At 66.6% G+C, this 57,671-nt stretch carries 33 protein-coding genes (1 of these 33 running past the window's edge); 17 read left to right on the forward strand and 16 right to left on the reverse strand.

Annotated features, from left to right (window positions below):
• Positions 1-391: SDR family NAD(P)-dependent oxidoreductase (locus QZ847_RS12090; RefSeq protein WP_294356794.1), on the reverse strand; the 391-nt coding region annotated here is incomplete at its 3' end.
• A gap of 81 nt (positions 392-472) precedes the next feature.
• Here QZ847_RS12090 and QZ847_RS12095 point away from each other — a divergent pair.
• From QZ847_RS12095 to QZ847_RS12130, 8 genes are all read left to right on the forward strand, one after another.
• The gene (locus tag QZ847_RS12095) at positions 473-850 is read left to right on the forward strand and encodes a helix-turn-helix domain-containing protein (protein WP_294356796.1); all 378 of its coding nucleotides are present in this window, start codon (positions 473-475) and stop codon (positions 848-850) included.
• A gap of 469 nt (positions 851-1,319) precedes the next feature.
• Positions 1,320-1,784 carry a CsbD family protein gene (locus QZ847_RS12100; RefSeq protein ID WP_294356798.1) on the forward strand — a complete coding sequence of 155 codons (465 nt, stop codon included), beginning with the start codon at positions 1,320-1,322 and terminating at the stop codon, positions 1,782-1,784.
• Positions 1,785-1,788: 4 nt separating this feature from the next.
• A complete protein-coding gene (locus QZ847_RS12105) occupies positions 1,789-3,291 on the forward strand; it encodes a PAS domain S-box protein (protein WP_294356800.1) in 1,503 nt (500 codons plus the stop codon).
• Entirely contained in the window at positions 3,288-3,506 is a 219-nt protein-coding gene (locus tag QZ847_RS12110) for a hypothetical protein (protein ID WP_294356802.1), read from the forward strand. Before QZ847_RS12105 ends, QZ847_RS12110 begins: the two co-directional genes overlap by 4 nt.
• Positions 3,507-3,508: 2 nt before the next feature.
• Positions 3,509-4,405, forward strand: coding sequence for a hypothetical protein (locus QZ847_RS12115; protein ID WP_294356804.1), 897 nt, complete (start codon positions 3,509-3,511; stop codon positions 4,403-4,405).
• A gap of 102 nt (positions 4,406-4,507) precedes the next feature.
• Positions 4,508-4,645, forward strand: coding sequence for an entericidin A/B family lipoprotein (locus QZ847_RS12120; protein WP_093008036.1), 138 nt, complete (start codon positions 4,508-4,510; stop codon positions 4,643-4,645).
• Positions 4,646-4,936: 291 nt separating this feature from the next.
• On the forward strand, positions 4,937-5,506 hold the full coding sequence (locus QZ847_RS12125) for a type 1 glutamine amidotransferase domain-containing protein (protein ID WP_294356806.1): 570 nt from the start codon (positions 4,937-4,939) through the stop codon (positions 5,504-5,506).
• Positions 5,507-6,268: an SDR family oxidoreductase gene (locus tag QZ847_RS12130; RefSeq protein ID WP_294356808.1), complete on the forward strand. Its 762-nt coding sequence runs from the start codon at positions 5,507-5,509 to the stop codon at positions 6,266-6,268.
• A 68-nt stretch (positions 6,269-6,336) separates the two neighbouring features.
• On the opposite strand, the gene QZ847_RS12135 is transcribed toward QZ847_RS12130, so the two are convergent.
• Positions 6,337-9,486, reverse strand: a complete 3,150-nt coding sequence (locus QZ847_RS12135; RefSeq protein ID WP_294356810.1) for a TonB-dependent receptor — start codon at positions 9,484-9,486, stop codon at positions 6,337-6,339.
• A 235-nt stretch (positions 9,487-9,721) separates the two neighbouring features.
• On the opposite strand from QZ847_RS12135, the gene QZ847_RS12140 reads away from it, so the two are divergent.
• Together QZ847_RS12140 and QZ847_RS12145 are read left to right on the forward strand one after the other, a co-directional pair.
• Positions 9,722-10,228 (forward strand): hypothetical protein, encoded by a 507-nt coding sequence (locus QZ847_RS12140; RefSeq protein WP_294356812.1) that lies wholly within the window; start codon positions 9,722-9,724, stop codon positions 10,226-10,228.
• Positions 10,229-10,550: 322 nt separating this feature from the next.
• Positions 10,551-13,484 carry a TonB-dependent receptor gene (locus QZ847_RS12145; RefSeq protein ID WP_294356813.1) on the forward strand — a complete coding sequence of 978 codons (2,934 nt, stop codon included), beginning with the start codon at positions 10,551-10,553 and terminating at the stop codon, positions 13,482-13,484.
• A gap of 131 nt (positions 13,485-13,615) precedes the next feature.
• Here QZ847_RS12145 and QZ847_RS12150 read toward each other — a convergent pair whose 3' ends face one another.
• A complete protein-coding gene (locus QZ847_RS12150; protein ID WP_294356815.1) occupies positions 13,616-15,736 on the reverse strand; it encodes a TonB-dependent siderophore receptor in 2,121 nt (706 codons plus the stop codon).
• A 230-nt stretch (positions 15,737-15,966) separates the two neighbouring features.
• Here QZ847_RS12150 and QZ847_RS12155 point away from each other — a divergent pair, with 230 nt between their 5' ends.
• The gene (locus QZ847_RS12155; protein ID WP_294356861.1) at positions 15,967-17,151 is read left to right on the forward strand and encodes a heparan-alpha-glucosaminide N-acetyltransferase domain-containing protein; all 1,185 of its coding nucleotides are present in this window, start codon (positions 15,967-15,969) and stop codon (positions 17,149-17,151) included.
• A 10-nt stretch (positions 17,152-17,161) separates the two neighbouring features.
• Here QZ847_RS12155 and QZ847_RS12160 read toward each other — a convergent pair whose 3' ends face one another.
• The 8 genes from QZ847_RS12160 to QZ847_RS12195 all read right to left on the reverse strand — a co-directional run bounded on the left by QZ847_RS12160 (position 17,162) and on the right by QZ847_RS12195 (position 42,147).
• Entirely contained in the window at positions 17,162-18,295 is a 1,134-nt protein-coding gene (locus QZ847_RS12160) for a DUF2252 family protein (RefSeq protein ID WP_366930196.1), read from the reverse strand.
• A 197-nt stretch (positions 18,296-18,492) separates the two neighbouring features.
• Positions 18,493-25,668 carry a Calx-beta domain-containing protein gene (locus QZ847_RS12165; protein WP_294356818.1) on the reverse strand — a complete coding sequence of 2,392 codons (7,176 nt, stop codon included), beginning with the start codon at positions 25,666-25,668 and terminating at the stop codon, positions 18,493-18,495.
• Between the two features lie 130 nt (positions 25,669-25,798).
• Positions 25,799-27,100 carry an HlyD family type I secretion periplasmic adaptor subunit gene (locus QZ847_RS12170; RefSeq protein WP_294356820.1) on the reverse strand — a complete coding sequence of 434 codons (1,302 nt, stop codon included), beginning with the start codon at positions 27,098-27,100 and terminating at the stop codon, positions 25,799-25,801.
• A gap of 10 nt (positions 27,101-27,110) precedes the next feature.
• Positions 27,111-28,859, reverse strand: a complete 1,749-nt coding sequence (locus tag QZ847_RS12175; protein WP_294356822.1) for an ATP-binding cassette domain-containing protein — start codon at positions 28,857-28,859, stop codon at positions 27,111-27,113.
• Positions 28,856-30,535 (reverse strand): TolC family protein, encoded by a 1,680-nt coding sequence (locus QZ847_RS12180; protein WP_294356824.1) that lies wholly within the window; start codon positions 30,533-30,535, stop codon positions 28,856-28,858. The genes QZ847_RS12175 and QZ847_RS12180 overlap by 4 nt, the downstream gene beginning before the upstream one ends.
• Positions 30,536-30,678: 143 nt before the next feature.
• The gene (locus QZ847_RS12185; protein ID WP_294356826.1) at positions 30,679-30,807 is read right to left on the reverse strand and encodes a hypothetical protein; all 129 of its coding nucleotides are present in this window, start codon (positions 30,805-30,807) and stop codon (positions 30,679-30,681) included.
• Positions 30,808-30,833: 26 nt separating this feature from the next.
• Positions 30,834-41,093 (reverse strand): VCBS domain-containing protein, encoded by a 10,260-nt coding sequence (locus QZ847_RS12190; RefSeq protein ID WP_294356828.1) that lies wholly within the window; start codon positions 41,091-41,093, stop codon positions 30,834-30,836.
• 130 nt (positions 41,094-41,223) lie between these two features.
• Entirely contained in the window at positions 41,224-42,147 is a 924-nt protein-coding gene (locus QZ847_RS12195) for a helix-turn-helix domain-containing protein (protein WP_294356829.1), read from the reverse strand.
• Between the two features lie 355 nt (positions 42,148-42,502).
• Here QZ847_RS12195 and QZ847_RS12200 point away from each other — a divergent pair, with 355 nt between their 5' ends.
• The 3 genes from QZ847_RS12200 to QZ847_RS12210 are packed head-to-tail and all read left to right on the forward strand — an operon-like array spanning position 42,503 to position 45,864.
• Complete coding sequence (locus QZ847_RS12200; RefSeq protein ID WP_294356831.1) at positions 42,503-43,699, forward strand: MFS transporter; 1,197 nt, start codon at positions 42,503-42,505, stop codon at positions 43,697-43,699.
• Positions 43,696-44,670, forward strand: coding sequence for a helix-turn-helix domain-containing protein (locus tag QZ847_RS12205; RefSeq protein ID WP_294356832.1), 975 nt, complete (start codon positions 43,696-43,698; stop codon positions 44,668-44,670). Before QZ847_RS12200 ends, QZ847_RS12205 begins: the two co-directional genes overlap by 4 nt.
• Before the next feature lie 12 nt (positions 44,671-44,682).
• On the forward strand, positions 44,683-45,864 hold the full coding sequence (locus QZ847_RS12210) for a nucleotidyltransferase family protein (RefSeq protein WP_294356834.1): 1,182 nt from the start codon (positions 44,683-44,685) through the stop codon (positions 45,862-45,864).
• 73 nt (positions 45,865-45,937) lie between these two features.
• Here the strand turns inward: QZ847_RS12210 and QZ847_RS12215 are convergent, their stop codons facing one another.
• Together QZ847_RS12215 and QZ847_RS12220 are read right to left on the reverse strand one after the other, a co-directional pair.
• The gene (locus QZ847_RS12215) at positions 45,938-46,063 is read right to left on the reverse strand and encodes a hypothetical protein (RefSeq protein ID WP_294356836.1); all 126 of its coding nucleotides are present in this window, start codon (positions 46,061-46,063) and stop codon (positions 45,938-45,940) included.
• A gap of 27 nt (positions 46,064-46,090) precedes the next feature.
• Positions 46,091-53,377 carry a M10 family metallopeptidase C-terminal domain-containing protein gene (locus QZ847_RS12220; RefSeq protein WP_294356838.1) on the reverse strand — a complete coding sequence of 2,429 codons (7,287 nt, stop codon included), beginning with the start codon at positions 53,375-53,377 and terminating at the stop codon, positions 46,091-46,093.
• Between the two features lie 359 nt (positions 53,378-53,736).
• On the opposite strand from QZ847_RS12220, the gene QZ847_RS12225 reads away from it, so the two are divergent.
• Positions 53,737-54,030, forward strand: a complete 294-nt coding sequence (locus QZ847_RS12225; protein WP_294356840.1) for a hypothetical protein — start codon at positions 53,737-53,739, stop codon at positions 54,028-54,030.
• Positions 54,031-54,037: 7 nt separating this feature from the next.
• Here QZ847_RS12225 and QZ847_RS12230 read toward each other — a convergent pair whose 3' ends face one another.
• From QZ847_RS12230 to QZ847_RS12240, 3 genes are read right to left on the reverse strand one after another with little or no spacing between them, the layout of a single operon-like run.
• On the reverse strand, positions 54,038-54,454 hold the full coding sequence (locus QZ847_RS12230; RefSeq protein ID WP_294356842.1) for a lasso peptide biosynthesis B2 protein: 417 nt from the start codon (positions 54,452-54,454) through the stop codon (positions 54,038-54,040).
• Complete coding sequence (locus QZ847_RS12235) at positions 54,451-56,382, reverse strand: asparagine synthase-related protein (protein ID WP_294356844.1); 1,932 nt, start codon at positions 56,380-56,382, stop codon at positions 54,451-54,453. The genes QZ847_RS12230 and QZ847_RS12235 overlap by 4 nt, the downstream gene beginning before the upstream one ends.
• Positions 56,379-56,645, reverse strand: a complete 267-nt coding sequence (locus QZ847_RS12240) for a PqqD family protein (RefSeq protein WP_294356846.1) — start codon at positions 56,643-56,645, stop codon at positions 56,379-56,381. Before QZ847_RS12240 ends, QZ847_RS12235 begins: the two co-directional genes overlap by 4 nt.
• Before the next feature lie 62 nt (positions 56,646-56,707).
• Here QZ847_RS12240 and QZ847_RS12245 point away from each other — a divergent pair, with 62 nt between their 5' ends.
• Positions 56,708-57,625, forward strand: a complete 918-nt coding sequence (locus tag QZ847_RS12245; protein ID WP_294356849.1) for a hypothetical protein — start codon at positions 56,708-56,710, stop codon at positions 57,623-57,625.
• A gap of 12 nt (positions 57,626-57,637) precedes the next feature.
• A protein-coding gene (locus tag QZ847_RS12250) for an ABC transporter ATP-binding protein (protein ID WP_294356851.1) crosses the window boundary here: on the forward strand, positions 57,638-57,671 show its 5' end (the start). Its footprint extends 1,688 nt past the window's final position; only the first 34 of its 1,722 coding nucleotides appear in the window; it begins with the start codon at positions 57,638-57,640; its stop codon lies off the right edge, out of view.

Genomic DNA, 57,671 nt, shown 5'->3' on the forward strand with positions numbered 1-57,671 from the left:
ACGCGCCGTCGTTCATCACCGGCACCGCTGCCTGAACCGCGAACAGCGCGCCGCGCACGTTGACGTCGAAGTGGCGGTCGAAATGCTCCGCCGTTTCCTCCGCGATCGTCGCCGGCTCGGACAGTCCAGCGTTGAGGACCAGCAGGTCGATACGGTCGTGCAGACGCCTGACCTCCGCCACGACGCGCGCCAGATCAGCCGGGGATGCCGCATCCGCCTCGATACCCTGCGCCAACGGTCCGATCTGCTGTGCCGCTGCGGCGACTTCACCCGCGCGGCGCCCGGTCAGCAACACCGTCGCGCCTTCCTGCGACAAGCGGTCAACGATCGCGAGACCGATCCCCTTCGCGCCGCCCACTACCAATGCGACCTTGCCCGTCATTTTTGCCATCGTTCGTCCTTTCACTGGCGACGGCGAACCAGATATACAAAGCATATCTGCTAACAAGAACGCACCTGGACTAGCCTAGATATGGCCGACGATACCGACCTCCACGCACTGTCCTGTCAGGCGATGATGGACGTGCCCCGCATCCGGCCGGTGCTCGACAAGATCGCGGACAAGTGGACGATCATGATCTTGACGGTGCTCTGCCCGCAGCCCGCGCGCTTCAACGAGATCAAGCGCCGGCTGGACGGGATCACCCACAAGTCCCTCGCCGACGCGTTGAAGCGACTGGAACGGCACGGATTGGTCACGCGCACGGTGATCCCGACCATTCCGATCGGCGTTCGCTACACGATCACGCCGCTCGGCCATTCACTGCGCGAGCCGTTCGAGGCGCTTTGCTCCTGGGCGCTGAAACATGAAGCGGCGTTCGCACCCGACCACGATAGCGATCCCGCGTGACGCAGCGATCCATTATGCCAAAATGCCATTTTACATAAGATTTATTATCGATTTTAATGATGATGTTTGCGCGAGTCCTGCCGCGCTAAGCCGATATGGCACATCCAGGCGATGCAGCTGCGGCTGAATTAGCTCGGCTCAAGCATGGTGTCATAGCGACCAATCTACTGGTCGCCGCTGGTCTCACCGGTACGTCGCTCCTAGTATGTTGACGCTTTGAGACAGCAATTTGGCGCATCGCACGCTGCTCTCCGCTGCGACCCCATAGTAGAACAACACCAATCCTACCGTAGCAAATTACCAGCAACCAATATCGATAACATAGGTTGATGCGTCCGAACCGGCTGTGTTGCGCAGCCGTAACGGAGTTGATGGTGATGCACCTCCCTACCCCTGCCCGCTCGCCGCGACGTGGCTCGTGTCCGCGGGCGGGAGGTGGCGCGTGTGCTCGCTTGGTGGAGGAACAGGCATGAACAAGAACGAACTGCACGGCGGTGCGCGCTATCTGGGCGGCAAGGTCGAGAAGGCGGTCGGCGACGCGGTCGACAGTCGTGAGTGGCAGGTCGACGGCGTCGTCGATCAGGTCGCGGGCGGTGCGGAAAACCTCTACGGCCGCGCGCGCTCGGTCGCCGAGGACGCGATCGACGCCGCACCCGGCTTCGTCGACGAGGCGAAGGAGCGGTTCGACAAGGCACGCGAGCGGCTGGGCGACGCGGCGGACGATGCCGGCGACCGCGCCCGTGACGTTGCCGATCGCGCAACTGACCGAGCCCGCGACCTAGCCGATCGTGCCGGCGACGCAGCCGCACGCGGCACCCGCCGAGCGAACGCCGCGGTGTCGGACAATCCCGCATCCTGGGCGGTGCTGGCCGCACTCGGCGCCGGCATCGGTGGCTACCTGCTCGGCTGGCTGATCCGCGGCGATCGCGCCTGAGCGCATGGCCGCGTCACTGACTTCGCTGCGCGAGACCGCCGATCTGCGCCACCTGCGCCAGATCATCGCGGGGCTCGACGAGGGCGTGATTCTGATCGATCCCGACCAGACGTTGCTGTGGGCGAACGATGCGGCGCTCAAGATGCACGGCGTGTCCGCGCTCGAGGAGCTGGGCCACGACGTCGACGATTATCGCCGGCGTTTCCAGCTGCGCTACCGCAATAACCGCCGTGTCGCGGCCGACGATTACCCGATCGAGCGTGTGGTAGCGGGCGACAGCTTCTCCGAAGTGGTGGTCGAGGTCACGGTCGCTTGCGAGGAAGATCCGCGCTGGGTCCACCAGGTGCGCAGCCTGGTGCTCAACGACCGCGACGAGGACGCGCCGACCTGCGTCGTGCTCGTCATCCAGGACGTGACCGCGCAGTACGAGGCGGAGGACCGGTTCGAGCAGTCGTTCAATGCCAATCCCGCGCCCGCGGTGATCTGCCGCCTGTCCGACCTGCGGTTCGTCAAGGTGAACCAGGGCTTCCTCGAGATGACCGGCTTCGCGCGCGACCATGTGCTCAGCCGTACCGTCTACGACATCGACGTGCTGCGTGACGCCGACCGCCGCGACCTCGCCAAGGAACGATTGGCCGACGGCGCGACGATTCCGCAGATGGAGGCACGGCTGGAGCTGGCGGAGGGCGGCACCAAGCTGGTGATCGTCGCCGGGCAGCCGATCGACCTGTGCGACCAGCCGTGCATGCTGTTCACCTTCGCCGACCTCGAGCCCAGGCGACAGGCGGAGGAAGCGCTGCGCCACAGCGAGGAGCGCTTCACCCGCACCTTCCAGATGGCGCCCGTCGCGATGGCGATCGGTGCGCGCGACGGTCACTTGTTGTGCGAGATCAACGCCAGCTTCACCCAGCTGACCGGCTATGCCGCCTCCGCGATCATCGGCCGCTCGCTGAGCGAGGTCGGACTATGGGCAGGCAAGGACACCGGCCGCGAGATCGAGCGCGCGATCGAGGAAGGCAATGGCCTTCGCGGTCACGAGGCGGGGATCGCGACGCGCGAGGGCGGGCATATCGACTGCCTCGTCTCGACCGAGGCATTCACCCTGAACGGCGACGAATGCCTGCTCTGGGCATTCCAGGACATCACCCAGCGCAAGGCGACCGAGCTCGAACTGGTCGAGGCGATCGAGGCGGTGATGAAGGACACCAGCTGGTTCAGCCGCTCGATCATGGACAAGCTCGCGCGGTTGCGCGCGCCGATGCCCGATGAGCGCGGCGCCTCGCTCGACGATCTCACCCCGCGCGAGCGCGAGGTGCTGGCGCTGATCTGCCGCGGGCTCGACGACAAGAGCATCGCGCGTGCGCTCGGCGTGTCGGGCAACACCGTGCGCAACCATGTCGCGCGCATCTACGCCAAGATCGGCGTCAACCGCCGCACCGCCGCGGCCGCCTGGGCACGCGCGCGCGGGTTCGACGGCGAACGGCTGTTAGCGGAGGCGAACGCGTGACCGACGAGAAATCCGACAAGCGCGAGAAATCCGCGCCGGTGCGTGAGGCCAAGGGCGCCGCACAGGAAGCGATCGGCAAGCTGCTCGGCGACGACCAGGCAGTGCGCGACGGACGCGAGCGTCAGCGTGACGCCGCGAAGCAGCAGGACGCCGAGGCGCCGAAGACCGGCGCACGCAACACCGACACCAACAATCCAAAACAAGAACAGGAGTGAATATGGCGACCAATGTAACGGGGGTTCGGGACGATTACGTCGCGACCGACACCGCGCTCACCGCGCGTTTCGCGCGCGTGTCCTGGGGGGCGATCTTCGCCGGCGTCGTGATCGCGATTGCGGTGCAGGTGGTGCTCGGCATCCTCGGCACCGGCATCGGCCTCTCGATGGTCGATCCGACCGAGGGCACGACGCCGGGCGCGGCAGGCTTCGGCATCGGTGCGGGCATCTATTGGCTGATTACCACCGTGATCGCTTTGGGTGCAGGCGGCTATACCGCCGCGCGCGTGTCGGGCGTGACCGACCGCTTCGACGCGCTGGTCCACGGTCTGGTCGTCTGGGGCGTGACGCTGATCCTGACGATCTACCTGCTGACTTCTGCGGTCGGCGGGATCATCGGTGGCGCGTTCCGCACAGTCGGCAGCGTGGCGAGCGCGGCTGGATCGACCGTCGGCGCCGCAGCGCGCGTCGCGCCGCAGGCCGCCTCGGTCGCAGGGATCGACCAGAACGACGTCCGCCAGGAAGCGTCCGACTACCTCTCCGATGCGCCCAGTGATCCGGCGCAGATGACGCCCGAGCAGGCGCAGAAGGAAGTCGCGAAGGAACTGCCCGCGCTCGCCCGTGGCGGGGCCGACGGCCAGCGTGCCGAGAACCGCATCGTCGACATCGTTGCCGCACAGCGCAAGATCAGCCGCCCGGAGGCGCAGGCGCAGGTGACCCAGGCCAAGCAGCGCTTCGTCCAGACCAAGAACGAAGCGATCCAGACCGCCAAGAAGGCCACCGACGCAGCCGCGGGTGCGGCGTCGAAGACCTCGTTCATCCTCGTACTCGCGCTGCTGGTCGGCGCTGGTGCGGCCGCCTTTGGCGCCACGACGGCGACGCGTCGCCGCCTGCGCTGAGTGCCCGCGACGGGGCGGCGTACCGGCCCCGTCGCACCTTTGTTAAAGGCGTTGGCGGGGCGGCGTACCGGCCCCGTCGCACCTTATCCAAGGAGATTTCCCATGAAGAAGATCATCCTAGCGACCGGCCTGACCGCGATGCTGGCGCTCGCCGCGTGCAACACCGTCAACGGCGCGGGCCGCGACCTGAAATCGGCCGGCGACGCCGTCTCGGGTGCCTCGGGCAAGGACGGCAAGTAACACCATTCCACCGCGCGGGAGGTGCAAGCACCCCCGTTCTCCCCCTCTAGCGGGTCCCCGCCTGCGCGGTGGGATCGCGCCCGGATGCCGGTTCACCTGCTCGAACCCGCGTCCGGGCGCGTTTTCAGGGCATAATTAGTCACAGCTAACATGTCTACCTGTCCACAAGTCGAAATCGTCACTGTGAAGCTTGGTTCTGACTATTGCATTTATCGGAACCACTTAACCACTCGTTCGATGATCCCCAGCGCCTTTACGCGGCGCCCCCTCCCCCAGATCGGACGAACCAGCATGAAGCTCGAAGGCAAGAAGATCGCGATCCTGATCGCGCCGCGCGGTACCGAGGAACCGGAATTCGCCAAGCCCAAGGCCGCGGTCGAAGAAGCCGGCGGTCAGGTCACCGTCATCAGCCTGGAGACGGGTGAGGCAGAGACGTTCAACAACGACCTCGACCCCGGCGCCAAGTTCACCGTCGACAAGGCCATCGGCGACGTGTCGGCAGACCAGTTCGACGGGCTGGTTATCCCGGGTGGCTGCGTCGGCGCCGACAAATTGCGCGGGTCGGACAAGGTCGTCGCCTTCGTCCGCGACTTTTTCGCCGCGAAGAAGCCCGTCGCCGCGATCTGCCACGCACCTTGGACGCTGATCGAGGCCGATCAGGTCCGCGGCCGCACGCTCACCTCGTTTCCGACGCTCCAGACCGACATCGAGAATGCGGGCGGCAGCTGGGTCGACCAAGAGGTCGTCGTCGACCAAGGCCTCGTCACCAGCCGCAACCCCGACGACCTGCCTGCCTTCTGCGCCAAGTTGGTCGAGGAGTTCTGCGAGGGCAAGCACGCGGCACAGGCGGAGAACGCGTAAATGGCGCGCTTCTCCGACAAGGTCGTCGTCATCACCGGTGCTGCCTCGGGCATCGGCGAGGGCGCCGCGCGCCGCTTCGCGGAGGAAGGCGCGACATTGGTGCTCGGCGACATCGACAAGGCCGCGCTCGACAGCCTCGCGGGCGAACTGAGCGGCACGGTCGAGACGCGCGAGACCGACGTTTCCGAGCGAGCAGCGTGCGAGGCATTGGTAAAGGCCGCGGTCGACCGCTTCGGGCGGATCGACGTGCTGGTCAACGACGCCGGTGTCGATCACCTGGGCAAAGTTGACGAAGGCGACTTCGCCGAGTTCACCAAGGTGATCGAGACTGACCTCTACGGCGTCGTCCACATGAGCCGCGCGGCGATCGCGCATCTGCGGCAATCGAAGGGCTGCATCGTCAACATTTCGTCGGTGTCGGGACTTGGCGGCGACTGGAACCACAGCTTCTACTGCGCGGCCAAGGGTGCGGTAACCAACTTCACCCGTGCGCTGGCGATGGACGAGGCGAAACACGGCGTCCGCGTCAACGCGGTCAACCCGTCGCTCACCTACACCGCGCTGACCGCCGGCATGAAGGAGCAACCCGAGCTGATCGCCAAGTTCGAGGAGCGCATTCCGATGGGCCGCGGTGCCGAGCCCGCCGACATCTCGGGCGCAATCGCGTTTCTCGCCAGCGAGGACGCGCATTTCATTACCGGTGTAAACCTGCCGGTCGACGGCGGGCTGACCGCCTCAAACGGCCAGCCGCCGCTGTCGTGAGATGAAGATGTCGTGAAACGAAAAAGGGCGGCCGCAACGGGCCGCCCTTTCCGCAATGTACTATCCGATCAGAAGCGGAAGCGCACACCGGCATAGTAACGCCGGCCAAAAACGTCATAGACGCCTGCTGCCGTGTCGGTGCCCGTGGTGTTGCCCGGTGCCAGCGACAGGATGTTCGGAGCCTTGGTGTTGAGCAGGTTATCCGCGCCGAAGTACAACTCGTACTGGTCGGCTGCCTTGAACGAGATCTGGCTGTCGAGGTAGAACTTAGCAGGTACCTTGATCGCGCCCGGCTCAAGACCGCGGCCCGCTAGCGTCTGGTCGTCTAGCGCTGAGCGACCGAAGTAGGTGCCGGTGAAGTTCACGTTCAGACGCTCGTTGGTATAACCCAGGTTCGCGGTGAAGCGATCCTTGGCGGCACCGACCTCGCCCGCGAAGTTGTCGCGAGCCGAGCCCGGCAGCGGAATGACATAGCCGGTGAACGTATGCGTATAGGCGACGCGAGCATTGATCGCGCCGTCCATACCAAGGCCGTCCAGCGGCACGCGCTGCGTCAGCGTGACGTCCAAGCCCTCGGTCGCCAGACGTCCGGCATTGACCGAGCCCGCGTTGACGAACTCCAGCGTACCCGCGCTGTTTACCGCCGAAGCGGTCGCCCGGCGCTGGATGAATGCGCAATAGGTCGGGTTACCCTGACGGTAGCACTGGTCGAGGATGAACTGCCGCGGGGGCGCGCTGACCGCGTCCTTGATGCGGATGTTGAAGTAATCGACCCGCAGCACGGTGTTGCGCAGGAAGTCGATCGAGCGCGGGTTGATCGTGACGCTGCCGGTATATGAGTCCGACTGCTCTTCGTTCAGGTTCGGGTTACCGCTGTTGAAGCCGCTGACACCCTGACGATCGGCCAGCGTCACCGCGAACGCACCGTTGTTGGCGGCGATGTTGGCGAGCACGCCGGCTGCGGCGCGGCACTGCGTGCCGAGCGTACCGGCTGTGGTCGCGGTGACGCCCACGCACGGGTCCGTGACCGAGGGGAAGGTCTGCGACGGGCCGGTGAACAGCTCACCAACGTTCGGCGCACGCACCGCGCGTGCGTAGGTGCCGGCGAAGCGGATGTCCTCAATCGGCGACCATTCAACACCGCCGCTGTAGCTGTAGACCGTTCCGACCGTCGAATAGTCGGAAATACGGCCTGATCCGCGCAGGCTCAGGTTCTGGAAGAACGGCGTGTCAGCCAAGAGTGGCACGTTCACCTCGCCGTACACTTCCTTCACGTCGAAGCTACCGGCCGTGTCGGGTAGCGCATTGCCGCCGTTCAGTCCGGCGTTAGTCAACGCGTCGTTGTTGGCCGAGCTGCGCTCGCGGCGATATTCGCCGCCGACCGCAATGCCGAGCGGACCGGCCGGCAGGTCGAACAGCGAGCCCGAGAGGTTCGCCTGCACGACCTGCTGCGACACGCTGGTCTGGAACGTCTGCTCCGCGTTCAGATATGCCAGCGCCTGCTGCGAAATCGTGTTCTGGCCGAAGATATTTACCGGAACGCAGCCCTGTGCGCGTGCTTGGGCGCTGAAGCAGACCGGCGTGGTGCCGCCCGCCAGGCCGAGGCTCTGAGCGGTGACGACCTGGAATGCATTGCGGAAGTTGACCGTGTTGATTTGGCCGTTGCCCTGCTGGTTCTCGGTCGTGCGGCCGTAGTTATAGGTGAAGTCCCAGTGGAACTTGTCGCTGAACAGGTCACCCTCGAGACCGGTCACGAAGCGGTAGAAATCACGCGAGGTCGTGCTGCGGCGATTACCGAATTCGAGCAGGCGGCGCGAGAAGCCGATGTCCTTCAGGCCGTCACCATCGGTGTCGGTTGCGGCATTGTAGATCGCATCGGGCACCAGCGGGTTGCGCACCACGGTGGTGACGCCGGGCGCCGCGCCGATTGCCTGCACACGCGTCTCGATCGGCGCCGAACCGCCGCTCGGATACGCACCGGTCGATCCGGCCGAGGAGAAGCCGAAGGGCTCGATGTTCCGGCTGGCGGTGGTCTTCGCGTACGTGCCCTCCGCGATGAAGCGGATGTTGTCGGTCACGTCATAATGCGTCCGCATCGCGAACAGGTAACGCTCGACTGGCACTGCGATGGTACGGAAGTTCTGACGGTTGAAGCCGCGCGCGGGGAGCGCGGTGCCAGCGGGAACGCCGCAGGCGCGTGCCTGTGCCGCGCTGATCGTGCCGCCATTGGCGCTGAACCCACGCTCCAGCGCGTTGGTGTTCGGGTTGAACGTGAACTGGCAACCACCGGCCGTGAACGTGCCCTGCGGCGCGATCGCGGAATAGGTCGGCGCAATCGAGGTGCCGAAATCTGCCGGATTGGTACTGAACCCGCCAAAGAACGCGTCCGAATCGTCGATCTGCGTGTTGCTGCGCTCACGCGACAGCAGCTGGCCCTGGTTCGTATAGCCCAGGTGCATCATGATGTTGCCGCGGTTCTCGGCGAAATTGCCGCCCACGGTCACGTTCGCCTGGTAATCGCGCGTGTCGCCTTTCTGCGTCAGGCCATATTGCGCGTTGGCCTCGAGACCCTCGAAATTGTCCTTGTAGACGAAGTTCACGACGCCAGCGACGGCGTCTGAGCCGTACAGCGACGATGCACCGCCCGTCAGAACGTCGATGCGCTGAACGAATTGTGCAGGGATGACGTTCAGGTCGACCGTCGCCGAACCCGGGATGCCGGCGACAACGCGGCGGCCGTTGATCAACACCAGCGTGCGATCGGTACCGAGATTGCGCAGATCAACCGTTGCAGCGCCGGTGCCTGAGGTCAGGAAGGCGGTATTGGTGCGCGCATAGGCTGGCGAACCGAACACTGGGTTCTCAAGCAACAGATCCTGGATGTTTGCGACACCCGCCTGCTTGATCTGCACGTCGCTGATGACCTGCACCGGCGAGACCGAGGTGATGGTCGGCGACGCGATGCGCGAACCGGTGACGACGATGTCGCTGCCCGATTCAGTGCCGGTCGCACGGCCGGCTGCGGCGCGCGTTTCCGCGGTTTGCCCTTCTGCGTTGCGCGTCTGGCTCGACTGCGCGCCGAGGACGTCTTCCGTGCCCTGCGTCGGCGTCGCGCCCTGTGGCGGTGTCTGCGCGAAGGCAGGCGCGGACAGCATCGCTGCTGCCAGAACAATCGGCGCCGCGCCCGAGCGCAGGCGACCCAGCTTGCTCAACATCATGAATTACTTCTCCCGAACCATCTTGTTGCCGGGCCCCCATTTTGACCCCTGCTCGTCCCCGTGCTTTGAAGGCCGGTGATACGATTGATGAGGAATGCCAAAGTGAAGCAGGAATGTAATGTCAGGAAGACTGCCCTGTTGTTAAAAGACATTAGACGTGCTTATTTGGCAACACTCTAACAAGTTGACCAGTTTGATGAAAAAGATTTGGCGATTTAGGTCTGCAATGCTGTCCATGGAAGCATTGCTGATGCTTTTGACGCTGTCTCCACTAGCGTCCGCACAAGCGAATGATCTCGCCAAGACAGACCTTCTCGAACCCCTGTTCGCCTGCTTGCAGCAGACCGAAGCACAGCCGCGCTATCTGTGCCTGGAGAAGGAGACGCGCGCCCTCAGTTCGTCGTATCGAGTTGGCGACACCGTGTTGATGGACAAAAAGGAAGCGTGGGTACTGAAACAGACCTCCGAACAAGTGCGCAGCAAAGATGCGAGAACGAGAGCATTTGACGCGATCAATGCCGCATTGCCGATCACGTCCGTCATCACCGCGGCATCGCAACGCAACGGATTGTGGCGTTTCGACATCGACGGCTACGGCAGTTGGATACAGGCAGAAACAGGCGAGCTGGGGCGCGACCCCAAGGCCGGCGATCAGGCGCGCATCCGGCGCGGAGCTGTGGGCGGCTACCTGCTTAATATTAGAACTGGTCCAGCGATCAGGATCAGGCCGCTCACCGGATGAGGTTTAATCGGTATGTGTCATCAGCCGCAATAAACGGATTCTAGCACGGGGCATGTTGGTCACCTCAACGCTTTTCAGCGCAGGGGTGACATCCAGCTATTGATAGCTGTGGCCCTCTGCTCAACGCCACACGCCACACGCCACACGCCACACGCAGTTGCCCAAGTGCATCGATGAACACCTGACCACCCACATTTGTGTAACATTGATGCAACAAGGCTGACCAAAATTGCGTCAGTTTCGCTGCCGAGATTGCGAGACGATACAAAATGCGGTTGAAGCCCTGCATCTTGGCGCGAGCGGGCGCCTGATGGGGGTCTGTATGAAACTTAATGTCTTTTTGAGCGCAACCGCGCTCGCCAGCACCGTACTGCTGGCACCCGGCGCTGCGTTCGCGCAGGATGCCGCTGCCTCGACGCAGGGTCAGGTGGTCACCGAGGACCAGCAGGCGCAGAACGATCCCGCGGACGCGCAGGCGGCCGAGATCGTCGTTACTGGTTCGCGCATTCGTCGTACGGAAGCGGATTCGCCTGTGCCGGTCACAGTCGTCAACGACCGCGAGCTTCAGGCGACCGGCCTCGGCAACGTTGGCGACATCCTGCGCCAGCTGCCGTCGGTCGGTCTGGGTCTCAGCCGCACCAACTCCAACTTCCTGACCTCGGGCACCGGCATTTCGTCGATCGACCTGCGCGCGCTGGGCAGCTCGCGCACCCTTACGCTGGTCAACGGACGCCGCTTCATCGGCGGGTTCGCCGGTGACTCCGCGGTCGACACCAACAACATTCCGACCGATTTCGTCGAGCGCGTCGACGTCGTCACGGGCGGCAGCTCGGCGGTCTATGGCTCTGACGCGATCGCGGGCGTCGTCAACTACGTCCTGCGCGATCATATCGATGGGATCTCGGTACGCGGGCAAACCGGCATCAGCGAGCGTGGCGACAATGCCAACCGTCTGGTGAGCATCACTGCCGGCACCACGCTCGGTCACGACGATCGCGGCAACATCATGGCCAACTTCACCTACACCAAGGATGATGGCCTGTTCTCGCGCAACCGTGCGATCTCGGCGCAGGATTGCGCCAACCTGATCTGCGGCCCTGCGTCCTATTCGAGCTATCCGGCACAGGGGCGCTTCCAGCTGCTCGGTGGCGCGAACAACACGACCGCACGCTCGATCTTGCCGGGCGGGAACAACCTGTTCACGTTCAACCCCGATGATAGCATCGTACTCGGCTTCCCGACCGGTTACGGGTACAACCGCAACGGTGATCGCTACATCTCGACCCCGGTCGAGCGCTACCTCGTCTCCAGCATCGCCAACTACAAGGTGACCGATGGCATCGACGCGTTCGTTGAGGCCACCTATGCCAAGGTCCGCTCAAACGCTGCGCTTGAGCCTTCGGCGCTGGCGAACACCGACATCGGCATTGCCGGTATCGGCATCGACAATCCGTTCATCCCCACCAGCATCGCTGCGGCGATCGCGGCCGCAAATTCGGACGGCAACCCGAACAACGATGTCACGACGATCGGCTTCCGTCGTCGCAGCAACGGCATCTTCGACCGCAGCAACCGTGCATCGCGCGATACGTGGCGCGTTGCGGCCGGGCTGAAGGGCGACATCGGCAAGTTCAACTGGGACGTGACCTACGTCTTCGGTCACCTGCGCGACTTCAACTCGACCGAGGACGTCGACATCACGCGTTATGCCAATGCGCTCGACGCCGTTCGCGTCGGCACGGGCAACGTCGTTGGTACCGACATCGTCTGCCGCAGCGCTGCCGCGATCGCGCAGGGCTGTATCCCACTCAACATCTTTGGTGCGAACTCGGTTGACCCGCGCGCCGCATCCTATGTGCAGGCGGTGGTGCCGAAGTCGGAGGACATCCGCAACACCGAACACGTTGTGACTGCGACGATCGGCGGACCGATCGCGACGCTGTGGGCCGGTGACGTTCAGGCCGTCGTCGGTGGGGAGTACCGCAAGGAAAAGACCAACGACAACCTCGATATTCTAACCAATCTTGGTCAGAACTCGGGCAATCAGATCTCAGATCTGGTTGGCAGCTTCGATGTCAAGGAAGCGTTCGGCGAGTTGAGCATCCCGTTGCTCAAGGACGTGCCGTTCGTCCGCTATTTCGAAGTGAACGGTGCCGCGCGCTATTCGGATTACTCGAGCATTGGCAACGTGTTCAGCTGGAACGCCGGTGCTAAGTGGGAGGTTCTGCCGGGCCTGAGCCTGCGCGGAAACTATGCGGTTGCCAATCGTGCGCCGAACGTTTCCGAGTTGTACAGCACGGCCTCGGAAACCTTCGCAGCAGTGACCGATCCATGTGATGGCATCACGGCCACTACTGCGGGTGCCGCAGCCGCGGCCTGCCGCCAGGTCGCTCCGATCGCAGCTTTCTTCGCCGCCAACCCGAACGGCACGTTCGCCTACACGCTGGCAGATTTGCAGGGTATCAACGGGTTCACCGGTGGCAACACCGCGCTAAAGGAGGAAACCGGCAAGACCTACACGCTAGGCGCGACCTACACACCGTCGTACGTGCCCGGGCTGCTGCTGACGGTCGATTATTACAACATCAAGATCGACGATGCGATCTCGACGATCGGGCGCTCGCGTAGCATCCAGCAGTGTCTGCTCACCGGTTCGCCGGTATATTGCAACAACGTCTTCCGTAGCAGCACGACCGGTTTCGTAACGCGCGTCGATGGGCAGTTGATCAATACCGCAACTTACAAGACCAGCGGTATCGACTTCGTTGCTCGTTACAACCACGACCTGAACCTGTTCGGTGCCGACAAGTTCGTGCTTGATGCGCGCTATACGCACCTGTTCCACTACATCACGCAGGGCGACCCCGCGGATACTCCGGTCGATTACGCCGGAACCTTCGGTTATGGTTTCTCGCGTGACCGGTTCAACGTTCGTGGCACCTACGGTATCGATGGTTTTGCGCTGAGCTGGGATACGCAGTTCCTCAGCGGCGGGCCTTACACGCTTGACTTCTCCAGCAACGACCCTGCGGTCGCGGCGCTGAACAACATCAAGGACTACTGGCTCCACAACGCGCAGATCCGTTGGGACATCGACAAGAGCTATTCGTTCTTCATCAACGTCGACAACGTCTTCGACAAGAAGCCGCAGTACCTGCCGGGTACGCCGTTCGGCACGCCAACGGGCTTGGAGACAGCAGCAGACTTCGACGTCTATGGCCGTCGCTTCACCTTCGGTGCCAAGTTCGCTTTCTGATCCTGGCATAGGAAAAGAGTGGGAGTGTCTGCTCCCACTCATACTCAAACGGCCAGCGGCGCTTCGAACACCGCTGGCCGTTTTGTTTTATCCATCATGTAAATTACTACGTCGTACGGTCGCCCGTTCCCTCACAATGCCGCGTTGAGCGAGAGCCGCACCGTGCGCGGTGCGCCGGGGTAGATCCAGTAGCTGTTGTACGAACTGAGCGCGTAGCGTTCGTTCAGCAGATTGTCGGCCTCCAGCCGGATCGTCGACCAGCGCGTCAGCGGTGCCTCCGCCGCGGCCTTGACCTTGGTGTAGGCGGGCAGGACCAGCCCGCTGGTGTCGGTCGCGCCCGATCGTTCGCCGACATAGGTCGCGCCCGCGCTCATCCGCCACGTGCCGCGCTCGGTTTCTTGGGTGTAGGCAACGAAGATCGAACCCGAGTGATCGGGCACGTTTAGAGCGCGCGGTGTCGGGAACGTCTCGTCGTCGTAGCGCGCGCGGGTCCAGGCGTAATTGGCCACCACCTGCCAGTGTCGACCGATCCGGAGCGTGCCGTCGAACTCGATCCCGCGGCTGCGGAGCGTCCCGACGGGTGCGAGGAAATTGACGTCGCGCGGATCGGTGGTGAGCACGTTCGATTTGCGGATGTCGAACCAGGTCGCGCCGACATCCAACCCGGCCCAGCGCCCGCTGACGCCGACTTCATAACCCTGCCCGCGCTCGGGCGCGAACGCCGCGCCGTCCGCGCCGCTGCCCGAGTTGAGCAGCGTCGACTCACCCCAATTCGCGTGCACCGCGACCGCGCGATCGATCTGGTAACGTGCACCGAGTCGGAACGTGACAGGCTGGCTGATGCGCTGCGAGGTCGCGCCGGTCAGGTTGCGGCGCAGCTTCTGGTCGACGTGATCGTAGCGCGCACCGCCCACCAGCGAGACGCCGCGCCCCACATCCCACAAATCTTGTGCGTAGAGTGTCACCGCATGGCGCTTCTCGCGCTGGTCGATGCTGGGCAGCAGCGGGGCGGCCTGCGCGACGCCGTAGACGGGGTCGTAGATATCGATCGCATAGGGTAGCCCGCCGCGTGCCGGATCGCCCGGATTACGCCGGCGCAGCAGCTCGAGGTAATCGAGCGTATAGCCCTTCACCCCGACGCTCGGGCGATGCGTGCCGTGTGCCGCCACTTCGCCGCGCAGCTCCAGCCGGGCGGCCAGATCCTCGACCTCGTAGCCGCGCTGGCGACGCTGGCGCCAAAGCGTGCGACCGCCGACCAGCCGCGATTGATCGGCCGAGAAACCGCGCAGCGATCCGCTGCGATACGCCACCCCGCCGACCAGCGACCAGCCTTCCCCCAGTCGTGCCTCGCCGGTCAGCTGGTGCCGCGTGTCGCGCGCGATCGTGTCACCGTTGTTCGGCTCGCCGAGAAAACGCGAGGCGGGCAGCGCGAGCGCGTCGCCGTTCACCGCAATCACGCCGCGATCGAACGGCGAGGCGTAGCGGATCAGTTGCGCGACATAGGTCAGCTGCACCGCGTCGGACGGGCGATAGGTGAGCGACGGCGCGACCGTGCGCCGCTTGAGCGTGACGAAGTCGCGGTAGCCGTCGCTGTCCTCCACCGCGACGACGATGCGCGCGGCGAGATTGTCGCTGAGGGGGCCGGTTGCGTCGAGTTCAAGCCGGCGGGTATCGAACGAGCCGTAACTGAGCCGCGCCGACGCTTGCGGGACAAAGCGCGGCGTCTTGGTCACCATGTTGACGCGACCGGCGGGGTCGATGTCGCCGAACACTGCGCCTGCCGGTCCCTTCAGCACCTCGATCCGCTCGATCGTAAAGGGATCGCGCGCGGGCGCGCTCCCGCGATTGGCGATGAAGCCGTCGACGTAATATTCCCCGCCGCCATCGGCAGTGCTGAGGAAGCCGCGGATCGCGAAATTCTCTGCGAACCCGCCGCGGTTGTTCTGCTGGCTGCTGCCGCTGACGAGCTCCAGCGCGTCGGCGAGGCGATAGGTACCGGCCGCGCGCAGCAGATCCTGCTCGATCGAGCGGCTCGACTGCGACATGCGCTTGGTCGCGCGATCGGACGAGAGCGTCGCGTCACGCGAGCGGCGCGTGCCGAGCACAACGATCTCCTCGCGGGCCGCCCCCTCCTCCTCGACCTGCGCCGCGGCGGGCGCGGCGATCGTGCTGAGTGCGGCGACGATCAGGAGCGGACGCGACGTGATCGCTGGCCGGGCCGAGCTGCGCAGGACGGAACCATGGCGAGCCAAAGCGCGCCGCGTTGTGCGAATACGTGTAACGATCAACTTTGCCCCAATTAGCTCTGATATGTTGTATCATCTGCTCTTGCGTTGTTGCGGCGCGCAGGTCAACAAGGGTCAGGCACGCCATTAACCGACGAACCGGCGGTGCGTGCCGTACGCCCCGCAACGCTCCCGCAATGGGCGGCGCGAACGAAGCCGAGAGAGACCCGATAGTGCCCACCGCCACGCTGCCGGCGATGCCCATGACCGCAACCGCTTCTACACCTACACCCCGGTCGTCCCCGGTCGCGGGCACGCGGTTGCGCAGCATCGACGCGCTGCGCGGGCTGGTCATGGTGCTGATGCTGCTCGACCACCTGCGCGAGACCTGGTTCCTGCACGTCCCCATGCCCGATCCGATCGACGCGCGCGTGGCGCTGCCCGCACTCTACCTCGCGCGGCTGGCGGCGAGCCTGTGTGCGCCGGTGTTCGTCATCCTGACGGGCATATCGGCGTTCCTGTTCGCGACCAAGCACACGCGGGCGGAGACGCGCGCCTTTCTGGTCAAGCGCGGGCTGGTGCTGATGGCGTTGGAGGTATTCTACCTCTCAGAACTCTACTGGGGCATCGCATCGCCGACGCTGTGGCTGCAGGTCATCTGGTGCATCGGCGTCTGCATGATCGTGCTCGCCGCGGCGATCGGTCTGCCGCGGCGGGTGCTGCTGGCGGCGGGGCTGGTGATCGTCTGCGGTCACAATCTGCTCGACGTGGTGCATCTGCGCAGCGGCAACGCGTTCTTCGTACCCTGGGCGCTGCTGCACCAGCGCGACGTGATCGCACTGCCGTTCGGGCTGGTCGCCAAGACGACCTATCCGGTGCTCGCCTGGATCGGCGTGATCCTGGTCGGCTGGGGGATCGGCCCGTGGTTCCTAGGCGAAGTGCCCGCACGCGTGCGCGTACAGCGGCTGGTGATCAGCGGGTGCGCAATGCTGGCGGCGTTCGTGCTGCTGCGGCTGCTCAACGGCTACGGCGATGCGCCGTGGTTCGTGGTGCCGGGTAGCGCGATGCGCACTGCGATGAGCTTCTTTGCGCTCACCAAATATCCCCCGTCGCTGCTCTTCCTTCTGCTGACGCTCGGCTGCGGCGCGCTGCTGCTCGCGATGTTCGAGCGGTTGAACGAAGCGAAGCTGACCGTCGCGCTGGCGGTGTTCGGCGGAGCACCGATGTTCTTCTACCTGTTCCACCTTACCGTGCTGCGGCTGCTCTACCATTCGGCGTTCGCCATCTGGGGCGCGACGCACGGCGCCACCTTCGGCGTGAGCGATTACGGCTGGGTGCTCGCCTGGTACGTCGCGCTGATCGTACCGCTGTACCTGCCGACCGCATGGTTCGCGCGCCTGAAGGCACGCCGGCGCGACATCGCCTGGCTCAAATACCTGTAGCCGGGGCGGCTCACGCCGCGAGCGCGTAGCGGCGGCAATGTTCGAGGTAGCCGGCCTCGTGGCTACCCGCGAGCGACACCACACTTTCCCACAACCAGGACGGCGCATCGATCTGCCCGCGGCGGTCGGCCTCCAGCACGCCCAGCCACTCCGTGCGCGCGCTTGCATCCAGCTGGCGACCGTGCGCCTTGCCGATCACGAAGGCGAGATAGCGCGCGGCCTTGATCGCCTCACCGTGGCTGAACTGGTCGACTTCCAGCTTAAGATCCTGTGGTGCCAGTTCGCGGATGAACAGCGATCGCCCCTGCATCCTGACCGGCAGCATCCGAGCACCCAGATGCGGCGACATCGCGCGCGCCGCGGCGGTCACGCGCTCGGCATGGTCGGCCGGCATCGCCGCGCGGTCGACGATTGGCGCGATCGGCTCGACCGCTTCCTTCAGGTCGATCAGCGCATAGTTGGAGCGGCGCCTGGTATGGTCGAGTGCGACGATCACCGCGTAGCGCAGCAGCCCGAGCGAGCTGCACCCCTTCATCCAATAGGCGGCATCGACGAAGCGGACGCGGCGACGCTTGTTCTTCGGGTCGAGCGACAGGATCAGGTCGCACACCGCGGACTCTGCGAACACGTGTTCGAGCGCGTCGCGCTCATCAGCCGCGAGCGCCCAGAACTTTTTGCCCAGCGGCAGCTTGGGGTCGACCGCCTCCAGCCGCTCCTTGGCCAGATGCTTCCACCGCCGCTTGACCGCCCTGCGCTTGACGCTGCGCACCACCTCGGGCTCGACGCCGGCGTCACCGCTAACCGGATCTGCGATCGCAGCGGCATAGCCCTCCACCCTCTCCTCGATCATCCGCGCGGTCGTGACACCCGGCAAATCGGATCCCCGCGCCGCAGTTGCGAGCGAGAGCCCAAGGCGGATTAGGTCGTGCGCGGGGTTGCCGATCACCGCCTGGTCGAGGTCGCGGATCTGGATCTCGACCCGCCCGCCGCCCGCCGCGAGCGGCCCCAGATTGCCAAGATGTGCGTCGCCGCAGATCCAGATCGCTGGCCCCTGCGGCACACGCGTCGCGACCGGTGACGCATCCAGCCATTCGTAGAACTTCGCCGTATTGCCGCGCACGTAAGCGTGGGCAGAGCGGGCCATCTTGCGGGTACGATTGTATTCGAGAACGATATGTCGATCGGAACGGCTCGGCATAGGCATCAATGTCACCTCTTGAGGTGCATCAACGCGCCGGCGCACGAATGATGTCAGACGATTGTCGATTTATATAAACCTGGCTGACCTTTACGGCCCACACCACAGCGAGGGCGGCGGGTGTGGCCCGTCGCCTCGCAGCGTTATGCGATTATAAAGTCGGTCACCGTGACCGGCGGGGCCGGCACCTCGAACACGTAATCGCCGCCTGCCTGATACCCGTCGACGCCATTGGCATCGACCACCAGGAAGGTCTGCCCAGCGTGATTGCCCTGGTCGACCGTGAAGAACACCGCATTGCCGCCCGTCAATTGCGCGCCGAGCGCGGTCTGCAGGTCGGCGTCGAAGGTCGCATCGTCGAGCCGCCCACCCGCGACCGTCTGGTAGCTGTCGTGCACCTGGCCCGCGATCCCGATCCGGTCGCTGGTGTAATCGAAGTCGAGCAGGCGGTCGTAATCGCGCCCGCTCGACTGGTTCGCCGCATCGTAGACGAACACGTCGGCGCCGGCACCGCCCCGAAGGGTGTCGCCACCCTCACCACCGAAGATACGGTCGTTGCCCGCCCCGCCGGTAATCGTGTCGCCAGCCTGTCCTCCGAAGATGCGCAGGCTGCCGTCTGTTTCGGCCGATGCGTCGATCGTCAATGCGGTGACGACCGGAATTGCGAAGATCGTCTTGGTCGCGCCGCTTGCGACGAAGTCGTTGCTGACCGTGATGTTGAAGACGTTACGGTCGCTCGCCGGCCCTGCGAGCAACGCGACGACCTCGACATCGAAGCGCGCGTCGAGCGTCAGCGTATAGTCGCCGTCCAATCCGACCTGGTCGTTGCTGCCCCCGCCCCCATGGGCGCTGTCGCCTGCACCGAAGCGGTCAGGGCCGAAGTAGAAGCCGTCGTTACCTGCACCGCCGGTTAACGTGTCGACACCTAGACCACCATACATCATCAGCGATCCCGCGGTTACTGCCGAACCGTCGACGGTCAGGTTGTTGCTCGCCGCCAGATTGCTGCCGAACACGGTGAACGTGCCGCTCGCACCCGTCACGCCGGCGTTCAGCACCACGTCGTAGCTGCCACCCGGCAACGCCGCGAGCAGTTCGACATCGGTGAGCGTCGTCGCGTTCAGCACTAGCCGGTTCGCGCCGGTATAATCGCCCTGGATGCCGACCTGGTCCATCCCCGATCCGCCCTCAACCCGGTCGGCCGCGGTCAATGCGGCGCCGAAGAAGAAGGCATCCTCGCCTGCACCGCCAGCCACGCGGTCGACGCCGCCTGCTGACAGGTCGAAGTAATCGGCCTGCTGCGTGCCGCCATAATTGTCGTTGCCGCTCGTCCCCTGGATATGCCCCAGTGCATCGGGTGCCGGCACCGCGACGCCGGTGATCGTGATCGTCGCGGTTGCCGACGATCCACCCGGCAGCGTGTAGCTGAACGTGTCGGTCGCGGTCTGCCCGGCGCCGAGTGTCGCATAGGCACCGTCGGGGTTGTACGCGAACCCGCCCCCGGTGGTCAGCGTGAGGAGCGCGCCCGAGGCGAGCCGGATCGTGTCCCCCGCCGACGCTGCCGCGCCGTTGATCGCACTCACCGTCAGCGACGGATCGCCACCGGTGTCGTTGGCAAGAACAGTCGCGTGTAGCACGTTGTTCGCCGTCACCGTGAAATTGTCCGTGATCGCGGTGGCCGCGCCACCGGTCCGTGCCATCCCGATCAGCGCGACCGGCTGGTCGTGGTCGGTCGCTGAAAGACCATCGCTGTAGCCGGCATTGTAGTGGACCACGTCGATGCTCGACCCACCCGCCAGCCGCTGCGACACAATGACATTGTCGAACGACTGGTAATAACCGTCGAAATAATAGGTGTAGCGTTCCTCGACCGGCAGCGTGTTGATGAGGTTGACCAACGCGCCGGTGCCGTCGACCGGCGCCAGCCCGTTCAGCGCGGCTTCGTAGGGGAAGCCGTTGAAGTCGCCGTTGACCATGAACAAGTGATTGGGATCGTTCGCGAGCACGCCGTCGATGTACGACTTTACCGCCAGCGCCTGCGCAGTGCGCGCGCCGTCGCCCGCCTGAACGGGCGGCTGGGTCGAGCCGTAGAGCGGACCCGAGCCGCCGCGCGAGGTCGAGTGCATGTCGATCGCGGTGAAGACCTGACCGTTGAACTGGAAGTCGGCGACCAGCGGGCGGCGCGTGCCGGCGTAGATCGCATCGCCCAACGCGCGGGCCGATCCCTCGACGTAAGTGACGCGGCCTGGGATGTAGAGAAAGCCGGGGCGGATATAGCCGCCCGGCTCACCGCCGGTGTTCTCGGTCGGGGTGACCTCGACATAGGCGTAGGTGGGCCCGCCTGCCGCCTCGATCGCTGCGATCAGCTTCGCCGCGGTGGCATAGCCCGACAGGTTGGTGCCGGTGCCGATACCATCGGCGTCCTGGATCTCCTGCAACCCGATGACGTCGGGATTGCGTAGCGCGTTGACGATCTCGGCCGCGTGACGCGCGAAGGCTAGGTCAACCTTGTCTTGCGTGTTGCGATCCTCGACCGTTGAGTCGGCCACCGGTGCCAGGTTCTCGACGTTGAAGCTGGCATAGCTCAGGCTTGACGTGGCGCCTGTCAGCGACGTTGCCTCGCGTGCCGGATGCTCGCGGTCAACCGCGACCGTAACCGCGTCGGTCGGGTTGACCTGATACGAGCCCGACGAGGTCGACGTGCTGGAGAAATAGGTCAGCACGCCCGTCACGTTGTTGAGCGTGTCGCCCTGCGTGTGCGTACCCCCGCGGAAGATCTGGAGCGTCTCGGGGTTATTGTCGCCGGCCGAGATGGTCATGCCCGAGCGGTTGTTGAGCCCGGTCGCGCCGACTCCGTCGGAGGCGACAACGTAGGTGATCCCGACGCTGGTCGTGTCGGCGACGACGCGCGGCGTCTGGATCGTGACCAGCATCCCTTCGAGCGATTCGTAGAAGTCGATCCCGTCGCTCGTCGGGTCGTAGCTCGTCAACCCGTCGTCGTCGATCACCTGCGTCGGTGCGGCGCGGCCGCTGCCGTCGGTCGCGATCACCACCGCCGCGGGCAGCGCCACCGATGGCGTGGTCACGATGATGTCGGTCGGGTTGGCGAGCCGCGTCAGCGTCAGCGCGCCGTTATGGCCGCGGCTCTCCTCCACCGTGCCGGACAGGGTGATCGCATTGCCGACCGTCACGTTCGGCGCGGCGTTGGTGAAGACGAAGATGCCGTCGGACGTGCCATCGATCCTGTCGCCGACCGCGTCCTGCAGGTAGAAGCCGTTGGTGGCGAGCGCGGTGACCACGCCCGATGTCTGCACCACCTGCCCCGCGAAGGCCGAGGTATGGCCGAGCCCCTGGATATCGTAGATCGCGACCGGACCATCATCGTCGTTGACGATCGTCGCGGTGGCGCGCGGCTGCGGCACCTCGAACCCGATCGGATTCGACAGGATCAGCTGGAAACGCTCGTCCGCCTCGCGCACCGTGTCGCCGATGATCGCGACCTGGATCGTCTTGCTGACCTCACCCACCGCGAAGTTCAGCGTGCCGCTGGCCGCGCCGTAATCGCGCCCCGCGACCGCGCTGCCGTCAACGGTTGTGTAGGCGACGCTCGCCTCGGCGGTGCCATTCGAGCGCGTGACGGTGAAGGTCGCGAACCGCTCGCCGCCATTGCCCTCGACGACGCTGACGTCCGCGATCGACGCGGTCGGGGTCGAGCTCAGCTTCGCGTCGACGACGAGATTGTCGATGCCGACCTCGTCGCGGCTGCCGCTGCCCGCCGACGAGGCGTGGATCCAGCGCAGGTAGAGAAAGCCGCCATCGGCGACGGTGCCGGTGATCGTCACTGCCTCGGCTTGCGTCGAAAAGGCGCTCGGTACCGCGATGGTGGTGCCGTTGGCGGCGCGCGGTGCGGTCTGCGGGGTGGTGAACGCCGCGGCGTCGACGCGGGTGTAGTTCACTCCGTCGGTCGAATAAGCGAGCTGCATGCTGCTCGCCCGGTCGGCGCTGTTGCGATACGCCCAGTCGAACGCGACGTCGAAGCTGGTCGCGGTCGCACCGCTGGTGTTCTCGATGCGGGCCTCGATATAGCCGCCGGCGTCCATTTCGGCACCGGTCGCCTGGAACACCAATGCACCATTGGCGGCGGGGGAATAGATACCCGCGGTGGCGGGATCGGCGCTGCCGACGATGGTCCCGCGCGCGAAGTCGCCCGTCGTCAGCGTCGCACCGTAGGCGGGGTTGGTGTTGTCGCTCAACCCGACGACGCGCCAGATGTCGGAATCGAGTTGGCCGGTGCCCGGCGTCGGCGCGAAGCCGGCCGCGGTGAAGCCTCCGAAATCGGTCGCGACGATACGCGCGCTGGCGGGCACCGCATCGTCGTTGACGATCGTGCCGATCGCGCTTCCGCGCGCGATCGTTGCATTGGTGGCGTTCGACAGCGTGACCGACAGCGTTTCGTTGCGCTCGAACACGGTATCGCCATTGACCGCGACGGTGACGATCGTGCTGGTCTGCCCGGCCGCGATTGTCGCGGACGCGTTCGACAGCGCGCCGTAATCGGTCGCCGCGCTGGCGCTGCCGTCGGCGGTGCTGACCTGGAACGCGATGCCGTCTGCCCCGGCGGGCTCGCTAGCGGTAACGGTGAAGCGCAGCAGCGTGACGCCGTCATTGCCCTCAATCACGCTCGCATCCGAGATCGACAGCGCGGGGAAATCGTCGTTGACGATCGTGCCGGTCGCGACCGCGCCGGTCACCACCTGCCCTGCGCCCGCGCCCAACAGCGTGACCGTGAAGGTTTCGTCGCGCTCGATAGCGCTGTCGTTCGCGATGCCGACGTTGATCGTCGCGGTGGCAGCACCAGCCGCGAAGCTGACGGTGCCGCTCGGCAGCGTGCCGCCAGCGAAATCATCGGCGCTCGCGGTGTCGCCGCTCGCCAGCGACACGTCATATTGCAGCGTCGCCGCGCTGCTCAGGTCGCCGCTGCGCGTCACCACCAGCGGGATCGTGCCGCTGCCCTCCGCCGCGCGGCCGGCCGCGATCGCGAAGGTGGAATCGTCGTTCAGGATCGTCGCGGTGGCGCTCGCCTGCGTGCCCAGCGTGCCGGCGCCGGGCGTGCCAAGCGAAACGGTGAAGGTCTCGTCCGCTTCAAGCGTCGAATCGCCCTGGACCTGCACCTCGATCGTCTTGGTCGCCGCGTCGCCGTCGGCGAAGGTGACGGTGCCGCTCAGCGGTTCGCCGGCAGCGAAGTCGGACACGTCGGCCGGGTTCGTGCCGGTGAAGCCGACCGTATAGGGGATGCTGACCGCGCCCGTCGTGCCGTCGGTGCGGCTGACCGTGAAGCTCACCACGGTGACGCCGCTATTGCCCTCGCGCACCGACGAGGTCGCGGGCGCGATGTCGAAGCTGCCGACCGCGGCCGGCTCGTCATTGTCGAGGATCGTGACCGTCGCGGTGCCGCGCGCGATCGTGGGCGCGCCGTCGCCGGCGGTCAGCGTGACCGTGAAGGTCTCGTCCGCTTCCTGGAGATTGTCGTTGGTGATCGGCACGTCGAAGCTGACGCTGTTGACGCCTTCGCCAAAGGTCGCGGTGCCGCTGGCCGCAGTATAATCGGCGCCCGCGGTCGCGGTGCCATCGGCGGTTGCGTAACCGACCGTGATCGCGCCGGTGCCGTTCGTGCGCGTCAGCGTGATCGTCGCGACGCCCGCGCCTTCGTTCACCGACACGTCGGCGACCGAAACGCTGCCGGCGGGATCGCTCGCCAGGATCAGCCCCTGCGCGCTCGCCTGCGCACCCAGCGTGCCCGCACTCGGCGCGCCGAGTGTCACGGTGAAGCTCTCATCACCCTCTGGCGTGGCATCGTCGGTCGTCGCGATCGCGATCGTCTTCGATGTCTCGCCTGCGGCGAAGGTGACGCTGCCCGACGGAAAGCTGCCACCGAAATCGGTCGCATCGGCGCTGGTGCCGGTGGCGCCCGCACCGACCGTGTAGCCGATCGTCACCGGTCCGCCGTCGCCACCCGTGCGGGTGATCGTGAAGCTGGTGGTGCCGCCCTCGGCAGCGTCGCTCAAGCCTGCAATCGTGAACGTGCCGCCCAGGTCGTCGTTGGTGATCGTGCCCGTCGCACTTCCCGCGCTGCTGCTGACGACATAGCCGGTGCCGGGGTTGCTGAGCGACAGCGCGAACGTCTCGTCGCCCTCGATCACGCGGTCGCCCGCGACGGTGATCGTGACGGTCGCGGTATCGCTGCCCGCGGCAAAGGTCGCGGTGCCGCTGGTCGGCCCGGTAAAGTCGGACGCGTCGGTCATGTTGCCGCTGGTCGCCAGCGCATAGGCGACCGTGGTCGACGCGGCGGTGCTGCCCGTGCGCGTCAGCGTGTAGGTGAACGCGGTGTCGGTGCCGCTGCCCTCGGCCTGCGTGATGCTGGGGGTCGCGAACGAGATCGTCTCGGTGGCCGGCTGTGGCGTGCCCGCGAGTGTCGCGGTGATCGAGAAATCATCGATCGCGAGCCCGTCGTCATTGCCGATGACGTTGGTGTCGGCCCAGCGGATGAAGATGCTGCCGCCCGCCGGAATCTCGACCGCGAGATTGGCGCTGATCGCCTGCCGGTTGGCCGCGGCATTGCCGTCGAGCGCACCCGCGGTGGACGGCAATGCCGACGGCGACACGAAGTCGAGATCGTTGAAGTCGGTGAAGCCCGTGCCGCCGATCGTCGTCGCGGTCGTGCTGTAGCTGAAGTCGAGCCGGTCCGGGCCGTTGGCGGCCGTTCGCCCGCCGGCACGCCACTGCTCGCCCGTGAACGCGATTGCGAGCGAGGTGATGGTGGAGCCGGTGTCGTTGGTGAACAGCGTGCCGTAGTAGATCGTCGCCACGCCACCGCTCGCCAGGCTGCCGATCGCGCGATCAGTGCTGACCGCGGTGCCGAAGCTGTAGGTGTCGCCGGTGTTAACGGAGCCGTTGCCCGCGGAATAGCTCGTGTTCGCGCTCGTCCCGCTCGCTTCCAGGAACACGAACCTGGTCGAGCCGAGCGGGGTGCCGCCATCCACGGTACCAGTGCCGGCGGTCGTTCCCGACGACGCCAGGCTGTCGAAATTCTCGCTGTATGTCAGCGTGCCGGCGGTGAAGGTGAAGCCGTTCGCGATCTCGCCGGGTGCGGCCGCCTGTGTCGCTTGGTCGGGCGCGGCTGCGCTCGCGACGCGTGCGGTGCCGGCGGGCTGGCTCGTCGCCGGATCGACGTAATTGAACGCGTAGGGGTCGTTCGTCCATCCCAGCTCGGTCGCGGGCTCACCCGCTGCGTAGGTCCCGTTGAAGCGCTTCGCCGCCATGTCGACTACCCCTGTTCGGGGTGCCGCGCCGCGCGCCGCCAAGCCCCTGACCCGATGCGGTTATCGCCGCCCCGTGACAGGACCGTGACGGAATTTTAATAAACCGGAAAGGACCTTTTCGTGCAGCCCCTCACTCGCGCAACGCGTCCTCTCGCAACCGGGTAAACGGGGTCAGGATGTAGGCCATGACCGAGCGCTTGTCGCCGATCAGGTTGACGTCGGCGGTCATGCCCGGGCCGATCACCAGCCGCTCGCCGTTCGGCCCGCGGAAGTTCTGCGCGTCGGCGCGGACGCGGACGGTGTAATGACTCTCGCCGGTCCGTTCCTCCACGGTCGCATCGGGCGAGATCGTGACCACGCGGCCGTCCATCCCGCCGTAGATACCGCTTTCATACGCGGTCACGTTGACGCGGGCGTGCTGACCGATGCGAACCGAGGCGATGTCCTTCGGGCTGACCATCGCCTCGACGGTCAGCGCATCGGCGGACGGGACCACCTCGACGATCGGCTGGCCCGCGGCGATGCTCGCGCCCACCGTAGACACGAGCACGCGGTTGACGCGGCCGTCGACCGGCGCGGCGACCGTCGCGCGGCCGAGCTTGGCGGCAAGTGCGGGCACCGCCTGGCGACGCGCGGCGAGTTCGGCCTGCGCAGTGGCGAGATCGGTGCCCGCCTGCGCGCGCCATGCGCCGCGTACCTGCGCCAGACTCGCGCGCGCCTCGGCGACGCCGCCCTGCGCGCGCGCGATCGCGGCCGATGCCTGCGCCGCATCGGTGGTTGCGACCGCGGCCGCATTCTCGAGCTGGATCAGCGTCACCTGCGGCTCGATCCCGCGCTCCACCAGCGGGCGGATGAGCTCGAGCTGACGCCGCGCGGTATCGCGTGCCGAAACGCGCGACTGGTATGCCGCCTGCGCCTCCGCCACCGCGCGATTGGCCTGCGCCTCGCGTGCGGCCGCGGCCGAGCTCAAGCTGGCGAGATCGCTGATCCGCGCGGCATGAAGCGAGCGCTCGATACCGATCTGCTCGGCGAGTTCGGGGTTGGTCGCGGACGGGTAGCTCGGCTCGCGTCCCGCGATCTCGGCCTGGAGCCGCGCGATCTTGGCCTCCAGCGCGCCGACGGTCGCCTGCGAGCTGCCGAGGTCGGCGCCTGCCTGCGTGCGATCGAGCCTGACAAGCGGCTGCCCCTGGCGCACCAGGTCGCCCGCGCGCACCAGGATCTGTGACACGATGCCGCCTTCCAGGTTGCTCAGCACCTGCAACCGGCTCGACGGCACGACACGGCCGGGCGCATGCACGGTGCGGTCGAGCTGCACCACGCTTGCCCAGATAATGAAGATCGCGACGAAGCCGAGGATCAGCCACAACAGCAGGTTGGACAGCGCCTTGGGCTTGATCCGGTCGGCCAGGTCTTCGAGATGGGTGTCGGTCATCGGTCCGGTCTCAGGCCGCTGCGCGCGGCCGCTGGAGTTCCTGCAGCACCGCATCACGCGGGCCGTCCTGCACGACGCGGCCGTTCTCGATCACCACGATCCGGTCGACCAGCTTCACCAGCGCGGGTCGGTGGGTGATGAGCACGAAGGTGCGCCCCTTCAATTCGGCCTCGAGCCGCGCGATCAGCTGCGCTTCGCTGCCCTGGTCCATCGAGCTGGTGGGTTCGTCGAAGATCAGGATCTGCGGTTTCCCCGCCAACGCGCGCGCAAGGCTGATCGCCTGGCGCTGCCCGCCCGACAGCCCCTCGCCGCGATCGGCAAGCTGGAGGTCGTAGCCGTTGGCGATCCGCCCCATGAAGCCGTGCGTGCCCGACAGATCGGCGACGCGCAGCATCTCCTCATCATCGACCGCCTCACGGTCGAGCACGATGTTCTCGCGCACGCTGCCCGACAGCAGCACCGGCTCCTGTAGCGCAGTGCCGATCAGCGCGCGCATCGCGTGTGGGTCGAACTGGCGCACGTCGGTGCCGTCGATCATCACCAGCCCTTCCTGCGGCGGGTAGAGCCCCAGGATCATCCGTGCGATCGTCGACTTGCCCGATCCTACTTTGCCCAACAGCGCGACACGCTGCCCGGCGGGAATGACGAGGTTGAGCCCGTCGAGCGTCTTCTCCGCCGCACCGGGATAGCGGAACTCTACGCCTTTCAGCTCGATCCGGCCCTCGAACTTCGCGGGCCGCAGCGCGCCGGCGCCCGGCTCCTCCGACCCCGTCTCCATCATGCCGTTGATCTGCTTGTAGGCGGTGCGCGTCGCCGACAATCGCGACAGCAGCGCGGCGATGGTGGCGAGCGGCTGCACCGCGCGCCCCGACAGGATCGAGCAGGCGACCAGCGCCCCCGTGGTCAGCTTGTGGTCCGCGATCAGGAACACGCCCGCCACCACGGTACCGGCGTAGGACAAGGTATTTGCCGAGGCCGCGACCGTGGTCGCGATCGTTGACACCAGCCGCTGCCGCGTCGAGCTTGCGCCGTGCGCGACATTGGCGCGGCTCCAGCGGCGACCGAGCAGGCGCCCGGCGCCGCTGGTCTTGACCATCTCGAGCGCGCCGACGGTTTCAACGAGCACGCTTTGCTTCGATAGCCCCTCGCTCATCGACTTGGCCGACAGGCGGTCGAGCGCGGGGCGCGTCAGCCAGCCCGCGCCGATCACGATCGGGATCGTCGCCAGCGGCACCCACACCACCAGTCCACCCAGAATCGCGATGAAGACCAGTGTCACGACAATGAACGGCACGTCGACCAGCGCGGTCATCGTGGCGGAGGCAAAGAAGTCGCGTAGCGTTTCCAGCTCGCGCATCATGCCGGTCAGGGCACCGGTGGAGCCTTTCTTCTGGTCGAGCCGGATCGCCACCAATCGCTTGAACACGCGCCCGCCGACGTCATGGTCGATGTCGGCGCCCGCCAGATCGGTGAAATAGGCGCGCAGGATACGCAGCAGGAAATCGAACACGACGACGACGACGAGCCCGATCGACAGTGCGACCAGCGAGGTGAAGGCGTTGTTGGGGACGACGCGGTCGTACACCGTCATCGTGAACAACGAGGTGATCAGCCCGAAGATGTTGATCATCGCCGCAGCGAGCGCGACCTTCAGATAGGTCGACTTGTTGCGCAGCATCGGCTCCATCAGCCACGGCGCGAAGCGCGGACGCGGATGATCGACCAGATCGTGATGGCGGTCGTGTGCAACGGTGTTCATCGGGGTTCCAGGGTTGCGGCATCGATCCCGAGCGCGGGCAGCAGCCGCCCGGTGCGGGCGAGCAGCGCGTAGCGCGCGCTGTCGAGTTCGATTACGGTCTGAAGATAGCGCGCGGCGACGCTGAAGTAATTGCTCTCCGCGCCGAGCAGGTCGAACAGCGTCCCGCGCGACACGCGGAACCGCTCGGCAAGCACGTCGCGCGACTGGCGACCGGCAAGGTAATTGGCGCGGATCGCCGCCTCCGCATCCTCCAGCGCGGCGACGTCGGACAGCGCGATCTCGGCATCGCGCAGCGCCTCGATCCTAGTCCGGCGCAGTCGCGCGTCGGCACCGTCAGCGCGCGCCACCGCCTGGCGCATCCGCTGCGACGCACCGCCGCCCAACCGCAGCGAGAGCGTCAGATTGCCGCGGATGTCGTAATCGCGATCCGTCTCGATGATGCCGTAACGACCGGCGTCGACCCCGAGCGTGACCTGCGGCAACAGGTCGGAGTTCGCCGCCTTGGCATCGTAGCGCGCGGCCTGCGCACTCGACCGCGCGGCGCGCACCGCGGGCAGTTGGTCGGCATCGTTGCCGAGCGTGCCGCGCGTGACCGCCGCCAGCGCGGGCGCCGGTGCGCGGCCGAGGTCGGCGGGCGGCGCGCTGCCGATCACCGCGGCATATTGCGCCTCCGCACTCACCAACTGGCGGCGAAAATCGGCGACCTGCGCGTCGGCGGAGGCGATGTAGCCGTCGACTTGCACGACATCGGCGGGGGCGGCCGCACCCTGGCGGACCCGGTCCTGCAAGGCGGTGCGCAGGTCGCGTTGGCTGCCCGAGAAGGCGCTAGCCAGCCGCACCAACGCGCGCAGACCGTAGACCTGGTACCACGCCGACACCGCGACCAGCGCGACGCGCGTGCCGCTGTCCTCCACCCCGGCGCGCGCCGCCTCAAGCCGCGCGTCACCGGCGCGGATGCGGTTACGGCTGGCGCCGAAATCAACCAGCGGCTGCTGGACGCGCAGCAGTCCATCGGTGCGCCGGCGTGGACGCGAGCGTTCGAGGACGTTGCCCGGGTCGTTCGAGAACGCGCGGCTGAGCACGCGAAAGGTCGACACCGATGCGTCGAGCGTCGGCAGCGAGCGCGCAACCGCCTCGTCGCGGACAGCGTCGGCTTCGGCGACCTGCGCGGTTGCCTCGTCGAGCGCGGGGTTGCGGCGCACCGCGTCGGCGATCGCGGCGTGAAAGGCGTCGGGATCGGTCGAGGCGCGCGCAAGGCGCAGCACCGGATCGGTTGCGGGATCGATCCGCAGCGGATCGGTCGCGGGCAGCGGCAGCCCGCCCTCGACACTGCGTCGTGGCAGCGACTGGCGCGGGGCGGGACGCAGGTCGATCGTGCGCGTCGGCTGAGGCAACTGGTATGCGGGCAGCGTCGTGGTCGGGACAATGGGCGTGGTCGCGGCGGGCAGTGAGGAACTGGCCGGCACCGGCACGGGCAGCGGCGGAATGGACGGTGCCGGTGCCGGAGAGATCGGACGCGGCGTCGCGCCCTGCTGCGGATTGACCACCAGCGAACCCGATGGCGCAGGCGTGACCTGCGCGGCCATCGCCGGCGTCATGCTCGCGGTCAGCCCGCCCAGCAGCGCGATATGCGGTACGCGCCTCCTCCGACGCCCACCGGTTCGTGTCACCGTCATTCGCCCCCCAGTCGGTGCGGCGTTGCCCAATGTTGCTTGTCCACGCAAGAGCCTGATTGTTGGGAGGAAAACAAGTCCCGCAACGCGCAGGGCCGGCGCGGAAGTGTTTCCGTGCCGGCCCTGCTTGTGGTTTGGTGCGGTGATCAGGAGGTCGTGAAGCTGCCGTCGCCGGTCTGGCGGGTGCCGACCTCGGCCTGGCCAGCTGCGATCTTCTCGACCGCGGGGCGGACCCAAGGCTTGCGGGCGGGTGCGGCAGTGATGGTCTTGGTCATGTGTATTTCCCTTCTGTTTGTTCGGGTCAGGCGATGATCGTCTGATGGTGGTCGAGCGGTGCTGCTGCCTCGAGCGGCGTGACGACGCCGGTGTTGCCGCCTCCGAATGCTTCGATCGAAACCGGCGCACCCGGGTCGGTGCGGATCACGAGGTCGGAGCCTGCCTGGTAGCCGTCGACACCATCGGTGTTGATGACCAGGAACGTCTGCCCTGCGTAATCACCCGAGCTCGCGGTGAAGAACACGCCGTTCGTGCCCGTCAGCGTCGTACCAATTGCCTGTGACAGATCGGCGTCGAAGCTGTTCTGCGACAGCTGGCCGCCGCTCTGGTCGGTGAAGCTGGCGTAGGTCTGGCCGTTCACCTGGATCGTGTCGCTCGCGCGATCGAAGTCGAGGATCGTGTCGAACCCGGTGCTCGCCGAGTCAGCGGCACCATTGAACACGAACGTGTCGTTGCCGGCACCACCCGTCATCGTGTCGTGGCCGAGACCGCCGAAGATGATGTCGTTGCCGGCACCCCCGGTCAACGTGTCGTTGCCCGAGCCCGACAGGATGCGCAGGTTGCCGTTCGTCTCCGCACTGCCATCGATCGTGAGATCGGCGAGTACCGGCCCCACCTGATCCTGGAAGCTCGTCACCGCGGTGATCGTCTTGGTCTCGCCGGCTGCCACCCAGCTGTCGTCGACCGTGATCGCGCCGTAGCTGTTGATCGTGCCGTTAGGCCCGCGCAGGAGCGCCACCACCTCGACGTCGACGCGCGCGTCGAGCGTCAGGTTGCTCGAGAAGCCGTCGAAGCCGATCTGGTCGACACCGCCGCCACCGACCACCGTGTCGCTCGCCCCGAACCGGTCGGGTCCGAAGAAGAACGCGTCGCTGTTCGCGCCACCCGTCAGCGTGTCGATACCCTGCCCGCCGAAGAACAGGAACGAGCCATCGGTTTCAGCCGACCCGTTGAAGGTCAGGCTGTCGCCGCTGTCCAGGCCGCCACCGAACACGGTGAACACCTGCCCTGCGACCACTGCGCCGTCGTCGGTGGTGATGTCGTAATTGCCACCCTCCAGCACCGCCAGCACCTCGACGTTGGTGAGCGTGCCGGCTTCCAGCACCAGCGCGTTCGCGCCGGTGTAGTTGCCCTGCAGCGCGACCTGGTCGTTGTTGCCAGCACCCGCGTCGATCCGGTCCGCACCCGTCAACGCCGCGCCGGCGTAGATCGCGTCGTTGCCCGCACCCGTCGCGAGCGTCACCGCTCCCGTCTTCGCCGACAGGTCGAACGTGTCGGCACCGGCATTGCCCAGCGTCAGCACCACGCCGTCGGCGAAGCGATAATGCTCGACGTTGGTGAAGGTGCTCGTCTCGCCGCCCGCATTGCGCGCGATCGTGACCGACCCGGCTCCCTGCGTCACCGTATAGTCGTTGTAGTTACCACGCAGCACGCCGGTGTCGTCACCCGCACCGCCGTCGACGGTGTTGGTGCCCGCACCGACCGCCAGCACGTTGCTGCCGGCAGTACCGGTCAGCGTGCGCCCGCCTGCGTTCAGCACCAGCGTGGTGCCGTCGACGAAGCGGTAGTTTTCGACATTCGAGAAGGTTGTCTGCTCGCTGCCGTCGGTGCTGGTGAAGCGCGCGGTCGTCGCGGTGAGCGTCTCGATCAGATACTGGTCGCTGGTCAGCTCCAGCACGCCGGTGTCATTACCCGCACCGCCGTCGACGGTGTTGGTGCCGGTGCCGCCCGCGAGCAGGTCGTCTCCCGATCCGCCGTTCAGCACGTCGTCGCCCGCGCCACCGAAGAGCAGGTCGTTGCCTGACCCGCCGTTCAGCGTATCGTCGCCGTCGTTGCCGTTCAGCGTGTCGTCACCCGACCCACCGTTCAGCACGTCGTCGCCCGCCCCACCCGACAGCTGGTCGTTGCCGCCACCGCCGTTGATCGTGTCGTCGCCCGTACCGCCATTGATGAGGTCGCCGAACGAAGTGCCGGTGATGATGTCGTCACCGTCGGTCGCCTGCGCCTGCGCGCCGGTCTCCTCCGATCCGTTGATCGTGTAGGTCACGTTCTGCGTTGTCGAGGCACCGAGCTGGTCGGTCACCGTCACGGTGAAGGTCGCTGTGATGCTCTGACCGGCATCGAGGTAATCGGGCGATGGCAGATTGAACGTATATTCGCCCGTCTCGCTGTTCACCGTGAAGGCCGCGGCGACCGCCGCCTGCTGGTCCGCGGTCAGCGTCCGCCCGCTCGCCGTCACGCTCGACGCGGTGCGCGCGAACGTGTCGGTGTCGCCGACGTCGTCCGTCACCGCGACCCGGCCGGTCAGCGCAATCGCGCTGTCGGTTTCGGTGACGGTCTGCGTGTAAGGTCCCGCCTCTGCCGACGGTATCGCCGGATTGGTCAGCGACACCTGCAGCGTGTAGATCGAGCCGGCAGGTGCCGGATTGCCGACTCCTCCGAAAGCAACTGCCACAGGGAAGCTATATCGATCGATCGCGACGGTATAGGTGCCGGCGGCCAGCGTTGCCGTCAGGAAGCTGTTTACGCTGTTTTCGTCCGCGCCGTTGCCAAGGCTGCTGTCGTCATTCCCGTCAACCTGGTTCCCCGCGGCGTCGTAGATTGCCACCGTGGTGTCAAAGTCTGCACCATCGACGTCGAGCGTCACCGTGCCGCCACCTGCACCGACCGTGAAGGTGTAATAGTCGATCACGCCTTCGCTGGTCGTGCCCTGGATCGAGACGTGCGGCACCGTGGTCGCGTTGCCGACATCCGGGTTGGCGGCATAGCCGAACAGGCCGTCGAGGCTGGTCGCGGTCGCGAAGCTGCCGTTGGCGGACGTCGTGTCGACCAGCACCGCCGGACCCGGCTGCACCACCACCGGCGCGTCGTTGACGCCGTTGATCGTCACCGTGACCTGCTGCTCGGTACCATCGGCGGTCAGCGCGGTGAACGTGTCGGTGCGCGTGTCGCCCTGACCGATCTCCTGGATGCTGCGCTGATTGTTGTCGGCGGTGTAGGTGTAGGTCCCGTCAGTGTTCAGCACGAACGTGCCGTACTGGCCGGTCGCGGTCTGCGCCTGGTAGCTCGACTGGTTCGTGTCGGCGTCGGTTACGGTCAGCGTGCCGGTCGCGACCAGGTTGGTCGTGCCCGTCGCCACCGCATCCTCGGTCACGAATGCCTCGGTGTTGCCGCCCGTCACGGGCGCGTCGTTGACACCGTTCAGCGTGATCGTGAACGTGCCCGTGCCGGTCGCATTGTCTGTGCCCGAGCCGTCGGTCGCCGAGATCGTGTAGGTGAGCACCAGCGTGCCGGTCAGCGCGTTCACCGCCGCGTCGTTGGGCGTGAAGGTGTACGAACCGTCGGTGTTGACGACCAGATCGCCGTAGGCGTCGTTCCGCGTATTTTCCTCCGCCGAGCCAGCGCGCGCGAAGGTGAAGCTCTGGTCGCTGAAATCGGCGTCGGACACCGTGCCGACCGGCTGGACCTGCGACGTGCCCTCGACCTGTGCCAGCGGCAGGAAGGTGAAGGCGCTGTTGGTGTTGCTGATCTGACCGCTGAACGCGGTGAATGTGTCGATCTCGCTCGTGTCGTTATAGGTCACGAGGTCGCCGCCCGTCAGCACCGGCGTGTCGTTGGTGCCGTTGATCGTCACCGTAACGATGTTCGAGCCGGTGTTGTCGGCCGATCTGACCTCGAACTCCTCGGTGTACGTCTCGCCCGCGCCGAAGAATTGCACGGCCTCGTTGTCGACGGTGTAGGTCCAGTTGCCCGCAGCATCGATCGTGAAGCGGCCGAATTCACCGTCGGTCTCGGTCTGCGGCTGGATCGTCGCCTCGTTGGTGTCAACGTCCGACACGGTCACGGTGCCACTGGTCGTCAGCGTCGCCGGGGCGTTGTCGGTTGCCGGCGTGACGTTCACGTCTTCGGTGACGCTGCCGCTCAGCTGCCCGCCGATCGTCGCATTGTCGTTCGCGCCGGTCACGTTGATCGTGAAGTCGGCCTGCGACGTCGAGCCCGCATTGTCGCTCACCTGAACCGTGTAGGTGAGCGTCCGCTGCTCCCCCTCGGGCAAAGCGTTGATCGCGGCGCTGTTGGGGGTGAAGGTGTAGGTGCCGTCGCTCGCCAGCGCGAACGTGCCGTAGGTCGCATCGGGGGTCCCGACGACCGTGTAGCTGTAGGTGTCGCTGTTATCCACGTCGGTCAGCTGACCGACGCCGTTCGCGCCACTCGTGTGATCGTTGTCGATCCGCCCGCTGATGGCCGTGAACGTGTCGGTCGCAGCCGTGTCGGTAATCGCTCCGATCTGTCCACCCGTCAGCGTCACATTGTCGTTGGTGCCCGTGATCGTCACCGTCACCACCTGACTCGCCGTGCCGTCGCTCGACACCGCGGTGAAGCTGTCGGTGATCGTCTTGCCCGCGCTCAGCTGCTGGATCGCGGTCTGGCTGTTGTCCGCGCTGTAGCTCCAGTTGCCATTCGCATCGAGCGAGAAGCTGCCGTAGCCGTTCGTGCCCGCGGTGCCCGTCTGCATACGGAACACCGCCTCGCCGGTGTCGGCGTCGGTGACGGACAGCTGCCCCGTCGTTGTCAGCGTCGCGGCCGCATCCTCGGTCACGCCACCGGTCGCGGTGCCCGTGATCGTCGCCGCCTCGTTCGCGCCCGTCACCGTGAAGGTGAGCGTGGCGGGCGCGGAGTCACCCACGTCGCCGTCATCGGCACGGTAGGTGAACACGTCCTGTGCGGTTGCCCCGCCGTTCAGCGCGGTCGTGGCAGCCGTGTTCGCGACATAGCTATAGCTACCGTCGGCATTGAGCGTCAGCGTGCCGTAGATGCCGGTCACCGCCTGGCCAACCGCGCCAACAGTGTCGCCGAACGACACCGCCGCGACAACCTTCTGGTCCGCTCCGCCCTGGTCAAGGTTGACGTCGTTTGCCAACACGCCGGTCGCAGCCGTCGCGGTCAACGTCGCCGGGGTGGAACCCGCCGTGGTGGTTGAGGTCGCAGTGACCACCGCCACGTCGTCGCGGCTCGCAACCAGCGCATTGCCGTCCTGCACGGTGACCGTGAACACGTCGTCGCCGTTGACGAAGCTCACGCGCTCGATGTTGCTCAGCCGGTCGGTGCCGAGGCCACCACCCGGCGTGATGCGCAGTTCGTCGCCCAGCTGCACCGCGATGCCGTCGGCCGCAGCCACGCCGCGGTAGACCGCGGTGTCGGTGCCCGCACCGCCGTCGATCTGGTCGTTGCCTGCACCGCCCTCGACAACATTGTCGCCCGCGTCACCGATGAACTGGTCGTTGCCCGACCCCAGAATGACGTTCTCGAAGCCCGAAACCTGGTCGACGCCGCCCTGCGCGCCCGCATTCACCTGACCCTCGGCGAGGTTCACCTGCACGATGTTGGTGATGTCGCCGTAGTAGAGCGTATCGTTGCCCGTTCCACCGATCAGCACGTCGTTGCCCGCACCGCCAGACACGAAGTCGTTGCCCGCGCCCGCGTCGATCGTGTTCGCGCCCGCGTTGCCGACGATGATGTCGTCGCCCGCGCCTGACGTCACGTTCTCGATGCTGCGCAGCGCGTCGACGCCGATCGCACCGCCGTAGGCGTAGCCGACCGGCGTGTTCGTCGGCAGGTCGTTGCGCGTCAGGATCGCCTGCAACCGCGCGCCGATGTCGCTCGGCGCACCCGCCGGGAACATCGCGCCCGCACCCTGGCTACGATCCGCCTCGATCAGGTTGATGACGAGGTTCGCGCCCGTTCCTTGCGAGGTGTAGGTGACCGTGTCGGTGCCCTGACCGCCGTCGTAGAAGTCGTCGCCTTCGCCCGCACCGCCGACGATCGTGTCGTTGCCGTCGCCGCCCGACACGTCGTCGTTGCCCGCGCCCGTCTCGATGAAGTCGTTGCCCGTGCCACCGGTGACGCGGTCATTGCCGCGATCGGTGATGATTCGGTCGTCGCCCGCACCGCCGTCGACCACGTAGCTCGCCGTGCCGAGACCGGTGAACTGATCGTTCCCCGTACCCGTCGCGATGATGCGCGTGTCGCCCGTGTTGTTGTCGGTCACCGTGAACGTGTCGTTGTTGTCCTCGCCCGTCACCGTGATCGTCACGGTTGCGGTGCTGCCACCGTTCAGCGTGTAGGTGAACGTGTCGATCGCATGCGTCTGATCGAACGGCGCGCCCGAGTCAGGCCCCGCCAGACGCTGGAACGCGTCGTTGGGATTGTAGGCATAGGTGCCGTCGCTGTTGAGCGTCAGCAGCGCGCCCGAGGCAAGCGTGATCTGCTGCCCGACGTTCGCCGCCACCCCGTTGACCGCGGCAACCGTCCTCGCTCCGGCGTCAACGTCGGTGTCGTTACCCAGCACGTTGCCGCTGGTCGTGCCCGTCTCCAGCACCGCACCCGTATCCGCAACCGCCACCGGCGCGTCATCGACCGGGGTCACCGTGATCGTCGCTGCGGTCACCGCCGTACCGCCGTCGCCGTCAGTCAGCGTGTAGCTGAGCGTGCGCGTCGCAGCCGACGGGTTCTCCGACGCATTGGCATAGGCGACCGCGTCCGTCACCTGCTGCACCAGCCCCGGCGTCGCGTTCGTGTTGAAGCTGATCACCAGCGCCGCACCGTTCGTGCCACCAGTGTAGGTGCCGATCTGCGCGGTCGGGTTGAACGACGGAACAAACGTGCCGTTCTCGAACACGAGAACCTGCTGTCCGGTCAGGATCACGCCGCCCGACGCCTGCAGCGTCGACGACGACAGCAGCGACAGCTGGTCCTCGCCCGCACTCCCCGCGGTGAACGCCACCGTCAGCGTGCCACCGTCGAAGTTCGCCGAGTCCACGTCGGTCACGGTCGCCCCCGGCGCAATCGCCGTCGCCACCTGGTTCTCGGTATACGCCAGCGCAGCCGAGGTGCCCGCACCCGCACCGTTCAGGTCAACCACCGGCGCGTCGTTCACCGCTGTCACCGTGATCGTCAGCGTGTTGGGCGTCTGGTCGGTGTTCTGCCCGCCGTTCGACGTGCCGCCATTGTCCTGCACGCGGAAGCTGAGCGTGACGTCGCGCGTCGTGTTGGTGTCGGCGGGCGTGAACACCAGCCGGTTCGCGGCGATGTCGGCTGCGGAGACGAACTGGCCCGCCACCACTGCGTTCTGGCCGAGCGTCAGCGTGCCCGTCGTCGGCACCGTGTCGATGAAGGCGCCGTTGAAGCTGTTTGCCGGGCTGTCGTCCAGGTCGGAGAAGCCGAAGTTGGCGGTCGTCACGGTGATCGCGGCATTCTCGGGCGTCGTGATGGTCGAGTTGGTGCCCGACGGCGCGTCGTTTACCGACGCCAAAGTCAGCCCGAACGAGCCGATCGCCGACAGGTCGCTGCCGCCGTTCGCGGTGCCGCCATTGTCGCGCACCTGGTACCCGAAATCGGTCTGCCCATGAACGTTGGAGTTGGGGATGAAGACGAAGTCCCCGGCGTTGATCTGAGCGCGCGTGATCTCCGTATTGGCATCCACCCGGAAGAAAAAGTCGCCCGACTTCAGCGCCAGGGTGCCCAGGCCTGCGCCCGGCAACGAGGTGATCCGCACCGCAGCCAGGCTATTGCCCTCGACATCGCTGAAGCCGAAGTCGCTGGCGTTGAAGACGCGAGTGGTGTCTTCCAGTGCAACGGCGAAGTTGGGCATCGACGGCAGCACCGGCGCGTCATTGACCGAAGCGATCGCGATCGTGGCGGTCTGCGTCGCGGTCAGCGCGCCGCCCTGGCCGGTGTTACCCAGGTCGTTGACCGACACGCTCAGCGTGGTGGAGGCGGGCGGCGCGTCGCTGGTGGGGGTGTAGGAGATTGAGCTGGTGCTCGCCGCGCCGGTGCCGAGAAACGCATTGAGCTGCGCCACCGTGCCACTGAACGTCGCCGAATATAGGTCGGTGCCGAACTGGTTCGAACCCGTCAGGGTGACGCCGCTGTTGCCGACGTCGAACACCAAGGCACCCGAGCCCTGCGCGACCGAGATGGTGGCGCTGACCACGCTGTTGCCTGCATCGACGTCGGCGACGGTGATGTGGCCCTTCAGATTGTCTGCCATCTGCTCGGTCGCGCCGGTCAGGCCCGCTATCGTCACCGTAGGCGCGTCGTTCACCGCAGTGACCTGTACAGTCGACGATGCGGCCGTGCTGTTGAGCGAGCCGTCGTTGACCGTGAAGTTGATCGTGCGGTCCTGCGTGCCCGGATTCTCGCTGGTGGTCGAATAGGTAATGCTGCGCAGCGCCGCCTGATAGGCGTCGATACTGGCGGTGCCGCTCAACGTCAGCACGCCGGTCGCGGTGTTGTACGAACCCGTAATGCCGTTCTGATTGATGAAGTTCAGCTGGTCGCCGGCCGAGAAATTGCCATTGATCGCGACCTGCGCGCCCGCCAACGTCGTGTTATCGACATCCGACAACGCGATCGCACCATTGACCACGGTCGCCGCGCCACCCTCGGTATGCGCAATTGTATTGCCGCCACCCGTCGCGACCGGCGCGTCGTTGATCGCGGTAATGTTGATGAACTTGGTGGCGCTGGCGGACAGCTCGCCGCCATCGCCGGAGGTGCCGCCGTCGTTGGTGGTCATCGTAATCCGCGCCGAGCCGTTCAGGTTCGCGGTCGGCGTGAACGCGATGCTGTCGTCGATCACCGCGTTGATCTGCGCCAGCGTGCCGGTCAGCACGATCGTCGACGTACCGCCCGAGTTGGTGACGGTGTAGCTCGCGCCGCCCGAGGCGATGGCGAAGTTCTGCGGCTCGCTCACGGTCAACGTGCCCGCAGTGGTCGACAGCGTCGTCGTGTAGGTCGAGGCGCCGTTGTTATCCGGGTCGACGATCGACAGGCCGGTGATGATCGTCGACCCTGCGTCCTCGTTGATCGTCTGCGTAGCGCCCGTGGTGTTGACCGGCGCGTCGTTGATCGCGGTGACCTCCACGATCGAGGTCGCGACATTGCTGTCGGCCTGACCGTCGTTGACGGTGAAGCTGATCGTGCGGTCCTGCGTCGACGGGTTGTCGCTGCGGGTGAAATAGAAGACGCTGCGCAGCGCCGCCTGATAGGCGTCGACGCTGGCGGTGCCACTCAGCGTCAGCACGCCGTTGCTGTACGTGGCCGAGAGGCCGTTCGGGTATGCAATATCCAGCTGGTCGCCGTCCGAGAAATTGTCGATCGCGACGCGCGCACCCGTCAACGTCGTGTTGTCGATGTCCGACAGCGTGATCGCGCCGTTGACTTCGACCCCATCGCCTTCGGTAACGGAAACCGTGTTGCCGCCACCGCCGAGCACGGGGGCCTGCGCCTGGTAGATGATGGCTGTGGCGTCGTTGGTGCGGTCGATGATGTCGACGTCGCCGTCATGGTCGATATCAACGACGTCCATCGTCGTGCGCGTGACCTGCGTGGTGCTGAAGTCGACGCCGGCGAAGGTGGCGGAGTTGTTCGCATTGGCGAAATCGGTGAACGTGCCGTCGCCGTTGTTCTGCTTGTAACCGATACCAACGCCTGCGACGTTGCCGTTCTGATACAGGATGTCGATGTCGCCATCGCTGTCGAAGTCGCCGAAGATCATGCGCGAGTCGTACTGGCCCGTGTCGCCGATCGTGTCGGGACCCGCTGCGAAGCCGTTTGCGCCCTGATAAAGGATGCGGGTGGCGTTGTTGGTGCGATCGATAATGTCGACACGACCGTCGTGGTTGATATCCTCGACGCTCATGGTCGTGCGCGTGACCTGCGTCGTGCTGAGGTCGATGCCTGCGAACGTGGCAGAAGCCTTGGCATCCGCGAAGTCGGTGAAGGTGCCGTTACCGTTGTTCTGCTTGTAGCCGATGCCGGCACCCGCGACGTTGCCGTTCTGGTACAGGATGTCGGTATCGCCGTCATTGTCGAAATCGCCGAAGATCATCCGCGAGTCGTACTGCCCAGTATCACCGATCGTGTCGGGACCCGAGGTGAAACCCGTCGGCGTCTGGTACAGGATGTTCGTGGCGCCGTTGCTGCGATCAACGATATCGGCACGACCGTCGTTGTTAATGTCCTCGACCGACAACACGGTGCGCGAAACTTGCGTTGTGCTGAAATCGACGCCCGCGAACGTGGTCGAGTCGTTCGCATTGGTAAAATCGTTGAAGGTGCCGTCGCCGTTGTTCTGCTTGTAGCCGATGCCGGCACCCGCGACGTTGCCGTTCTGGTACAGGATGTCGATATCGCCATCGCCGTCGAAGTCGCCGAAAATCAGCCGGGAATCGTATGCGCCGATGTCACCGATGGTGTCGTTGCCGCGAATGAACTTGCCCGCCATACATCCCCCATGTGCGGATCATCCGGCCCAGCCGCGATCCGTCGAAAAAAGTCGGAACCTCCCGCACATGCGGAAGTTATAATATGTTGCTTTGTAGCCGATCGGCTCGCCTAGCGCCTTAACTGTGCGTTCATATTCCTTGACTGTGCGTCCCGGATTGCGCGTCCGGTGTCGCGGCCTTTGCGCGCCGAACCGCGCTAGCGGTGGTGCCGAACGCGGCGCGGAATGCGCGTGCGAAATGCGCTTCGCTGGCAAAGCCGAAGGCGAACGCGATCGCGCCGATCCGGCGCTCGTCCGCTGCATCCTCCAACGCAGCCCGCGCGCGTGCCAGCCGGCGTTGCAGGATGAAGCGCGACACCCCGCCGAACCGCTCCATCACGCTGTAGAGCTCGGATCGCGACACGTTGAGCTTGCCCGCCAGCCACGCCGGATCGAGTTCGGGCGAGCCGATGCGATCGTCGACCAATTGCCCGGCGCGGTGGATCAGCCGCGCATCGGGCGCGTCGGGCGCGCCGGCCTTTCCGCCCCCGACCGCAGCGGTCAACAGCGCGACGAACGCCTGCTCCATCGCCGGGGCAGTGTCGGCTGGCAGCAGCGGCAGCGCCTCGCCCAATGTCTCCATGAAACGCGCGAGCATCGTCGCGGCCGGTCCCGCCAGGACGGCACCATGCCATTCGGCCGCATCGCGTGCCGGAAAGGCGGCGCGCGGCAGCGCGATGTTGATCACGTCGCGCCGCTCATGATCGGTGACCGTGAACGGCTGACCATAATCCAAGATCATCACCGTACCTGGCAGGCTGGTCACCACCCGTCCGCCCGCATTTCCCGATGCCGTTCCGCGACGGATGTACTGCACGTTGACCGACCCGTAGCGATCCTCCGCGATCCGCGCCGCGGTACGTGTCGAGCGCCGGGCACTCGCCTCCAGCACCAGCACGCTGAACGTGTTGAGCCGGTATGCGTCCAAGGTCGCCTCGAACGGCTGGAGAAAATCGGTCGCCAGAACGTCGTCGAGCCGCTCGCGATAGGCGCGGCGTGCCTCGTCCTCGTCCATTCCCACAGTGCAGAACCGCGCACGGTGCAGCGCGCCATGTGACGACCGGGCGAGCGGGCGAGCGGTCGGCGCCGCGACCGACGACCGCGACGGTGCTGTCGCCCGTGTCAAACTGATGCTGGTGGATGCGCGATGCGCCGTCTCGGACATGCGCGTAATTTCTCAGGCCGGATCGGCTCCGACAATGCCTAGGCGTCTCAATTTTCCTTCCTATTTCTAATCATTATCCGGCAATTTCCGTTGCTATGGCCGGTGATGCGCCGGCAGATACGAGCCTGTCTTCTTAGCCCATGGGAACAGGTTTCTGCCGTTTCGCTCCTTCCCTGCCGCTAGCCCCGCCGCCACTCCTGCCGTCGTGACCTTGCTGCTGCTCAACATGGCCGCGACGACCGACCGCATAGTGTTCGCCGCGCTGGCCCCTGCGCTGTCCGAGGCGCTGCGGTTGAGCGACCGGCAACTGGCGCTGGTGGTCGGCCCCGCATTCGGCATCGCCTATGCCGCCGCGCTGCCGTTCGCGGGCTGGCTGGTCGACCGGGTCGGCGCGCGGCGCGTGCTGGTCGGCTCGGTGCTGGTGTGGACGCTGGGGTTGGTCATCTCGGCGTTGGCGGGGATGGGAGCAGGCACCGGCGCACGAGCACTGCCGCTCCTGCTGCTCGGCCGCAGCATTACCGGCGTGGGTCAGGCAGCCCTCACCCCCGCCGCCTTTGCGCTGATCCTAGGCAATGCCGCGCCGGCGCATGTCGGGCGCGGCCTGACTCTGTTCACGGGGGCGGGGACGCTCGGGCGCGGGATCGCCTTTCTCGCTGCGGGCGTGCTGCTGGGCGCGTTCAATGGCTTGGGCGGCATGCCATCCTGGTCGGCGACGCTGCTGACGCTGGCGGCGGGCAATATCGTCTTCCTCCTCGTCGGCACGCGGTTCGTCCACGGCGGTGTTCCCAGCAAGCCGGTCGCCTGGTCGATCCTAGCGCGCTGGCTGCGCACGGCGCCGCTCAGGATCGGCACAGCGGTCATCTCGGCGCTCGGCACCGTTGTCATCGCGCAGGGGCTGTCCGCCTGGATCGCGGTGGTGCTGGTGCGCGCGCACATGACCACGCCCGCCAAGGCGGCGCTGCTGATCGGCGCGGTCGGCACGATCGCAAGTCCGGTCGGCCATGTCGCGGGCGGCGCGCTCACCGACAGCGGACGATTGGGTACGGGCGGCATCATGGCGGTGATGCTGCTTTGCGCGCCGCTCACCTGGGCGTTCGTCGTCGCACCCAACCTGCCGATCGCGCTCGTGGTGCTGAGCCTAGCGCTGGTCGCCGCAGGCATCGCCGGTGGGATCGGACTTGTGCGCGTCCAGCGGCTGATCCCGCCCGAGGTGCGCGGCACCGCCAATGGCCTGTTCATGACGCTGGTCGCGCTGGTCGGGATCAGCGGCGGGCCGCTGCTGGTGCCGCTGCTGTCGGCCGATGTTGGTCTGGGGCTAGCGGCGACGGTGTTGCTCGCCACGCTGATCGCGGCGCTCGCCGGGCTGCTGGCTGATCGCGGCACGGTCGTGGTGGCGCGATGAGCGCCGCGGGGTACCGTTTCTCAACCGCAGGCCGACAGTCGCACGATGCGTTCGACCAATATCATTCGATCTTCGCAGCGGGCGCGGAGGCGACGCGCCATGCCGACGCCTTCGAGGCCGAGCTCACCGGTTTCGAATTCACGCGGATGGTGGTGCACAGGCGTCGCCTTGTTGGCGTTCGCCACGTCCGCGATGCGGCGCAGGTTCGCCGCACCGACTTCTCGCACTTCACGCTTACCTTGTGCCTGAGCGGCACGGTAGCCGCGGTCGTCGACGAGAATGAGCGAGTGTTGCTGCCGGGCGAGATCCTGTTGTGCGACATGACCCGGTCGGGCGTGATCCAGATCGACGGCGCGGAGACGATCACCGCCGCTGTCGCACGCGAAGTCGTGGAAGCGGCGGGCGGCGAGCCGCGACGTTTCAACGGCCTGATCCTAGACCGCGCGCGGGCGGCGCCGCTCGCGCGGCACCTCACCGCCCTGACCCATCCCCCATTGCTCGAAACGCCGACCGGGTCACCTGAGGAGGAGGTTGCCGATCGCCTGCGCGACATTCTAGCGGGGCAAGCGACAGCAGCGGCGCAGCGCGCGCGCGCACGCCGCCTGCTCGGCGCGCATCGCATCATCGAGGCGCGGCTGGACGATCCGACGTTCGACGCGAGCGAACTGGCGTCGGCGTTGCGGATGTCGCGCGCGACGCTCTACCGCGTGTTCGAGCCGCTTGGCGGGGTCGCGGCGCATCTGCTCGACCGCCGCCTGACGCGGCTGCGCCGGCTGCTGGCGAATGGACGCGGCAGCGCGCTCGCGCCGCTGGTGGCGCGGGTCGGGCTTGTCAGCGACAGCCACGCGAGCCGCGTCTTTCTCGACCGCTTCGGCGAACGACCCGGTCGCTTTGCGACGCGCAACCGTGAGATAAGCGATGCGCAGCGTGCCGCACAGGCGATGGTGATATGGACCGGGCTGCTGGCCTGATCGGATGATACAATGATCGAAATCAGCTCGGAACTGCGCCTGATCGCCGCCTGCGTGCGGCCGCTCGCCGATGAGCGCCGGTTGGACGCGATCCGTAATGCGGCGAGCGTGCCGTTCGATGCGGAGCTGGTCGTCACGCTCGCGCATCGCCACCGGGTGGAAGGCTTCGTCGAGCAGGGGCTGACAGCAGCCGGCGTCGAGCTTCCGACGCCAGCGACCAGGCGTCTTGCCACCAGCGCCGCAGCCGCGCGCCTGAGAACGCTGCGTAGCGCAGGCGAGGAAGTGCGCGTCGGCCGGGCCTTTGCCGCGGCCGGGATCGACGCGATCTTCATCAAGGGCGCGACCTTGGGCATGCGCGTCCACGGCACAACCGCGCTCAAGACCTCGTGGGACGTTGACGTGCTGGTCGCGCGTGACCGGCTGGACGCCGCGGGAGCGGTTCTGCGTGATCTCGGATATCAGCTCTGGGTGCTGGGCGGGATCGAGGATCCGGTAAAAGTACGCCGCTACCTCGCCGCTAACAAGGAGGCCGAATGGCGTCATGCCGAACGTGACACCGTGGTCGAGCTCCATACCGAGCTGGCCGACAACACCGCTGCGATCCCGACGATCGGATTGGGCTCCCCGCGCGAAACGGTGGAACTGACACCGGGCGGATCGCTCGCTACCCTCGCCACCGCGCCGCTGTTCGCCTACCTCTGCTATCACGGTTCATCGCACCTGTGGGCGCGGCTGAAATGGCTGGCGGATGTCACCGCACTGCTTCGGGACGAGGACATCACGCGGCTCTACAACGAGGCGGTCGCGTTTGGCGCAGGGCTAACGCCCGGTGTTGCGATCCTGCTCGCGCATGAGTTGCTCGGACTGGACGCCCCTGCGCCGCTGCTAGACCGCATTCGATGCGATCCCACGATACAACGGCTGCTGCGCTACTCAATTGCCGCAATCATCGCGGAACAGGATGAGCGTGGACGGCTGGCACGACCGTTTCGCGAACTGTTCGCCTACGCGCGCGCGCAGGCCTGGCTGGTGCCGGGCACGGCGCACCGCCGCAGCTCGATAAGACGTTTCCTGATGCGCCCCTACCTGCCCCATCATCTCGCCGTTCCACGCTGGGCGGTTCCTGGCGTAATCCTGGGCGGGTTGCCAATCCGATTATTGTTGCGCCCACTCCGGTTGCATCGCGAGCGCTAGGCAAGTCTCATCAACGCGCAGGGCCGGCGCGGATGTGATCCGTGCCGGTCCTGGTGGTCGTGTAGGTGTGTGATCAGCTGGTGGTGAAGCTGCCGTCGCCGGTCTGGCGGGTGCCGACCTCGGCCTGACCGGCTGCGATCTTTTCGACGGCCGGGCGGATCCAGGGCTTGCGGGCGGGCGTGGTGGTGGTCTTGGTCATGTGTATTCCCCTTCTGCTTTGTTCGGGTCAGGCGATGATCGTCTGGTGGTGGTCGAGCGGTGCTGCGTCGGCGAGCGGTGCGACGATGCCGCTGTTGCCGCCTCCGAATGCCTCGACGGTGACCGGCGCACCCGGATCGGTGCGGATCACGAGGTCGGAGCCGGCCTGGTAGCCGTCAACACCGTCGGTGTTGACGACCAGGAAGGTCTGTCCTGCGTAATCGCCCGAGCTCGCGGTGAAGAACACGCCGTTCGTGCCCGTCAGCGCCGTACCGACCGCCTGTGACAGATCGGCGTCGAAGCTGCCCTGCGACAGCTGGCCACCGCTCTGGTCGGTGAAGCTGGCATAGGTCTGACCGTTCACCTGGATCGTGTCGCTCGCGCGATCGAAGTCGAGGATCGTGTCGAACCCGATGCTCGCCGAGTCAGCGGCGCCGTTGAACACGAACGTGTCGCGCCCAGCCCTGCCCGTCATCGTGTCGTGGCCCAGACCGCCGAAGATGATGTCGTTGCCGGCACCCCCGATCAGCGTGTCGTTGCCCGAACCCGACAGGATGCGCAGGTTGCCGTTCGTCTCCGCACTGCCGTCGATCGTGAGGTCGGCGAGCACCGGCCCCACCTGATCCTGGAAGCTCGTCACCGCAGTGATCGTCTTGGTCTCGCCGGCATTCACCCAGCTGTCGTCGACCGTGATCGCGCCGTAGGTGTTGATCGTGCCGTTCGGCCCGCGCAGGAGCGCTGCCACCTCGACATCGACGCGCGCATCGAGCGTCAGGGGAGCCGAGAAGCTGTCGAAGCCGATCTGGTCGACCCCTGCGCCACCGACCACCGTGTCGCTCGCCCCGAACCGGTCGGGTCCGAAGAAGAATGCGTCGCTGTTGGCACCGCCCGTCAGCGTGTCGGTACCCGCTCCACCGAAGAACAGGAACGAGCCGTCGGTTTCCGCCGAGCCGTTGAAGGTCAGCGTGTCGCTCGCACCCAGGCCGCCACCGAACACGGTGAACACCTGGCCCGCCGCGACCGTCGCGTCATTCGACACGATGTCGTACTGACCGCCCGCGAGCACCGCCAGCACCTCGACGTTGGTCAGCGTGCCGACCTCGAGCACCAGCCGGTTGGCACCGGTGTAGTTGCCCTGCAGCGCGACCTGGTCGTTGTTGCCCGCGCCCGCATCGATCCGGTCGGCACCGGTCAGTGCCGCACCAGCGTAGATCGCGTCGTTGCCCGCACCCGTCGCCAGCGTCACCGCACCCGTCTTCCCCGACAGGTCGTACGTAGCGGCACCGTTGGCCGATGGGGTCAGCACCACGCCGTCGGCGAAGCGGTAGCGCTCGACGTTGGTGAAGGTCGTCGTCTCGCCGCCCGCGTTGCGCGTGAACGTAACCGCGCTGCCACCTTGCGAGATCGTGTAGTCGGCATAGTTGCCCACCAGCACGCCGGTGTCAGTGCCCGCACCGCCGTCGATGAAATTGGTGCCCAGGCCACCCGCCAGCGTGTCGTCACCCGCCAAACCACGGATGATGTCATCGCCCGCGCCGCCATCGACGATGTTGTCGTTGGCATCGCCGACGAACTGGTCGTCGCCCGCACCCAGAACCGCATTCTCGAAGCCCGACACCTGATCGATGCCGCCCTGTGCGCCTGCGCTCACCTGTCCATCGGTCAGGTTTATCAACACCGCGTCGGTCAGATCGCCGTAGAACAGCGTATCGATACCATCGCCACCGATCAGCACGTCGTTGCCGGCGCCACCCGAAATCGTGTCGTTGCCAGCGCCACCTTCGATCCGGTTTGCGCCTGCATCACCGGTCAGCACGTCGCCGAACGCCGAGCCAACGAGGTTCTCAATCCCGCCAAGCGTGTCGTCGCCCATGCCGGTGGTCTGTGCACCCGCCAGCGCCAAGTTAACGGTCACGCCGACGCCCGCGCCCGAATAGTCGGCAGTATCGATGCCCGCGCCACCCAGCAGCGTGTCGTTGCCGGAACCGCCGACCAGCACGTCGTCGCCGTCACCGCCCGAGAGCGTGTCGTCGCCTGCACCGCCGTCGAGGCGGTTAGCGCCCGCGTCACCGGTCAGCGTGTCGGCGAACGTGGAGCCGATGACATTCTCGACCCCCGTGATCGTGTCGTTGCCGATGCCGGTCGCCTGCGCGCCGGCGATCGAGAGGTCGACCGTCACGCCAACGGTCGCGTCGGCGTAGCTGGCGGTGTCGGTGCCCGCACCGCCAATCAGCGTGTTGTCGCCGCTACCGCCGAGCAGCAGGTCGTCGCCGTTGCCGCCGTCGAGCGTGTCGTTGCCGGCAAGGCCGATCAGCGTGTCGTTGCCGTCGCCACCCGAGAGCACGTCCGCCTTGGATGCGCCGGTCAGTGTCTCGTCCAGCGCGCCCTGACCGGTCAGGTTGAGCGAGCCGATCATGCCGTCGAAATTGTAGGCAGTAAGGCCGCCGGTATAGGCACCCGTCAGCCGCGCGATCGTGACGAAGCCGTTCGTCGTGCCTGCACCGTCGCGGTCGGCCTGGAACAGCAGGTCGGTGCCGTCCTGCAGCAGGCGGAAATGACCGCTGTCGAACATGTCCTGCGTGACGCTGGTCAGCCCGGTGAAGTTGGTGGTGTTGACCCAACTCGTGGCTGCGAATGCACCACCGCTGGTGGTGCGCAGTTCGAACCGGTCGCCCGAATTGCCGACGGTGAAGTCGCGCACCACGGTTGCACGCGCCGTGGTGGTGGCCGCGGCACCGCTGCCGGCGAGCTGGATCGTGTCCTGTCCCGCGCCGGTCGTAATGTCGTAATCGTTGACTCCGGCACCGCCCAGAGTGCTGATGCTGAGCAGGTCGTTGCCAGTGCCGAGGTCAACCACCGCCGCATCGACGCCGGTAAGCACCACCCGGTCATCGCCGCTGCCGGCAGATACCGTGACGTTGTCGAGGAAGCGCGTGCCGCTGCGACCCGGCGCGGCATAGGTCACGCCTGACGACAGGCCGGCCGGATCGGCCGAGTTGCCGTTTGCATCGACGTTGAGCGTCACCGTGCCCGCAAGCAGCTGGATCAGGTCGTTGCCGTCGCCACCATCCATCAGGACGTTGGTCGCGACCGCGGCTGCCGCACGCACCACCGAGATGGTGTCGTTGCCGCCATAGCCGTACAAGGCGTCGGTCTGCCCGGCGGCCGCTGTCGCCGCAACCGCATTGTCAATCAGCAGGTTGAAGTCGTCGCTGCCACGCAGCGTGTCGCCAAAGCCCGACCCGATCAGATATTCGATGCCCGACAGCGTGTCGATGCCGTCCCCTCCAGTATCCTGCGCGCCGGTGATCCGCAGGTCGACGGTGACACCCGCACCGGCAAGTGCATAGGTGGCGGTGTCGAGCCCCTCGCCGCCAATCAGCGTGTCATTGCCAAGTCCGCCCGACAGCGTGTCGTTGCCGTACCAGCCGTTCAGGATGTCGTCGCCGGCGTTGCCGATCAGCTGGTCGGCTCCACCGGTGCCGGTCACCACGTCGGCACCGGTACCGCCGCGGAAGAACACGCGCTCGATGCTGATGAACGCACCGCGCGCGACACCGTCGACCGTGATCGCGCTGTTGCCCGCCAGATTGGACAGGTCGAAGCCGATCGCCGCGGCGCGGTCGGTGTAATAAGCGTAAGCGGTGTCGGTGCCCTCGCCGCCATCATAGGTGTCGTCGCCACCATCGTTGAGGAGCACCGCGCTCAACCCGGCCGCGGTGCCGTTGGCGAGACCGCCGACGAGCAGATCGTCGCCCGCGCCGCCACGCAGGAGGTCGTTACCGAGACCACCGACCAGCTGATCGTTGCCATCGCCGCCTTCCAGCACGTCGTCACCGTCCGCGGTTGCGGCCGTGGCGCTGAACGCGTTGACATAGTCGCCGAAGATCACGTCATTGCCGGCACCGCCGATCAGCGTGTCGGCAAGACCACGGCCGACCAGGAAGTCGGCAGCGACACCGCCGATCAGCCGGTTCTGCGTGTCGTCCCCGCCGGTCAGCGCATTTGCGGCCGTCAGCGAGCCGGTCACATTCTCGATACCCGACAGGATATCGCCACCGGTCGAGGCCGATTGCGCCGTGGTGGTGTTGAGGTTGACCGTCAGCGCCGCGGTGACATTGGTATAGTCAATCGTGTCCGACCCCGCGCCGCCCGTGTAGGTATCGGCGCCACCCCCGTCGAAGAAGGTGTTGTCGTTGCCATCGCCGGTGACGATGTCGTTGCCCAACCCGGTGCGGACGTTCTCGAACCCGGTGATCGTGTCGTTGCCGACGCCGGTGTTCTGCGCAGTCGTGATGTTCAGATCGACCGTGACCGCGGTCGCGCCAGTGAAGGCGACGGTGTCGATCCCAGCACCACCGTTCAGCGTATCGTCGCCAAGCCCGCCCTCAATCACATTGCCGTTATCGTCGCCGGTCAGCACGTCGTTGCCATCACCGCCGCGCAGATTCTCGATCGAGCGCAAGGCCGCGATCTGCAGGCCGTCGACGCTGGCAACGCCGTCGCGCGCGCCGGCGAGCGTCGCGGTGACCCCCGCGGTATAGCCCGCGAAGGATGCGGTGTCCGACCCCGTCCCGCCGTCGAGCAGGTCGACGGTGCCGCCCGCGTTCGCACCGGGATTGAGCACGTCGTTCCCCGCACCTCCGGTCAGCACGTTTTCCGCCGCATCGCCGGTCAGCGTGTCGTTCCCCGCACCGCCGAGCAGGTTCTGGAACCCGCTGAGCGTATCGATGCCCGCCCCGACCGTGTTCTGCGCTTGTCCTTGAAGCGCGAGGCTGACGGTCACGCCGACGCTCGAGCCCGCATAGGACGCGGTATCGTCGCCTGCCCCGCCGACCAGCGTGTCGTTGCCCAGCCCGCCCTCGATCACGTTGGCGTTGGCATCGCCGATCAGCGTGTCGTTAAGCGCCGATCCGATCAGGTTCTCAATCCCCGACAGCGTGTCGGTGCCCGCCGCAACGGTGTCCTGCGCCGCATCCTGCTTGCTCAGGTCGACGGTGACGCCGGTGGCCGAGCCGCCGTTGAACGCGGTGACGTACGAGGCGGTGTCGTTGCCCGCGCCCCCCGTCAGCGTGTCGTTGCCAAGCGTGCCCTGGATGAAGTCGTCACCCGTCCCGCCGTCGGCCACCAAGCTGCTGGTGTTGTTGGGCGTAAACACTGTCGCACCCGCTGCGCCCTGCAGCGAGATGTGGAGCTGGTACGTTTGCCCGGCGAGCATCGGCTGTGCCACCGCGCTGTTGGTGTAGCGCCCGACCCGGATGTAATAGGTACCCGCAGCGGCAAAGGTGTGGACGATGTAGGCGTCGTCATTCACCGTGGTGCCGGGATCGCCGGGGCCGGTGTCGTTGGTGGCGATCAGCTTTCCGGTGGAATCGACTAGCTCGAGGATGCTATCGTCAAGTGTTCCGGCCCCGTCGATGTCGAATATCGCCTGCGCGCCCGCCGCGGTCACGTCGATGCGGTAATATTCGAGCGCACCACCGGCCGCGGTCGCGTTGATCGTCGCGTGCGGGATGGTGGTCGCGTTGGTGATGTTCGCGTTGGCGTCGATGTCGAACGCGCCGGCGGTGTTGACCGCATTCGCGATGCTGTTGTTGTTGGTCGACTGCGCCTTGGTGATGTCGGGCTGCGACGGCGCGGTGTCCGGCGTGACCACGAAGCTGGTGACGATCGTGAACCCGCCACCGATCAGCCGGTCGTTACCCGCACCGCCCGACAGCGTGTCGGCGCCGCCCGTTCCACCGGTCAGCAAATTGTCGAGGCTGTTGCCGGTCAGCGTGTCGTTGCCGCTGGTGCCGACAATGTTCTCGATCGAGCGCAGCGTGTCTGTTTCGCCGTCGTGGTTGACGATCACGTCCGCGCCAGTGTCGTTCAGCGTCACGGAAACGCCGCCCGGGTTGGTGAACACCACCGTGTCGCTGCCGGCACCGCCGTCGAGCACGTTGTTGGCCATGTTGCCGACGAACACGTCGTCGCCGACACCGCCCTTCACATTCTCGATCAGCGAGCGCGTGTCGTTGTTCTGGAGCAACGACATGGCGATATTGCCGGGGGCGAGGTTGGTGAGCCCCTGCGCCGCCAGGTTGTTTGCCAACTGCGATTGATCGAAGGTGGAGAATTCACCCGGACGCAGGTCGACGGTGACCCCGTTGGCGTAATTGCTGACATCAATCGTGTCGTTGCCACCACCATCCCATACGGTGAGATAGATCTTGTTGCCCGCAGGCGCGCCTTGGCCAACGCCGTTGACGAACATCTCGCCTGTCGTCTGGCTGAAGGTATAGACGGTGTCGCCAGAATTGGTGTTGTAATTGGCGCCGTACATGTACTGCATCGCCGCCAGATCATACTGCATGTACGATTGCGGCTGGTTGACCTTGTCGCCGGCGAAGTTGCTGTTGGTGAATGGCGCGGGCGTATAGGTCATCAGCGACCAGGATTGCCCATCGCGATCAGGCGTCAGCGACTGCGTGCCGAAGCGTGGATATGTACCGAAGTAGAACGACAGGTCCGAATTGGTGTAATCTTGGTGCCCGTGCTTCAGCCCGACCGTGTGGCCGATCTCGTGCATCATGGTGGCAAAGCCCCACGTGCCCTTGAACGCGAGATCGTAATACGGCTGGTTGGTGCGCCCGAACCATATGTCACCCGCCGCACCCTGCTTGTCCGAGGGGAAGCCGCCATAGGCGGAGCCGACGCCCTGGCTGGCGGTCTGCGAGATGCGGAAATTGGCGTGAACCGTGTCGGTTTCGGTGATCTCGGTGAAGATCAGCCCTGTCGCGGCCGAAATCTGCGCGAACGCGGCGCGCGCGGCGGCCTGCTGCTGGGTACCGAGATCGAGGTGATAGTCGCCGACGCCGGCGGTGTACGGCGTGGTGCCGTTGTAGTTCGTGCCTGAGGTCGGGAAGCTGTAGGTGAGGTTGTTGGTGCCCCATTTCGACCCAATCAGGATCGCATCGACGTTCCGGCTGCCTGTGAACGAGCGGCTGCCGTCGGGGTTGGTCACCAGCGGCAACAGCGTGCCGATCGGATTGCCCTCAGGGTTCGCGTCGATGATCCCGCCCTTTGGCACGGCCGCGTCACCGCCCGCGCTCAGCCCCTGGCAGAAGGGGCAGTTGCAGCCCTGCACCACGGTCGTGTCGTGGACGAGCTCGGATAGCGGGTCCGAGCTGGGCGATTGACCCATGTCGACCAGGCCGGGGGAACCGACCGCCATGTCGTTGACCGGGGTGGGTGCGTAGTCGGTCTGCGGATCGCGGATGCCGATCACCACGTCGTCGGATGGCGTACCTGCGCCGAGGTCTGAACTGCTCATCGATGAACTCCCCCATGCCGGGCGAACCCTGCGGTCCGCGCACCCTTGAGGGTGTCTGGGCGGACGATGGGTGTCCCGTTAAGATAATGTTACACTAATCACGCAGAATCGTCGGGCGTCAAGCGACATGTGGCTGCGAAAACAATGGAATTGCACAAAGATGTATCGTGAGAAGTAAAATCGTGTTTTCCTTATGTTGGTCACGGATGGAATGATGCGCTGCAACATGGGCGTAATCATGGTGACTGGGGCTGCCGATCAACCTATGCAGCACCTTCATGGAGAGAGTGATGCACCGCATCCTGTTGTGCTGTTGTGTGGCGCTCGCCGCCCCGACCCTCTCGGCAGCGGAGGCCGCCATGGCGGGGAAGCCCATTCATCACGCCGATACGTCCGCGGAGGCGCAGGGGCGTCGCACACTGTCCACCGCTTTTGTTCGTGTTGGACCTGATGGCTATCTGACGATCGAGCTGCACGACGGACGCACGCTGGTGCTGCGGGGCGTGCAGATGCGCACCGCGGATTATTGCGGCGAGCGCGCGGCAGGCGGAAAGCCGTATTGCGGGCGCTATGCCGATGTAGCGGGTGCGCGGCCCGGCGATGGACCAGCTCCCCGCGATCACGCGGCGGAACTAGACCCGGTGGTGCGCTGATCACGCGTCAGGCGGGCGGGAACACCGCCAGCAGGCCGTAGCGCTCGATCCGGTCGCAGCCGATCACGTCGACGTCGCCCGAGAGGACCCAGACGTGCGCGACGAGCATGCCCGCCTCGTCGCGGCGCGCGCCGTAATGGAGCCGCGCCGCTAGTCCGCGCCGGCGCAGCATCAGTTGCGCCGCCAGCCCCTGCTGGAAACAGACTGCGCGCCACGGCACCCGCCGGCCCCACGCCGCGACCGCGCGCGACAGCCGCGCCGCCTCTTGCGCGTTGGCTGCGCGCCCCTGCCGCCCGCGCGCCGACAGCGCGGCGACGCGACGGAACGGCAATATCGCGATCAGCAGCGAGGCGATTGCCAGCATCACCAGCGCCTCCGCCAGCAGCAGCGCGGGGGGACGCCCTCTAGATCGGCCGGTGATCAATTGGTGCGCGCCACCCGGCGCAGGAAATGCCCCGCCGCGACGCCGCGCAGCAGCAGGTAGCGGTAGCGGTTGGTGATTGCGGGATTGTTCCAGCGCGGGTCGTCGGGTGCGAAGTCGGGCCAGTCCGCCGCCAGTTCGCGCAGCCGCGTGGCGTTGACCAGCGCGTCGGCGTCGGCGCAGCGCGTCACCGCCTCGATCTCCTCGCCCAGTCCGGCCAGCACCGAACCCGCCCCGACGTGCCAGTCGGCGCCCTGATATCCTTGCCGCGTCTCACGAAGGATTTCCGCGGGCAGCCGGTCGGCAAAGGCACGTCTGGCGAGCGAGCGCGGCTCGCCGTTCAGGATGTATTGCTCCTCGGGCACGCGCAGCGCCCATTCGATCAGGCGGCGATCGGCGGTCGGGTCGCGCAGGTCGATCCCCCAGCCCCCCAGCGTCCCCTTGTTGAACACGCCCATGTCGACGCGCTCGAGCCCCCACAATCGCATCGCGCGCCCGTCGGCCCACGGCCGGTACGACAGGTCGAGCCCGCGCGCGCTTGCCCGCGTGTAGATGTCGTGCGCCTGCGTCGCATCGGCACGCAGCGCGCTATAGCTGCCGAGCGCCCATGACCGGCCGAGCCGCGCGTTCGCCCATTCCCACAGGCGCGGCGAGAGGAACGGGCTGAGCGTCGTCGATGCCAGTCGCCTGGCGCTCCACCCGCGCGTGCGCAGCTGCCGCGCGATCCCCGCCAGCGCGAGCATCCGCCCGCTCCTGAACAGCGTCGGCAGATACTGGCTACCGTCGTGGCTGAGCGTGAAATTGCCCATGTTGCCGCTCAGTAGCACGCGCACGCCGCGCGCGCGCGCTGCGTCGTTGATCGCCTCGCCCCAGACCGCGTTGCACGGATTGGTGATCGGGCGCTGGTAAAGGTCAAAATGGCGGTCGAGCAGCGGCAGCGGCGACGCGCCCTGCCCGCGCACCAGCACGTGTGCGACGTTGTGGTAACGCTGCGCCAGTGCCGCGGCGAGCGGTCCCTCATCGCCGATCCGCCCGGCACCCACCGGCGTCGGCGTGCCCGGCACTGCGGTAAAGGCGTGGAGCGTATCGGTTGCCAGCGCGAGCGCGGCGCTGGCGGTGACACTGCTGCTGTCGAGCCCGCCCGACAGATGCGCGCCAACCGCGCCGTCGCCGCGGCGCAGGCGACACGCGACCGCGCGGTCGAGTTCGGCGCGCAACCCTTCGGCATATTCCGCGGCGCTGAGGTGGAGCGGCGCGTCGCTCGGCGTCCACAACCGTATTTGGGTGACGCTGTCGGCGGTGAAGGTGTGAGCGTGCCCCGGTAGCACGCGCTCGATCCCGGCGAAGAAGCTCTCGCCACCCTGCGGCAACAGCGCGAGGAAGTCGGCCGAGGTCTCCGCGTTGGCGAGATAGGGTACCTCGGGCAACGCGTGCAGCCCCTTGGGCATCGACGCGACGCCAAGGAAGCCATCGCCGCGGTGATAGTGGAGCGGCCGCTCCCCCAAAGCGTCTCGCGCCAGCGTGAGTGTCTGACGACGCTCGTCCCAAAAGATAACCGCGAATGCGCCGACGACATGGCGCAGCCCGGCGACGCCCAAGCGTTCCACAACCGCCATCATCACCGCCGGATCGGGCAGCCGCGTGAGATCGGCCGCGTTGCGACCCAGGCGCTCGGCGAGTTCGTCGCGATTGTCGATCCGTGCGTCCGCGACCAGCAGCAGATTGCCGTCGCCGCCCAATACCGGCCCGCGATCGAAATCGTCCTCGGGCAGCAGCGAGAACAGGCGTCGGCCGAGCGTCGCCTCACCCAGCGTGCGGCGCGCGGCGGGCTCGGGACCGTAGATCGCCTGCGCGTCGAGCATCCGCCCGACGGCTCCCTCGCCCGTGCTTTGCCCTCCGCGCCGGTCCCACAGGCCGGCGAGCGCGGTCATGCCTGGTCGAGCCGCACCAGCCCCTCGGCCTTGAGCGAGCGCAGCAGCTCGGCCAGCCCGTCGCGGCACTCGGCCTCCTCGACGTCATGCTCGGCTATGAGCGCGGCGACGAGCGCGTCGACCGTCTGCGGCGTCTCGATCAGCTGCCACACGCGCGTCGCGGTCGCGTTGAAGCCGAAGCAGGTCCCGCTGTCGACGTCGAGCCCGACCAGCTCGCCGCCCGCGTCTGCCTCGATCATCCCCGGCCGGCGGGTCACCAGCATCGCTCCGTTCATTTCTTCTCTCGGCTTGGCGGGGTGCGGCGCAGCGGATAACACCCGCCCGCATGTCCCCCAGATTTCGGCATTATCGGGCGTTCGGCCTTGGCTGGCAATCCGAACTTTCACTGCCCGAACTGCGCGACGCGGATGCAGGCAATGCGAGCGCGGAGGGCGACGTGATCGTCGAGATTGGTCGGGCACCCGCGCCCGACATCGCAACCGTGGTCACAGGGGTGCGCGCCGCGCCCGACACGTTCTGGATGGAGGTGCCAGAGGTCGCGCGCTACCTGGTGATCGGGGGCACGCGGATCGTTGTCGAACCGATCGGCGATGCCGCTGAGGGTGACGTGCGCGCGTTCCTGCTCGGCTCGGCGGTCGGTGCACTGCTCCACCAGCGCGGGTACCTGCCGCTCCACGCCTCCGCGGTCGAGATCGATGGGCACGCGGTCGCGTTCGTCGCGCCCTCGGGTGGGGGCAAGTCGACGATCGCGATGCACCTCCACCATCTCGGCCACCGCGTGATCGCGGACGACCTGTGCGCGGTCGAGGTCTCGGGCGACCGCGCGCGATTGTGGCCGGGTCTGCGCAACCTGAAGCTGTGGCGCGCCTCGCTCGGCGCGATCGACCGCGCGCCCGACGGGTTTGAGCCGGTGTTGCAGACGATGGACAAGTACCGCGTGCCGATCGACGCGCTCGCCGACGACCGCGCATTCGATCTCGCCGCGGTGATCCGGCTCGACTGGGGCGAGGCACCCGCGCTCACCCCGCTCCGCGGTGCCGAAGGCGTCGGCGTGCTAGTCGCCAACACCTTTCGCGGCCAGCTGGTCGCGCCGATGGCGCGCGGGACTGAGCACTGGCGCCAGTGCGTCGAGCTGTTCGCGCGCGCTGATGTGCTCGCGCTCGCGCGGCCACGCGCGCTCAACCGGTTGGACGAGGCCTCCGCGCTGGTGACCGCGCGGTTCGCCCGCCCCGGGGGCGGCTGAACGCCGGTGCCCGTGCTCGCGCGTCCGGGTCGGCTCGTCGCTGCGG

The sequence above is a fragment of the uncultured Sphingomonas sp. genome, from assembly GCF_913778135.1.
GTDB lineage: Bacteria > Pseudomonadota > Alphaproteobacteria > Sphingomonadales > Sphingomonadaceae > Sphingomonas.

What these genes read in the sequence shown, in the direction of transcription:
- QZ847_RS12210 (WP_294356834.1), top strand. Translation starts at nt 44,683, where the DNA reads ATGATCGAAATCAGCTCGGAACTGCGCCTGATCGCCGCCTGCGTGCGG.
- QZ847_RS12190 (WP_294356828.1), bottom strand. Translation starts at nt 41,093, where the DNA reads ATGGCGGGCAAGTTCATTCGCGGCAACGACACCATCGGTGACATCGGC.
- QZ847_RS12160 (WP_366930196.1), bottom strand. Translation starts at nt 18,295, where the DNA reads ATGGCCCGCTCTGCCCACGCTTACGTGCGCGGCAATACGGCGAAGTTC.
- QZ847_RS12155 (WP_294356861.1), top strand. Translation starts at nt 15,967, where the DNA reads ATGCCCATGACCGCAACCGCTTCTACACCTACACCCCGGTCGTCCCCG.
- QZ847_RS12125 (WP_294356806.1), top strand. Translation starts at nt 4,937, where the DNA reads ATGAAGCTCGAAGGCAAGAAGATCGCGATCCTGATCGCGCCGCGCGGT.
- QZ847_RS12170 (WP_294356820.1), bottom strand. Translation starts at nt 27,100, where the DNA reads ATGACCGACACCCATCTCGAAGACCTGGCCGACCGGATCAAGCCCAAG.
- QZ847_RS12185 (WP_294356826.1), bottom strand. Translation starts at nt 30,807, where the DNA reads ATGACCAAGACCATCACTGCCGCACCCGCCCGCAAGCCTTGGGTCCGC.
- QZ847_RS12225 (WP_294356840.1), top strand. Translation starts at nt 53,737, where the DNA reads ATGGCGGGGAAGCCCATTCATCACGCCGATACGTCCGCGGAGGCGCAG.
- QZ847_RS12115 (WP_294356804.1), top strand. Translation starts at nt 3,509, where the DNA reads ATGGCGACCAATGTAACGGGGGTTCGGGACGATTACGTCGCGACCGAC.
- QZ847_RS12130 (WP_294356808.1), top strand. Translation starts at nt 5,507, where the DNA reads ATGGCGCGCTTCTCCGACAAGGTCGTCGTCATCACCGGTGCTGCCTCG.
- QZ847_RS12100 (WP_294356798.1), top strand. Translation starts at nt 1,320, where the DNA reads ATGAACAAGAACGAACTGCACGGCGGTGCGCGCTATCTGGGCGGCAAG.
- QZ847_RS12180 (WP_294356824.1), bottom strand. Translation starts at nt 30,535, where the DNA reads ATGACGGTGACACGAACCGGTGGGCGTCGGAGGAGGCGCGTACCGCAT.
- QZ847_RS12165 (WP_294356818.1), bottom strand. Translation starts at nt 25,668, where the DNA reads ATGGCGGCGAAGCGCTTCAACGGGACCTACGCAGCGGGTGAGCCCGCG.
- QZ847_RS12215 (WP_294356836.1), bottom strand. Translation starts at nt 46,063, where the DNA reads ATGACCAAGACCACCACCACGCCCGCCCGCAAGCCCTGGATCCGCCCG.
- QZ847_RS12120 (WP_093008036.1), top strand. Translation starts at nt 4,508, where the DNA reads ATGAAGAAGATCATCCTAGCGACCGGCCTGACCGCGATGCTGGCGCTC.
- QZ847_RS12105 (WP_294356800.1), top strand. Translation starts at nt 1,789, where the DNA reads ATGGCCGCGTCACTGACTTCGCTGCGCGAGACCGCCGATCTGCGCCAC.
- QZ847_RS12240 (WP_294356846.1), bottom strand. Translation starts at nt 56,645, where the DNA reads ATGCTGGTGACCCGCCGGCCGGGGATGATCGAGGCAGACGCGGGCGGC.
- QZ847_RS12145 (WP_294356813.1), top strand. Translation starts at nt 10,551, where the DNA reads ATGAAACTTAATGTCTTTTTGAGCGCAACCGCGCTCGCCAGCACCGTA.
- QZ847_RS12245 (WP_294356849.1), top strand. Translation starts at nt 56,708, where the DNA reads ATGTCCCCCAGATTTCGGCATTATCGGGCGTTCGGCCTTGGCTGGCAA.
- QZ847_RS12195 (WP_294356829.1), bottom strand. Translation starts at nt 42,147, where the DNA reads ATGGACGAGGACGAGGCACGCCGCGCCTATCGCGAGCGGCTCGACGAC.
- QZ847_RS12095 (WP_294356796.1), top strand. Translation starts at nt 473, where the DNA reads ATGGCCGACGATACCGACCTCCACGCACTGTCCTGTCAGGCGATGATG.
- QZ847_RS12205 (WP_294356832.1), top strand. Translation starts at nt 43,696, where the DNA reads ATGAGCGCCGCGGGGTACCGTTTCTCAACCGCAGGCCGACAGTCGCAC.
- QZ847_RS12135 (WP_294356810.1), bottom strand. Translation starts at nt 9,486, where the DNA reads ATGATGTTGAGCAAGCTGGGTCGCCTGCGCTCGGGCGCGGCGCCGATT.
- QZ847_RS12140 (WP_294356812.1), top strand. Translation starts at nt 9,722, where the DNA reads ATGGAAGCATTGCTGATGCTTTTGACGCTGTCTCCACTAGCGTCCGCA.
- QZ847_RS12235 (WP_294356844.1), bottom strand. Translation starts at nt 56,382, where the DNA reads ATGACCGCGCTCGCCGGCCTGTGGGACCGGCGCGGAGGGCAAAGCACG.
- QZ847_RS12220 (WP_294356838.1), bottom strand. Translation starts at nt 53,377, where the DNA reads ATGAGCAGTTCAGACCTCGGCGCAGGTACGCCATCCGACGACGTGGTG.
- QZ847_RS12175 (WP_294356822.1), bottom strand. Translation starts at nt 28,859, where the DNA reads ATGAACACCGTTGCACACGACCGCCATCACGATCTGGTCGATCATCCG.